This is a genomic window from Mesorhizobium sp. M1E.F.Ca.ET.045.02.1.1 (assembly GCF_003952485.1).
GTDB lineage: Bacteria > Pseudomonadota > Alphaproteobacteria > Rhizobiales > Rhizobiaceae > Mesorhizobium.
This window is the reverse complement of record NZ_CP034447.1, coordinates 804,102-859,795: the sequence shown is the minus strand read 5'-3', so window position 1 is coordinate 859,795 and position 55,694 is coordinate 804,102. Positions and strand designations below refer to the sequence as shown.

The following is a 55,694-nucleotide window of genomic DNA, read 5'->3' as shown; positions in this document are numbered from 1 at the left end:
CCCGGCATGTCGTATACGCAGGCAATCACCCGGGCCACCGAGATATCGAGACCTTCGGCATGGCGGTGCTCGTCGAAAACGGCCGAAAGGAGATGGTGCGCTTCGAATATCTGAGGAATGATCGTTCCCTCGGTGGAAGTCTCGGGCGTCAAGCCGCCGACCTCAGGCGATGGCGAAACCTCCGGGTGAGAGTAGGCGACGCTGTACTGGCCTTGGGCAAAAAGCAGCGGCTCCCCCTCGAAGCGACTGGCGCGGCGCACAAGACCGATCAGGATCGTATGGTCGCCGCCTTCGACCTGCGAGTAGGTTTCGCACTCGAAGTGCGCCAGACAACCGTGAAGCAAGGGGGAGCCGAACTCGCCAGTCGACCATGAGGCATCCGCGAACTTGTCCTCGACCTTGCTCGAGAAATGTCTGGAGACATTCATCTGCGTCGAGGCGAGGATGTTTACGGCAAAGCGCTTGCTGTTCGTGAACAACGGATAGCTGCGTGAGGCGCGACTAATGGACCAAAGCACCAGCGGCGGATCGAGTGACACGGAAGCGAAGGAGTTGACGGTGACGGCGGCCCGCTGCTCTTCCATCTCCGTGGTGATGATCGCAATACCTGTCCCGTAAAGGCCGAGACACCTGCGGAAGAGACGGCTATCGTTCGCTGGATCGCCCTCCTCGATCGGCTGGCGAGCGGCGTCCTCAGTAAAGAGCGTGTCTTGGCTGGTGTTCGTTTGCATATCCGATTCTCGTCCAATCAAACTTAGCTGGCGAGACGCTCATCCAAGGGAGGCTTGCCCTCGTAGCGGCTGGCGGGAACCGGGAGGCCGAGATTCTCGCGGAGAGTTCGTCCTTCATACTCATCGCGGAAACGGCCGCGTTTGCGCAGTTCCGGCAGAACCAGTTCGACAAAGTCGTTGATGCCGTGTGGGAGAAGGCTCGGCGTTATGTTGAAGCCATCGGCGGCACCCTGTTCGAACCAGGACTCCATCTCATCGACGACGTCGGCCGCGGTTCCGACGATGGTCTTGTGCTCCTGGGCCATGCCGATCTTCTTGTAGAGCTGACGTATTGTCAGGCCCTGCTTCTGGGCGAGGTCGTAGTACATCTGAGCGCTGCTCCTGAGGCCGACCTTGTCAAGGTCCGGCTTTGGCACCGGGCCGTCCAGTGGCAGATGCGAAAGATCGCCAAACGATCGGTAGAGCATCGAAAGGCCAACGATCGGATCGATGAGCGCCTCGAGCTGTTCGTATTTCTCTTGCGCTTCCTCGCGGGTGCGGCCGACGATGGGTGTCAGGCCGAGCATCATGAGGAGGTCGCTCCTCTTGCGACCAAAGTGCTCCAACCTGTCCTTGACGGAAGAATAGTAGTCCTGAGCGGACTTGAGGTCGTTCTTGGCCATGAAGACCATGTCGCAGTACTGGGCCGCGATCTGCTGACCGGGCTCCGATACGCCAGCCTGCACCAGGATCGGCCGACCCTGCGGCGAGCGTCGGACGCTCAACGGTCCGCGGACGGAGAAATGCTTGCCTACGTGGTCGAGGACATGCATTTTCTTTTCGTCGTAGAAGACCCCGGATTCCTTGTCGAGAAGAAACGCGTCCTCGTCCCAGCTGTCCCAGAGACCGGTGACCACCTCGACGAACTCGTGCGCGCGCTCATAGCGGGTGTCGTAATCGAGTTGCTTGCTCATCGAGAAGTTCCAAGCCTCCTGATCCGACCAGGAGGTCACCACATTCCAGGCGGCGCGGCCTCCGCTGATCTGGTCGAGCGAGCCGTATTTGCGCGCAATATGATAGGGCTCGTTGTAGGTCGTCGACGCCGTGGCTACCAGGCCGATGTTGCGGGTAAGAGGGGCCAAGGCTGAAAGGAGCGTCAGCGGCTCCAGTTCCACGTTGTGGCGCGATCTGCACATCGATCCCTTGGGCTTGTCGTCCAGCCGGACGCCTATACCGTCCGCCAGGAACAGCATGTCGAACTTGGCGCGTTCGGCTGTCTGCGCCACTTCCAGAAACGATTGGAAGAGAGAGGCGCCATCCGCCGGTACATCCGGATGCCGCCACGAGCCAACATGGTATCCCATGTACCGCATGGAGAGACCGAGCTTCATCTGCTTCTTGTTCATAAGGAAAACCCTCCGTTGGCATGCGTGGCGGCGGCGATCTGGCGATGGCACGACCGGCGGACATGCTCTTGTTGAGGGCAACTTCCGACTTCGGCCGGACATTGTAAACGCCGAAAAAACTGCCGTTGTTGTTAAGCGGAGCTTACGCCTGGCATGGGCAGAAGTTCTAGAAATATGAGGAAAATCCTACAGCCAGATTTCTCGACCATTGCACCAAGTCAAGTGGGCGCTGGAACAAGAGGTCGCGCCGCTTTCGACGCCAATCCAGCCAGCCTGAAATGTCGCTTTTCGGCATACCACAGCGCAAAGCCGACAGTCCGTTTACGGCCCCAAACGGGTCGCTGCTTTTGTGCAGCAGGCGGCTTGCGACTTTTGCCCTAGGTGTTAGGGGCGCGCCGGGATAGCATGTGTGCGGATTGGGAGTGTGCGATGACGGAAGTCTCGATGCGCCGGGCGGACTTCATGATGGTCCTCGCCTATGCTTCGGACCTTGCCACTGGCCATTCTCGCGACTTCGCGCTGAAATCCTGCGTGCTTGCGATGCGGATCGCCGAGCTTGCCGGCCTTTCCGATGAGATTCGGCGCAATGCCTACCACCAGTCGATGCTGCGCTATGTCGGCTGCAATGCCGACACCGACCTTCTGTCGGCCACCTTCGGCGACGAAATCGCGCTCCGTCAGGATCTCGTCGGTCTCGACATGGGCAACCGTGCGGAACTGGGCAGGGTCTTCGTGCAGGCCTTTAAGCGGCTCTACTACGATCTCGATCCCGACGCGCAGGCCAAGGCAATCGAGGCCGCGATGTCGCAGGCGCTTACCGTGGCCCGCCCGGTCCTCACCGCGCATTGCGAGGTAGCGCAGCGGATCGGCGAGCGGCTGGGCCTGTCCGACGAGATCCGGCGCAATCTTGGACAGATCTACGAACGCTGGGACGGCAAGGGCCTGCCGCGCGGGCTGAGCGGCCAGGACGTCCTGCCGGCCGTGCGCCTGATCACTTTGGCGCAGGATGCCATTGCGCTCAGCGATGCCGTGGGCATCGACGCGATGGCCGAAACCATCGCAAGCCGGGGCGATGGTCCATACGAGGCGGAACTGGCCCGGCTCGTCTCCACTAACGCCACGGCGCTGATGGAAGGCATCGGCGCGACCGTCGACCGCGAGACGATTTTGGCGCTGGAGCCCGATCCGCCGGTGACGCTGGACGAAGCGGCTTGTGACGAGGCTTTCCTCGCCATCGCCGACATGATCGACATGCGCATGCCGTTCACGCAAGGCCATTCGCGGATGGTGGCGGAACTGGCCGAGGGAGCGGGGGCAGGGATCGGGCTGCCGGCCGCCGACGTCCGCGCGCTGCGCTGGTCGGGCTGCATCCATGACATCGGCGAACTGGTGGTGCCGGTGGCAACCTGGATGCGCAACGGTCCGCTGTCGGTCCGTGAGCGGGACGCCGCTCAGCTGCACGCCTATTACGGCGAGCGGGCGCTGGCCTCGTTCGGTCGCCAGGGCGATGCTATGGCCGGGCTGGTGCTTCGCCATCACGAACGCCTGGACGGATCGGGCTATCACCGCAAGGTCAGTGGTTCCGACCTGTCGCCGGCGGCGAGGATCCTGGCGGCCGCCGAAGCGTTCCAGACGTCGCGGGAGGAACGGCCGCACCGCAAGGCGTTATCCAGCGACGCTGCGGCGACACAGTTGCGCGCAACTGTTCGTGACGGCTGTATCTGCCCCGACGCCGCCGAGGCCGTGTTGTCCTTCGCCGGGCAGCCGTCGCGCCGGGCGCCGCCCCGGGCGCTCGGCGGCATGACGCCACGGGAGATCGAGGTGCTGCGCCTGATCGCCGCCGGCCTTACGGCGAAGGAGGCGGCGCGGAAGCTGGATATCTCGCCCAAGACCGCGGACCATCATATCGAGAGCGTCTATTCCAAGATCGGCGTGACCACACGCGCCGCCGCCGCGCTCTATGCGGTCGAGCACGGCCTGGTCCGACCGGGCGAAACGCAGGCATAGGGAATACACCCCATGTGCGCCCGCCGCGAGGCGCGCATCGTGATCGTGTCGACGACCAATGGTGGCCGCGACCGACAGGAGGGCAATCCAATGCTGCTTGCAACGACGAAGGTGGCGGACGTCGACCGCTTCATCCGTATCTTTTCGACCAAGGGCGCCGACAAGCGCCGGCTGCACGGCTCGAACGGCGCAACCGTGTTCCGCGACCCCAGCGAGCCCGACCGCGTGTGGGCGATCTTCGACTGGGATGCGGAGGGCTGGAGGAATTTCGTGTCGGATCCGGAGGTCCCCGCGATCCTGCAGGAAGCCGGCCATGTCGGCAAGCCGCAGGCGGCACTGCTGCTCGGCCACTACGACGCCTGACCTCCGCGCCGCGCGCCGCCTGCCGTCCGGCAGCGGCGCCCCGGAAACACCTTGGAAGCAGAACCGAAGAAAACCCAGAATCGGAGAATCAAATGGATCAGAAACCCATCAAGATCGGCCTTGTCGCCGAACTCACCGGCCCGTTGTCCTTCATGGGCATCGCCAACGCGAACCTCACCACCATGCTCGTTGACGACATCAACGCCAAAGGCGGCCTCCTCGGCCGGCCCGTGGAGCTCATAGTCGAGGACGGCGAGACCACCGACAGCGTCGCCAAGGTAAGGACTGCCAAACTGATCGACGTCGACAAGGTCGACCTGGTCGTCGGCGGCATCTACAGCTCGACCCGCCTGGCCATCAAGAGCGAGGCGGTCACGCGGGGCCGGACGCTCTACATCTACACCGAGCAGTACGAGGGACAGGAAAACGATCCCTTGATCTTCTGCACGGGTCCGGTGCCCGCGCAGCAGGTGGAACCGCTGATCCCATGGCTGATGAAGAGCACCGGGGCGAAGAGGTTCTATTTGCCGTCGGCCGACTATATTTGGCCCCACCTCTTGAACAAGGCGGCGAGCCGGGTGGTGCGCGCCAATGGCGGCGAGATCGTTGGCGAAGAGTATTTTCCGCTCGACACCGTCGATTTCCAACGGACGGTGCGGCAGATCATGGCGAGCGGGGCCGACGTGGTCTTCAATACGATTGTCCCGCCGGGTCTGACGCCGTTCCTTGAAGAACTGCACAGGGCCGGCTTTGGCAAAAGCGGAGGCAAGATCATCTGCACGTACTTCGACGAGAATTTCTTCAATCTGGTGCCGCCCGAGCAGATCGAGGGCCTCTACAGCTGCCTCGACTACTATCAGGAACTCGACGATCCGTTTGGCCGCGCGCTCCTGCGGCGCTACAGCGACCGGTTCCCCGGTAGCGCGATGCTGACTGCGGGCAGCGGCTGCACCGGCCACTTCCGGGCGATCAGGATGTGGGAAGCGGCGGTGAACGAGGCCGGCACGGTCGAGCGCGACGCGGTTATCCGGGCGCTCGATCACGCTCGGGTCAGCGAGGGACCGGGCGGCCCGGCGGAGATGGTTCCCGGCCAGCATCATGTTCGAATGAATATGTACATTGCACAGGCACAGGGCGGTCGATTCCGGGTGGTGAACAACTTGGGCCCGATCGATCCCAACGAGCGCGTGCTTACCGAAAAATTGCAACTGAGCAATGGGGGGTAAACTGCGAGACCTCGATTACTGTTCTTCCAATCGGCGAGGGTGGCTAGATGATGCCCGCGCCATCCACCTTCTCGCAACGGCCAGCAACGACGTTGCGCCAAAATGGGGATCGCCAGCTGAATGGCACCTTCTGGCTGATTCGTGACCGAACCGAACCGTCTGCTACCGGCCCCATTTCGGCCGCAGAGATCAGCTGCCGCGTCCTGAAAGCAGACATCGCAAGCGAGGACTCCGGAGGTCGCGGTTGCGCTACTCGGCAGCCGTCTCCGATGGCGCCTCTGCCGGCCCCGAAGGCCCGGCCTCGGCACGGGGTTTGCGCCGTGAAAACAGCGACCTGAGCGTGACGTAGAACACCGGCGTCAGGAACAGGCCGACGAAGGTGACGCCGAGCATGCCGGAGAACACCGCGGTGCCGAGCGACTGGCGCATTTCTGCGCCCGGCCCCGTTGCGATCATCAGCGGCACGACGCCGAGGATGAACGAGAAGGCGGTCATCAGGATCGGCCGCAGCCTGAGCCGGCAGGCTTCGACGGCAGCCTCGGCGGCCGACAGGCCGCGTTCCTGCGCCTGCCGCGCGAATTCGACGATCAGGATCGCGTTCTTGGCGGCAAGCCCGATCAGCACGATGAGGCCGATCTGCACGAGGATGTTGTTGTCCAGCCCTCGGAAAGTCACGCCCAGCAACGCCGCGAGCACGCCGAGCGGCACCACCAGCACAATGGCGAACGGCAGCACCCAGCTTTCATATTGCGCCGCCAGCGCCAGGAACACGAACAGCACCGACAGCCCGAAGATATAGACAGCGGCATTGCCGGTGTTGCGCTCCTGATAGGCGAGCTCGGTCCATTCATAGGAGGTACCCGCCGGCAGCGTCTTTGCCGTGATCCCTTCCATCAATGCCAGCGCGTGGCCCGTGGAAACGCCGGGCGCGGCGTTGCCCTGCAGCGGCACCGAGACGTACATGTTGTAGCGCTGGACCAGCGCCGGGCCGGTGACGTCGCGGATCTCGATCAACGTGCCGAGCGGAACCAGCGCGCCGGTCGCCGAGCGCACCTTCAGTTTCAAGATGTCGGCGCGATCGAGGCGGAACGCCTGGTCGGCCTGCGCCCGCACCTGGTAGACGCGCCCGAAAGCGTTGAAGTCGTTGACGTAGGCGGTGCCCAAATTGATCGACAGCGTCTCAAAGATGTTGGGGATCGGCACGTTCAGGATGCGCGCCTTGTCGCGATCGATCGCCAGGAAGAATTGCGGGCTCGACGCGGAGAACGTGGTGAACACGCCCGTCAGCCCCGGTGTCTTGTTGGCCTTGCCGGCGATTTCGTAGGCAAGCGCCAGGATCTGCCGCATGTCAGCGCTGTTGCGCTCCTGGATCTGCAGCTTGAAACCACCGGCATTGCCGACGCCGCGGATCGGCGGCGGCGGCAGTGCGATAATGAAGGCTTCCTTGATGCTTTGCAGGCTGCCGAACAGATTGCCGATGACCTTGGTCGCCGACTGGCCGGCCTTCAGCCGCTCGTCGAACGGCTTGAATCTGGCGAAGATCACGCCCTGGTTGCTGGCGTTGGTGAAGGTCGCGCCGGAGAAGCCGGCGAAGGCGACTGCGTAGTCGACGCCTGGCGTTTTCTGGATGATCTGCGACGCCTGCTGGATGACCGCATCGGTCCTCGACAGCGAGGCGCCGTCCGGCAGCTGGACGACGACGATCGCATAGCCCTGGTCGAGCGACGGAATGAAACCGCGCGGCACCGTCTGCACCATGTAGACGGTGGCGTAGATGAGGGCCGCGAAAACGGCCAGCATGGCGGCGATCGTCATCCACGAGCCGACCAGCACGCGAATGATGCTCGAATACCAATGGGCGACCCTGTCGAAGCCGCGATTGAAGCCGTCGGCGAGCGCCCGTCCGAACCGCGCCAGGAAAAAGCGCGGCGGCGCCGCCGCGGCGTGGTGCGGCTTGAACAGCAGTGCGGCCAGCGCCGGCGAAAGCGTCAGCGAATTGAATGCCGAGATCGCCGTCGACACCGCGATGGTGATCGCAAACTGCAGGTAGAACTGCCCAGAAATGCCGGGGATGAAGGCTGTCGGTACGAACACGGCTATCAGGACCAGCGAGATCGCGATGACGGCCGTTCCGACTTCGTCCATGGTCAGGTGCGACGCCGGATTGGGCGCCAGCCCATTGGCGATATTGCGCTCGACGTTCTCGACCACGACGATCGCATCGTCGACGACGATGCCGATCGCCAGAACGAGGCCGAACAGCGTCAGCATGTTGAGCGAGAAGCCGGCGGCGTAAAGCACAGCCAGCGTTCCGATCAGCGACACGGGGATCGCCACGATCGGCACGATCGCCATGCGCCACGATTGCAGGAAGACGATGATGACGATGATGACCAGCAGCATCGCCTCGAGGATCGTCTTGTAGACCTCATGGATCGACTCGGCGACGAACTCGGTCGGATTGTAGACGATGTCGTAGCTCAGCCCCTTCGGGAAGTCGCGGGAGAGCTCCTTCATCTTGTCCTGGATCTCCGCGGCTGCGGCGAGCGCATTGGTGCCCGGCCGCTGGAAGATGGCGAGCGCCACCGCCGGTTTGCCGTTGAGATAGGAGTTGGTGACGTAGTCCTTGGCGCCGAGCTCGATGCGCGCCACGTCCTGCAGCGAGATCAGGCGGCCGTCGTCGGTCGATTTGACGATCACGTATCGGAAGTCGCGTGCGTCGTTGAAGCGGCCTTGCGTGGTGACCGTGTACTGAAACGCCGTGCCAGTGCCGGTCGGCGGCGCGCCGATCGAGCCGCCCGACACCTGGACGTTCTGGTCGCGCAGCGCCTGCACCACATCGCCCGAGGTCATCCCCAGGGCGGACAGTTTTTCCGGATCGAGCCAGATGCGCAGCGAATATTCGCGTTCGCCGAAGATGATGAGGTCGCCGATGCCGTCGAGCCTGAGCAGTATGTCGCGCACCCGCGAGCGGGCGTAGTTCGAGACGTAGAGCTGGTCGTAGGTATTGTCGGGCGACAGCATGTGCACGACCATCATCAGGTCGGGCGAGCTCTTGGTGGTGGTGATGCCGAGGCGGCGGGCTTCTTCGGGCAGGCGCGGCTCGGCGACCGACACGCGGTTCTGCACCAGCACTTGCGCCTTGTCGAGATCGGTGCCCAGCTTGAAGGTGATGGTCAGCGCCATCGCCCCGTCGCCCGAAGAATAGGACGACATGTAGAGCATGCCCTCGACTCCGTTGATCTCCTGCTCGATCGGCGTTGCCACGGTCGCCGCGACTGTCTCGGCATCGGCGCCCGGATACTGCGCGCGAACGACGATGGTCGGTGGCGCGATCTCGGGATATTGCGCAACCGGCAGCTGGGTATAGGCAATCCCGCCGAGGATCAGCAGGACGATCGAAACGACCGATGCGAAGATTGGGCGGTCGACGAAGAAATGTGCGAACCTCATTGCTGCAACCCGGCGGTCTCGGTCTTGGGCGGCAACGTCACCATCTCGACCTTCACTTTGGTGCCGGGCCTGGCGTGCATCAGCCCGTTGACGATGATCGTCTCGCTGCCGGTCAGGCCCGAGCGGATCACCCGGTAGCCGTCGAGAAGCGGGCCGGTGCGCACGGGCTTCGCCGACACCATCCCGGCCTCATCCACCAAGAACACGATGCGGCGATCCTGATCGGCGCCGATCGCTTCGTCGGGCACCAGCACGCCGCTATGCGGCAGCGACCCCGGCACGTTGATGCGCCCGAACATGCCTGGCTGGAGAATGCCGTCGGCGTTGGGAAACTTCGCACGCACCCGCATGGTGCCGGTCGCGTTGTCGATCCGGTTCTCGGCAAAATCGAGCCTGCCTTTGAACACCGCCTCCGCGCGGTCGGCGACACGAACCTCCACATCGAGCCCGCCGGCGCCTTCCTGCATGCTGCCGCCACGCGCCTTCGCGTCGCGGGCGTAGCTGAAATACAGGCGCTCATCGACGTCGAAATAGAAGTCGATCGGATCGCGCGTGACAATGGTCGTCAGCAAGGTGGAATCCGGCTGCACGAGGTTGCCGACCGACACCAGCCGGCGGTCGATGCGGCCGGACAAGGGCGCCTTGATCTCGGTGAATTCCATGTTCAGGCTGGCCGTCGTCAGCGCAGCCGTCGCGCCCTGCATCTGCGCCTGCGCCGAAAGGTATTCCCGGCGGCGGTCGTCGACCGTCGCTGTTGAGATATTGCCGGTCCTGGCGAGTTCGTCGGCGCGATCCAGCTGCATCTTGGAGAATTCGAGCAGACTCTTGGCGACGTCCACTTGCGATTTGGCGGCATCATAAGCCGCCTGGTACGGACGCTGGTCGATGGTGAAGAGCAGGTCGCCCTTGTTGACCAGTGCGCCGTCCTGGAAGCTGACCTTGTCAAGATAACCGCTGACGCGCGAACGGATGGCGACCTGGTCGACGGCGTCGAAGCGCCCGACGAACTCGTCGTCTTCGACGATTTCACGCACCACCGGCTTGGCCACCGTAACCACGGGTAGCTGCTGGTCCTGCGCAAACACAGTGCTGCTGAACGCCATGCCGAGCAGGAATGCCGCCGACACGGCCGCGCGGGCAAGCCAGCCGGCCGATCGACGGGGTCGCCCGCCCGCGTCGCGATGCAATTGCCCATTCCCTGGGGTGTCCATTTGCGTCCCCGCTCGCTGGACCCGGAGGTCGGTTGATCCGCTTCTACGCTAAGGCTTGTCGTCGAGATCAGAGCACTGCAGTGTTGTGCATGGCAACATGATCATTTTCCATGTGGGCTGAAATGTCCACCCTGTGGCTGCCCCGCCGCCCGTCCTCGTTGCCGCCAAGATGGGGCGCCAGCGGAATGGCACCTTTCTGGCTAGTTCGTCCCAGAACCGGACCGTCTGCTTCCGGCCCACTTTGGTCGTTCGACAATTCGCGTAGCTATGGCTGCTGAGGCGCCATCTGAGCGAACCACCCGTCTGTACCTCCTGATGGCATGATGCCTAGAGCGTCGGGGGAACGGCGGTAGCGCCCGATGATTTCAGATAAGTTGTTGATTGTATTGGATGGCAGCGGAGGACCGCTACACCGCGAAACCCACTATCGAAGAAGCGCTCTTCCATTATCGGCGGCGTTCAGCCTGAGCGTGCAAGAGCTTCTTAGTCGCTCTGACGTCGTTGCCAATCGTTTGTTGCCGCAGCAATTGTCGTGAAGGATGGGATCGCGCCGGTGCCCCTCGCGTTTGCTTTGGATATTAGTGAATGCTAAACTAGAACCTAAGGTCGCATCGTCCAGCGCAAAGCCCAACGGGCCATTTGGCATGTCCGGTGCTCTGCGTGATGACGATTGCGATTACCGTTTGGGGCACCTTCGGTGCACGACGATGCCAAGGCTGGCAAGCGTGATGGCCACGGCTGCAGCCCGTCACGGCGATGCGGTCACCGGGGAATGCGCCGGAATGCCTGCCAGCACAGCGATGCCGCGACCAGATGGAACGTCATCGTCTTGCGGCCGGGCGATCACCAGAAGTCAGTATGATAACCTCAAACGGGGAATAACAAGAGACCGGAACACGGGAGGATGAAATGACTTTCAAGCATTGTCTGCTGGTCGTTGCTGTCACGTCGCTTTGCCTCGGATCGGCCCAGGCCCAGTCTGCGAAAGAAGCCATTGAAGCCGCTAATGCCGAATTCGTGAAGGCGTACAACAGTAAGGATGCGGCTGGGGTCGCGTCGAAGTACGCGGATGATGCCGCCGCATTCCCGCCAGATATGGCGCGAGTCGACGGCCGCCAAAATATCCAAAAGCTATGGCAGGGCGCGATCGATATGGGCATATCGGAGCTCACGCTCACCACGCTTGAGGTCCAGGAAAGTGGAGATTTTGCATTCGAGTCCGGGACTTTCTCCCTCAAGGCACCGGGCAAGGATTCAAAGCTGGTGGATGCCGCCGGGAAGTATGTGGTGGTCTGGAAGAAAGGGCAGGACGGCAGCTGGAAGCTCTACCGGGACATATGGAACTCCGATTCCGGTAAATGAACGTAGTATTGGACGGCGGGCACCTCATGATCACGATCATAGACCCTCGCCAATTTCGTGGAGTTCATTTGCAACTCGGTACCCAAGCGGGTCACATGCCGGAGGAGCACATGGCGAAACTCACCGTTGATCAATACCTGGCGGCGGCGGCCGCGTGACTTGCCCATCTGACGCAGACATATGCGATCATCTTTTTCGCCAGTATCGCGACCATGTTCGCGATCCTTGCGTACGCACCATCAGCGGGACGAGCCGCCAGGTTCGCGCTCGCGACGATTGTGGTCGCAATCACCGTTTATGGGGTCTTAGCAGCCAAGGCCGCCATGGATGACTTTTAAGGTGCATCCACTAGTCTAGACGCCGCGTCTGTTGCCCCAGGCCAGCACATGCAACTGCGGCAGGACCGTTGCCGTGAACCACCCGTCCGCTGCGACCTTGTCGACAAGCCAGCGGAAGCGCCGCATCAAATCGTCGAAGTCGGCCTCTTCGCTGCCTAGACCCGCATGGGTGATCAGCGGAGCAGGATTCCCGACCTGCAGATAAACCGGCAGGGTTGGATAGCGTTTCGCAACGAACTGGGCAAACGCGTAGTCATTGTCGTCAAACACAGCCACCTTAACGACGCATTGCGTTCCGCTCCTTGCCGCCGCGGCGCAATCGTCGAGGGCCGGCCAGTCGGTTACCATCCCCGAAGATGGCGGCTTCGGGCTGAGAATGAGCCAGTCGAGCGCAGCGAACCAAGGCTGAGAGACACTGCCTTGGGTCTCGAGAGCGAAGGTGTGGCCTTTCTGGTGGCCCTGTTCGATGAGCGGAGCCAAAGGCTGAAGTGCGGGATTGCCACCCGACAGCGACACAAGCACCCGCGCGGAGTTCGAAAGCCGCTCCACCTCCGTCAGGATGGCGTTTGGCGTCATCAGCGTCCAGTCTTCACGGAACTCGGGCAGCACCGCATACAGCGTATCGCACCAGCGGCAGCGGTAATCGCAACCGCCCGTGCGTACGAACACAGTCGGACGCCCGATCAGCGGACCTTCTCCCTGGACCGTCGGACCGAAGATTTCGCTGATGCGGATGCTCCCCTTCATGGACGGTATTCCGCCCATGTTTTCGGGGTCTCGCTGATGCGGATAGCCGCGACCTCCGGCCATCGCTCACTGCACCAGTCGTAGATCCACTTGGCAATGACCTCGCTGGTCGTCCGATCATGTCCGAGGACCTCATTGAGGTGGCGATGATCCAGGGTGTTGTCGATGAGCGCCTTGAGTTCCGAGAGTTCGCGGTAGTCGCGGACAAAGCCGACCGGATCGAGCTCGGCCGATTGCAACACGATCTCGACTTCGTAGTTGTGGCCGTGCAGCCGGGAGCAAGGGTGCTCCGCCGGCAGGCCACCGATCACATGTGACGCCGAAAAGGCAAACCGCTTGGCGATGGTGTACATGACTGCGCGCCCTATTGCCGTTGCGTTGTCTGGTATTCCTGGCAAGCTTCGATCCAGTAATCCGGGTCTTCGTAAGATGTTGGATCGTTTTGAGCAGCGAGGTGAAAGGCCTCGCGCCGCTCGACGCAGGTGCCGCAACGACCGCAATGATGAGCCCCGCCCTGGTAACACGACCAGGTTTCCTCGAAGGGCACGCCTAGGCGCGCGCCTTCACTGACAATGTCGGCTTTGCTCAGTTGCAAGAACGGTGCGTAAAGGGCGATCCTCGCCAGTCCCTGCAGCGCGTGGTGCTGCATGGCCTCGAAGGCTTCGACGAAAGCCGGGCGGCAGTCCGGATAGATGAAATGATCCCCGCCGTGGACCGCTGCCGCCACGGCATCGGCCTGTTCCGCCGCGGCTATACCAAAGGCTACCGCCAACATGATCGCGTTGCGATTGGGTACGACAGTGACGCGCATGCTGTCTTCCGCATAGTGCCCCTCGGGGACCGGGCCGCCGCTGGTCAGCGCCGATCCCGTCAGGAGGCGTCCGACCGCGGTGATATCGACCACGTCGTGCGGCACGCCGAGGCGCAAGGCGCACATCCGCGCAAAGTCCAGCTCCTTTTTATGGCGCTGGCCGTAGTCAAACGACACGAGACGGGTGAGGGCTCTTTCGGCTGCGACCTTGTAGGCGAGCGTGACGGAATCCAATCCGCCGGAACAGATAACGATTGTCTTCACCAGGCTTCCTTGTTTTTACCGGGTAGGCTGCGACCGGATCGGCTCACGTGCCGATGGACGTTTAGCGGATCACACGGGTAGGGGCGCCATCCGCGAAGCGGACGGAACGCTCCATCCACTTTCCGGCGCTACAAATAGCCAGTGTTGTGCCGATGTCAATGAGCGCGCCGCGGTCGCATCGCCCGCCTGATCGTCGTGACAATCTGCATGACGTCTAGTTCGCTCCAAGGAACTGCCTGAGTTCCGGCGTTCTGGGATTGGCGAAGACCTCACCGGGGGCACCGATCTCGTGGACGCGACCCTGATGCATGAAGACGACGCGCGAGCAGACATCGCGTGCGAAGCGCATCTCATGCGTAACCATCACCAGCGTCATGCCTTGCGCGGCCAGTTCCTTGACGACGGCCAGCACCTCGGCGACGAGCTCGGGGTCGAGCGCCGAAGTGATCTCGTCGCATAGCAGCGCGATCGGCTGCATGGCGAGCGCCCGGGCGATCGCCACACGCTGCTGCTGGCCGCCTGAAAGCTCGTCCGGCAATGCGTCGAACTTGTGGGCGAGGCCGACGCGGTCGAGCATCTTTCGCGCGACCGCCTCGGCATTCTTTTTCGGCGTCTTCTTCACCACCATCTGCGACAGCATGACATTGCCGCCAGCCGTGAGATGCGGGAACAGGTTGAATTGCTGGAAGATCATGCCGACCTTTAGGCGCAGGGCCTTGAGATGTGTCTCATCGGGCAGCAACTGGACGCCGGCGACGACGATCGAGCCTTCATCGATAGTCTCGAGCCCGTTGATGCAACGCAGCAGCGTCGACTTGCCGGAGCCGCTCTTGCCGATGATGGCGACGACCTCGCCTGGAGCGATATCGATGGAAATACCCTTCAGCACCTCGTTGTCGCCGAAGCGCTTCTTCACCTCAGTGATTGCGATGAGCGACATGGAGCTTCCTTTCCAGCAGCTGGCTCAATTTCGACAGCGGCCAGCACAAGGCAAAATATATGAGCGCGACCAGGCCGTAGACCGTGAACGGCTGGAACGTGGCGTTGGTGACGATCGAACCGGCCTTCGACAATTCGACGAAACCGATGATGGAGGTGAGCGCAGTGCCCTTCACAACCTGTACCGAAAAGCCGACCGTCGGCGGCACCGCCACTTTCAGCGCCTGCGGCAGGATGACGTAGCGCATCTGCTGGAGATAACCCATGCCAAGGCTTGCTGATGCCTCCCATTGCCCTTTGCCGATGCTCTCGACGCAACCGCGCCAGATTTCGGCGAGGAAGGCGGCGGTCCACAGGACGAGCGCGACAGTCGCGGCAAGCCAGGCGGGAACGTCGATACCGAACAGGCCAAGGCCGAAGAAGGCGAGAAAAAGCTGCATCAAGAGCGGCGTGCCTTGGAACAGTTGGATATAGCCGCGTGACAGAAGCCGCGTCTCACGCCGGCCGCCGATGCGCAGAAAAAGCAGGGCCGTGCCGACGATGCCGCCACCGATGAAGGAGACCAGCGACAGCAGAACGGTCCAGCGCGCGGCCAGCAGCAGGTTGCGCAGGATGTCCCAGAAGGTGAACTGGGTCATGGCGCATGTCTCATCGTGACGCCTTCCTCGGGAACAGCATCCAGCCCAGGCCGGCCAGTAGCTGGCGCAGGAGGATCGCAAGGGCCAGGTAGATCAGGGTCGAGACGATGTAGGTTTCGAAGGCTCTGAAGGTGCGCGACTGGATGAAGTTGGCGGCGAAGGTCAGGTCCTCGGCGGCGATCTGCGAAACCACGGCCGAACCCAGCATGACGATGACGACCTGCGACGACAACGCCGGCCAGATGCGCTGCAGCGCCGGGACCAGAACCACATGCCAGAAGGTCTGGAAGGGGCTCATTGCGAGGCTGGCGCCGGCTTCGAACTGGCCGCGCGGCGTAGCCTGGATGCCGGCGCGGATGATCTCGCAGCTATAGGCGCCGAGGTTCACGATCATGGCGAGGTTGGCAGCGGTCAGTTCCGACATCTTGATGCCGAGCGACGGCAAGCCGAAGAAGATGAAGAACAGCTGGATGAGGAAGGGCGTGTTGCGGATCAGTTCGACATAGATCGTGACAACGGGTTTCAGCCACCTCGGCCCGAGGGCGCGGACCCAGGCGCAGGCAATGCCCAGCGCCACGCCGAATGTCGCGCCGATCAAGATGAGCTGCACGGTGATGCGGATACCCTTGAGCAGTACCGGCAAATAATCGATCAGCCAGCCGAAATCGAAGTGAGAGCTCATGATTAGCCGGGGATCACAGATCCGCCGGCAGGTCGACCTTCAGCCATTTCTCGGAGATTGCATTGAGGGTCCCGTCGGACTTGGCGGCGGCGATGATGCCGTTGATCTTGGCCATCAACGCCGGCTCTTGCTTGTTCATGCCGATATAGCAAGGCGAGTTCTTGATCAGGAATTTGAGTTCGGGCCGCTTGGGCGGGTTCTTTTCGATGATGGCGGCCGCGACGACATTGCCGGTCGCGATCACATCGACCTGGCCTGAAAGAAAAGCGGAAATGGTGCCGTTGTTGTCCTCGTAACGCTTGATATCGGCGCTCGCGGGCGCGACCTTGGTCAGTTCGAGGTCTTCGATCGCGCCGCGGGTGACGCCGACGGTCTTGCCGGCGAGGTCTTCGGCCTTGGCGACCGCGACATCTGCCGGGGCGAACACGCCGTTGTAGAAGGGGGCGTAGGCGCTGGAGAAGTCGATGACCTTCTCGCGATCCGGGTTCTTCCCGAGGCTCGAAATGACTAGGTCGACCTTGTTGGTCTGAAGATAGGGTATGCGGTTGGCGCTGGTGACCGGGACGATTTCGACCCTGGCGCCGAGCTTTTCTCCGATCAAATTAGCCATATCAATATCGTAGCCTTGCGGTGTCATGTCGGCACCGACACTGCCGAAGGGCGGGAAATCCTGTGGGACGGCAATGCGGACGGTGCCCCGCGTGCCGATGTTGCTCAAAGCGTCAGCCCGCGCCCGCGGAGACGGAGCCATGGCCATTCCAACCAGGGCGGCGAAGGCCAGCATGCACAGATTGCGACGGTTCATCTTTCCCTCTTTGACTGAACGAAACCGATTGGTCGTCAGGGCCAAGCAACAGCCGTGCCAAACCGTCGAAATCAGCGCGAATCGGGCTTTCCCAATAGATTTGGATCGCCTCCATCACCCTGCGATGCACCCAGCAGGCAGGCGGCCTAAATATTGTGCAGGCGGCTGGCGTGCCGCGTGCACCATCAGTCTGCTCGGGCAAGCTTTAGGGCCATTCGGACTTCCGACCGACGAGATTTTTGCGCCTGACTGTGAGCCGTGGCATCGCAAGCGGGGCTGTCTCGATCAGGCCTCTAAGTGATCTCCCGAAAGGCGGCCATGCCCTATGGACAGGCTCGGAACCGCCTGTTCTCAGAGTCAGACTCGGACTTAAAATTCCGATGTTCAGACTTTTTGGTGTTGGAATTCGATTGCCAGACAGGCGTCTGGCTTCACGGTGGATTCCGCGGCCATAACGAGCTTCATCGAGACAGAGCAACCCAGCCCGGCCAGAACGGCTTCCGCTATAGCATAAACGGAGTTGAAGGCATGCTAAACACCTAGGCACCGCCGGCCCGCAAGCTAGAGAGCATTCGTAAATAGTAGGCCCGGTTCACCTCGAGATTCCGCTCGTTTGTGATTAGCGAAGCAGCTACGTGAAAAGCGCTTGAGCCTAGGTAGGCGACTGCGCGGCGGTTGGGGTACATGAAAACGTCGGCCGCCGGTATTCGGCGGGGGTGCGTCGTCAATGACGCAGGCTCAGGGTAGGCGCGACGGAAGCGCCTTCAATCAAGATGCCCTGGTATGGTGAATATGCCGTTACTATCCACAACCCTCATTCGCCATATAGGGGCTAAGCATCCTAACATAAATGCGCGAAGCTTCGTGCTACGGTGCCTGTGGTTTGTGCGACACCGGATCCGCCCACCACAAGCCAAGCTGCCCATCACATCATAGCGTGTGCCTTCCGGCCGAAGGTTTGTCGATAAGCGTCGAGCGGCAGAGCTGCCTGTGGCGAAGGCTGTTAGCTTGTATACCATCCCGGGTAAGCAGAAAAGTCTAACTAAAATTAGGCTTGTCTAAATGTTATAAATATTATGTGTGTGCGGCTACAAGGGGGCACCTGACAACTAATCACGGCTATGTTACCGATTTTATTGTAGGAGTAGAGCGGTGACGATCGCAGCAATCCCACACAGCGGCGGAATCTTATGGCCTCGGGCGCCATGCCGGCTTCGACGATTTTACTTGTGGCGACGTGAGGAAACTACTGCGGCGCGTCGTTTTGTAGGCCTGCCCCCTCACACTTTCGCGGGGAAGATGGGGACAGCCTCAATCGCATTCATGCGTACATTCGGACGGATGGGAGCGAAAGATTTCTTTGCGCCTGGCTTCAATCCAAGCTTTATCAAGGTAACCGCAGCAGATCTCAAGGTTATCAAGCAGCACGGCAGACAAAATCATCAGCATAAGCCATCCACCGACGGACGCCAGCTTGTGAACCGCTGCGATCATCTGAGAGCTCATGACTGATTGGCCCGTATAAACAGGCACTCGTGCGCGGCGAGCCCTGGGCTCACTCCGCGGCACGTGGCCATTGGTGCACCGATGTTGATCGAGTCGGCAGTCACTTAATGCCAAGAGCGTCCTTGAGTTCTGCCAGTTTTTTCATGCACCCTTGTTCGTCTCCAGCTTGGGCCATCTTACGGGCTTCAGCCATCAGTTCGCTGGGATGTTCGGCGCTTTGGGCGCTGCGGTTGCCAGTCACCTGCTCCTGATGAGGAGTTGTTGGCTTCACAGCTCCCGCCGTTGATCCAGTGACCTCAGTATTGCCGCCCTGCTGCTTGCCGGCCAGGACCTCGGCTTGGTGCTTCGTCGCCGGAATACCCGACTTGTTAGTGACTGCGCCCGTTTCGGCAGTGATGACATTTGGCTCGAGTGCTTTCAACTCCTGTGTGCAGTTGGCAAAGGCCGGCGAAGCGATCGCTAAGATGAACGCCGACGCGATGGCTATTCGTATAGACATGTGCACCTCCCAATAGCGACTTGGTTCCTAACGAGGAAACGGCCCCACTCCTCGGGGGTTCCTCAAATCGAAAAGCGCCAGGAGGAAGGTGCCTGGGTTCCGCTCAACCTCGTCGGCCCGGAAGGTCCATTGCAATGCGGCCAACGGCCTAAGTCGCGGGGCACATCGCTATCGTGCCGGCAGCACCTCGTCGGCCTGGCCTCGCCGTCAAACAGCATTTTCCGCTTATCCAGGAAATGGCGAATGAAGGTGCTTTCCGTGCGCATTTCGCAAAAGCCGGACAGGGGTTCCGTTAATTTCCGGACAGTGGTTTCGCTCGGGAACCGACACCGCAGTCAGTTCGCCGGCGCGCAATAGCTGGGCAAGGGCAATGGCGTCTCGGCGATTCGTCTTCACCCGATCGTCTGGCTTCCTCGGTACAACGGCGCAACCACGGTGCATTCATGCCCGAGCGACTGGATCAGGCGATAAAGGCCGTATCCTGTCGGCCTAGCCTCGTAGCAGAAATGCACGTGATCAAAGCGGCTGGCGATCCGGCCAATGACCCGCCGCATGCTGGCTACCGACGCGTCGACCTCACCGAAGAAGCGAACTTCTCCTTCCCGGACCGCCTCCGCAATAGTCGTTCTTCAGCTTCGCAACATCGATTCTGACAAATGCTTCTCTATAGTCCGCCACGGCTCGTCCTCCTGTGGTGAGGATCTGCTCGGCCCCTCGGACACGCAGTGTAGGGTGAGCCACCTCACCGAGGCGGACATACGGTCTTACGGTTGACTCGCCACCTCTTTTGCGACACTTTGAATTGGTCAGGCCAATTTACCGATTCATATTGGCTTGGACATTGTCTGGGAGGTTGGGCATCGATGCCGATCGAAGCCATCGTTCCGCGCCGGCTGTACCGGCAGGTTGCCGATCAGCTTCGGCAATTGTTCGACAGCGGCGAATACGCGGCCGGTGATCGCCTTCCCACCGAGCGTGAGCTGGCCGAGCGCATGGGCATTTCGCGGCCGACCATCCGCGAGGCGCTGATCGCGCTTGAAGTCGAAGGCCGCGTCCGCATTCGGGTCGGCTCGGGAATTTACGTGACCGAGCCGCCCCGCTCGGCTCCGATGCCGAGCGCCGGAGAAGGGCCGTTTGAGCTTCTGCGGGCCCGCGAATTCATCGAAGGCGCAATTGCCGAGGAAGCCGCCCAGCATGTGAAAGCCGAGCATATTCGCATCCTGGACAAGCTGCTCGGGCGGATGGACCGGCAGCGCCACCCGACCAGGACCACGATTTCACTCGACCGCGAGTTCCATACGGGCGTTGCGGCCATCCTCGGCAATGCCGTTCTCGTGCGCGTCGTCGGCGAATTGTTCGATCAGCGCATGAATCCCTATTTCGAGCGGCTTTCGAGCTATTTCGAGGATCGCACCACCTGGCAGGCGGCTTTGGAGGAGCACCGTGCGGTGCGCGACGCGCTCGCGGTGCACGACGCCAGCGGAGCGAAGGCCGCCATGCGGCACCATCTGCGGCTGTCGCAAGAGAGGTTTTCGCGCAATTTCGGCGAGGGGTCCGCTGTCGCGAAGACGGCGGGGAAGAAGGAACCGCCCATCATTCACACGGAATGACCGGGCGGCAGTTCGGACGATCATCACAGGGAGGAGATCTTGCCATGAAATTCCGATACGCAGCAGTTCTCGGCGCCATCGCCGCACTCGTCTTGCCGTTCTCGGCTGCATCGGCGCAGACCGTGTTGAAATGGGCGCATGTCTACGAAACGTCCGAACCGTTCCACACCGAATCCGTGTGGGCTGCGCAGGAGATAGAGAAGCGGACCAACGGCCGTTACAAGATCGACGTCTTCCCGGCCTCGCAGCTCGGCAAGGAAGCCGACATCAATCAGGGCCTGACGCTCGGCACGGTCGATATCATCATCTCGGGCTCCAGTTTCGCCGCGCGCGAATACCCGCCCATCGGCGTGACCTATTTCCCTTACACGTTCCGCAATGCCGATCATTTGCTCGCCTACACCAAGAGCGACATCTACAAGCAACTCACGAAGGGCTACGAGGAGGCCTCTGGCCACCACATCGTCGCGACCACCTATTACGGCACGCGCCAGACGACCTCCAACCGCCCGATTGAGAAGTGTTCCGACATGCAGGGGCTGAAGATGCGCGTTCCGGACGTGCCGGCCTATCTGGCCATGCCGCGGGCCTGCGGGGCCAACACCACGCCAATCGCCTTCGCGGAAGTTTATCTGGCGCTGCAGAACGGCACGGTCGAGGCGCAGGAGAATCCGCTTACCACGATCGAAGCCAAGAAGTTCTACGAGGTCCAGAAGAACATCGTGCTGACCGGCCACATCGTCGATCATCTCAACACGATCGTCTCGCAGTCGCGCTGGTCGCAGCTTTCGGACGAGGACAAGGCGATCTTCACCGAGGTCATGCAGGAGGCGGCCGCCCGGGCCACCAAGAAGATCGTCGAACGCGAGCAGAAGCTCGTCCAGTTCTTCAAGGGCAAGGGCTTGACGGTGACCGAAGTCGACAAGGCCGATTTCGAGAACGCCGTGATGGAGAAGGTGAAGTTCGAGGACTTCGGCTACCGCAAGGCGGACTGGGAGGCGATCCGCGCCGTCAAGTAGCCAGCCCAAGGGCCCGGCGCGGCAGGCGCCGGGCCCTTTCCCGACAGAAGCCAGAATAGTCCCGTTCCGCTGGAGCCGTACCGATGACGCAAGAGGTCCACACCCAGGTCACCGCCGAAGAACTCGCCCACTCCTTCGAGGAGGAGGCAGCGCCCGTCGATCTGTCCCGTTATGCCATCGAGGATTGGGTGACGCTGGCCGCTTTCTGGGGCATGGTGGTCTGCGTCTTCCTGCAGTTCTTCACCCGCTATGTCTTGAACAACAGCCTTGCCTGGACCGAGGAGGTCGCGATCAACTTTCTCGTGGTCGTCGTCTTCCTCGGCGCGGCAATGTGCGTGCGCCTGTCGCGCCATATCCATGTCGACGTGCTTTACCACTATCTGCCGGCGGCCGGCGGGCGCTTCCTCGCCCTCTTCGTCGACGTCGTCAGGATCGGCTTCTTCGGTTACATGTGCGTGCTGATGTGGCGATACGTGTCGATCGTGGCCCGGGAACGCATGACCACGATTGACCTGCCGCGTAACGTCTTTTTCTACGCGGTGCTCGCCGCTTTCGCCCTCATGCTCGTCCGGTCGATCCAGGTCTTCGCGGGAAATGTCAGACGCGGCTATTCCGTGCTGGAGCGCCCTGGGGCGTTCGACGGGATCTAGGCCCATGCTTCTTCTCATCGGCTCCTTTCTCGTCCTCATGCTCGTCGGCGCTCCGGTGGCGGTATCGATGGCGACGGCCTCGCTGCTCTACCTCGTGATCTATGGCGTCGCGCCCGACATCATCACCGCGCAGCGCATGATCGCCGGCGTCGAGAGCTTTCCGCTGCTCGCCGTCCCCTTCTTCATCCTGGCCGGCAATCTGATGAACATCGCCGGCGTGACGGGCCGCATCTACAGCTTCGCGCTGGCGCTCGTCGGCTGGATGAAGGGCGGCCTGGCGCAGGTCAACATCATCGGCTCCGTGATATTTTCCGGCATGTCGGGAACGGCGCTCGCGGACGCCGCCGGCATCGGAACGATCGAGATCAAGGCGATGAAGGACCATGGCTATCCGGTCGAGGCGGCGGTCGGCGTGACCGCCGCTTCCGCGACGCTCGGCCCGATCTTTCCGCCGTCGCTGCCCTTCGTGATCTATGGCATGATGGCGAACGTATCGATCGGCGCGCTGTTCATGGCCGGCATCCTTCCCGGCGTCGTGATGACCGCGTTGATGATGATCACCGTCGCGATCTTCGCGCATCGACGGGGCTGGGGCTCCGACACGCCTTTCGAATTGAGGCAATTGGCCGCCGCGTCGGGCGAAGTGCTGGTGGTGTCCTGCTTTCCCGTCGCGGTTTATTTGCTCATGCAGACGGGGTTCTCCATCAACGCCGCGGTCGGTCTGTCGCTCCTGGTTCTCATTGCGGCCGACTGGTATTTCGACTTCTCGGCCGTCATGGCGCTGATGACGCCGGTGATCCTGATCGGCGGCATGACGATGGGCTGGTTCACGCCCACGGAAGCGGCGATGGCCGCCGTCATCTGGTCGCTCTTCCTCGGCCTGGTCCGCTATCGCTCGATGACGTTCAGGACGCTGGCCAAAGCCAGCTTCGATACGATCGAGACGACCGCATCCGTCCTGTTCATCGTCACCGCGGCCTCGATCTTCGCGTGGCTGCTGACGGTCAGTCAGGCCGCGCAGGCCTTCTCCACCTTCGTGTTCGCGCTCACCGACAACAAATGGGTGTTCCTCATCCTCGTGAACATCCTCATGCTGCTCGTCGGATGTTTCCTCGACACCATCGCGGCGATCACCATCCTCGTGCCGATCCTGCTTCCGGTCGCCGCGGTCTACGGCATCGACCCGGTCCATTTCGGGTTGATCATGACGCTCAACCTGATGGTTGGCCTCTTGCACCCGCCGCTCGGCATGGTGCTGTTCGTGCTTTCGCGGGTCGCAGGCCTCTCGGTCGAACACACGACGATGGCGATCCTGCCCTGGCTCGTGCCGCTGCTCGTCGCGCTGATCCTGATCACGTTCCTGCCGGCGATCACCTTGTGGCTGCCGATACAAATGGGGCTCGTTCGGTGAGCGCCACCACGGTCGCGGCGACGCTGTTCGGTCCCGGGGATCTGCGCCTCACGCAACGCGAGCTCAGCGCGCTGGCGCCCGGCATGGTGCGCGTGCGGTTCGGGGCCGGCGGCATTTGCGGATCCGACCTGCACTATTTCCGCCATGCCCGGACGGGCGACTTCGTCGTCACCTCGCCGCTGATCCTCGGCCACGAGGTCGCCGGCGAGGTCATCGAGGTCAATGGCGAAGCCGAGGGGCTGAAGGCCGGCGACCACGTAGCCGTCAATCCGTCGCGCTGGTGCGGGTCCTGTCCGCGCTGCCGCGAGGGCCGTCCCAATCTCTGCGACAACATCTACTTCATGGGCTCGGCCTCGAAGACACCGCACATGCAGGGCGGCTTTGCGCAGCTGTTCGACGCGACAGCGGCGCAATGCGTGAAAGTGCCGGCGGGTGTGTCCTTCGCCGCCGCGGCGCTCGCCGAGCCGCTGGCCGTCGGCCTGCACGGGGTGGCGCGGGCAGGCGATGTGAAGGGCGCGCATGTGGCGATCTTCGGCGCCGGGCCGATCGGCCTGCTCACCATGCTGGCAGCCAGGCTCGCCGGCGCCGGCGGAATCACCGTGATAGATATCGCGGCCGCACCGCTCGCTTTCGCCAAGACCTTCGGCGCGGATCGCGTCATCGACATTTCCGGCGGCACTGACGAGCTTTCTGCGGCGGCGAGCCGGGCTCCGTTCGACACCGTCTTCGAGATTTCCGGGACGGCGGCCGGGCTCGTATCGGCGATCCGCAACGTGCGCCGGGGCGGCACGATCGTCCAGGTCGGCAATCTGCCCGGCGGTCAGCTTCCGCTTCCCGCCAACACGGTCATGGCGAAGGAGCTCGATCTGAGGGGCACGTTCCGGTTCGGCGAGGAATTCCGCACGGCCGTCGATCTCATCGTCGCCGGCAAGGCCGACGTCGAGCGTCTCATCACCGCCAGGCGGCCGCTCGCGGCGGCGCCTGAAGCCTTCCGGCTTGCTCTCGATCGAAGCCGGAGCGTCAAGGTCGTGCTTACTGCCGACTGAAAGCCGCGAGAAGCTGCCACTCGGCGCAAGAGGCCGGCCGCTCGACCGCGACGTTGCAGGACAAAACGCTTCCTCGCATCCGCGCTGATGAAGAGCGGCCGAGGCACGCGAGCCTCGCAGATGCGCGTCGTGGCCTCAAGCGGCAGAAGACGTCCGTTCGAGCACGCTCCAGTCAGCACGCGCCCAGCGGACCTCCGGAAAATTCCTGTGCAATACGGCGATATCGACAGCCGGTCTTGCCAAACCATTCGAACATGAGCGCCGTATCCTCGGTTTGCTGGCGTGCCCCTTCTATCGGGATTTCTTGATAGGTGACCGGGCGGCCGATGGCTTGCGACAGGAATTTCGCCTGCTCTTCGCCGGACAGATCGTCCCCAGCGAAATCGAAACGCTCGGGCGGACCCTGGACCACTCGAAGGTTCCGAAGCCTGAGAAGGCGGAAGTGCTGGCAGCCTTCGCCGCACACAAGGGCGAGGTTACCGCCGGCTATGCAAAAAAGGGCTGACATGCGGCCGGCTAAGTGGAGGTGGACGACGGGCTTTCAATCGCAGAACTTAAAACTATTAGTGCCAGTCGCTGAAGACAGCGCATGATAGATTTCTGCCCCGCCACCGGGGTAAGGCCCGGCCTGTTATGCTCTAGTCCTCCGACTAACCCGACAGGCCGGGCACCGAGGGCTGTTGCTGATGTTTGTGGAGGACAGCCGGTCGCAACTGCTTGTGAGAGCGCTTTTGGCCCTGTGTGTCGGAGCCTCTTATGATCTCCATGGCCTCATCCGGCGTGAGGCCACATTTACGCGCATAGTAGTATGCTTCGGCCGTAAGTTCGTCCCCTTCGGCCTTTTCGATCGCATTCTTCTTCTTTTTGCCCATCGCGTTTTTTATAACCGATTTGTGATCAAAAGGTTGCTCCGACGTCAGTGCGGATCGAGCAGGGCGACATCGTCTATTGCTCGGTCATAAATCGCCGCTCTAGGGACCGGCCGATCGAATTCTCTTGTGGACCGGCGTGTGTCGTTGGATGAGAGGCGGTGCCTACGCGTTTGCAGCGGCGGATCACGGCAGCCTGCGGCTTTCGACCAAGAGCTCTATTCGCTCTTCCCGGGCCAAATCAATTCGATCCATGCCGGCGCGTGATCGCTTGGCTTTTCCCAACCGCGTACCGCAACATCGACGCCGGCGCCGCGCAGCCTGTTTGAAAGGGCGGGACTGACTAGAAGATGATCCATCCGCAGACCGGAGCTCCGGTCGTAACCGCCCCGGTAGGAAAAGTTCCAGTAGGTGTAGACGCCCTTCTCGGGGTGGATGTGCCGAACCGCATCCGTCCACCCCATCTCCAGAATGTCGGCGTAGGCCTGACGGCTCTGCGGGAAATATACCGCATCGCCCAGCCAGCGTGCCGGCACCGCAGCATCGATTGGCGTTGGCACCACGTTGTAGTCGCCGCAGAGGACCGTCTCTTCCTTGAGCAGTATCTGGGCATAGCTGATCAATCGCTGAAACCAGCTGAGCTTGTAGTCGAATCTCGGGCCGGGCGCCGGATTGCCGTTGGGCAGGTAGACGCAGCCGATCACCAGTCCGTGGACCTCGGCCTCGATGTAGCGACTGTGCGTATCGTCTGGGTCGCCGGGCAGACCGCGCCTGCGCTCCAGCGGCTTTTTCCCTCGCGCTAGAATTGCTACCCCGTTGTAAGACTTCTGGCCGTGCCAGATGGCGCCGTAACCCGCCTCCTTGATCGCATCGGCCGGAAATTTGTCATCGGATGTCTTGAGCTCCTGAAGGCAGACAATGTCGTACCGGGTTTCGCCGAGCCATCTGAGGAGAACCGGCAATCGTCCGTTGACGCCGTTTACGTTGAAGGTCGCGATTGTGGTCATGCGGTCACATCATCTTAGTCGATGATTTTTCCGAGCTGTCCCTGGGGATACTTGGCTTTGCTGCCTAGCTGTTCTCCTTGTACGTTTTGGCGGCCTCCTCAATCTTGCGCCAATCGGTTCCGTAGCGCCGCACAAGCTCCCGCGCCTGCGCCGGCGATATGTTTTGCGTTTCCACGATATGGTTCACTTCCGCCTCCTCGCCCTTCAGCGGACGCGAACGAGGCTTCTTGGGCCGGCCTGTCCCCGGTTCCTTCGCGGCTCGTCTGGGCATGAATCGATCCTCTCTGGATCCGGATTAACCGTCGAGCGCATGGAAAGTTTCCCCATGCTTCGCTCGTTGCGTGGTTTCGTCTGTCTGTATTCCTTGCCGCTGTGTGGTTTGAACCCAAACGGCTTGCACAGCGTTCTTTGTTAGCAGTGCTGCCAATAGCAAACCCATGGAAAAATCCGACGCCCTTGCCGCACCGCAGACAGCCGATGGTGCCGAAGCGCGCTTCCCGTATGATCGAACAACGGTTGAGCGGTTTCGGCGAGCATTCCCGCGCGCCAGGTGGAGCGACGAGCGCGGGGGTTGGTTCGTCCCGGGAAAGACGGCAGCGCGGCGGGTCGAGCGCTGGCTGGCGCATGAGGCGGCTTCGCGCGCGGCCCATGACGACAGCAAGGGAAGAGATGCCTTCGCCTTCGATCCACTGTCGAGCCGGTATCTGCAAGTCGCGGACGACTTGCTCATCCGCACACCTTATTCCAGGACCGTTCTCGAGGAGCTACGAGCTGTTCCATGGGCGAGTTGGGACGACGAACTGCGAGCCTGGAGGGTGCCTTTCCGCTCCTATGAGGAACTGCAGCGCCGTTGGCCAAGCATCGAAAGAGCCGCCCAACATGCCGAGCCTGAGGAGAGGAAACGGCGATGGGAAGCTAACAAACATTCGGGTGAATACAAGGCCGCTAAACTGCGTCATGCCGAGCGCAGGCGCCGTCGCTTTCCGCTTCCAGCCGAAGACCTGCCTCCGTTCGGCCGTGCCGTGGCGACGCAGCAATACGGCATCGTCGTCTTCACCGGGATTTCAGGTAAGCTCGCGGACGCCCCGGAATTGTCAGCGTTCTACCCCCAAATGACGGACGCGGCCGTCGACCATGTATGGGCTAGATGGCGACCACCGACCTTGACTGAACTGATCAAGACATGGCCAGCCCGGCGCCCTGCCGGATCGACCGAACGATCGAGAGGGTGGTGGCAGCCGACGCTTGACGAACTCAGGATCGCACGCCGAACGGCGAGAAGCTTGGAGCGAAGAAGGCAAAGGATTGCGTCGTTCTAGCCATTGGCTGGGAATCCACGCCGAACGGCGAAGCATGTCGTACGGGAATCCGGGATCCGTCGTGCGAACCCAGGCTTCGCATCCTGTGAAGTAGATCAGCTCGAGCGCGGCGCTCGGTTCCGTCTCCTGGTTGCAGGACTCTATGTAGGCAAGGCGCTCGATGAGCTAGGCGCCGCCCCGCAGTCCGGAATGGGATAGTTTGGCCGCTGAGATCATCACCGTCTTCGCGAAAGGTACTGGCACAATCGAGGAAATCAAGAAGGCGTTGATCAAGGGAACCCACATCGTAAATCGCTTTCCTCGATGTGCGGAACCAATTCGCTCGACCGAAGTTCTCGACCATTGGGGAAAATCCTATGGCAGAGAGCAAGCAAGAGCGCGGCGAACGCGTACAGGCTGAGAAGCAATTTCGTGTGCGGTTCCTGGTGCGCGAAACTGGCATCACTGAGGCGCAAGCGCGCGACCTTGTTGAGATGATTGGCATTGATGCGAACTCGCTCCTTCGCGAGGCGCGCCTTCTGGCGAGCAAGCAGAGCTAGTCCTCTGCATAGAGGATTTGACGGTTTCGACAGGGTTTAGGGTTGGCAGGCAGGCTATCGTCATTGCTAGTCGGCAACGAAGACTTGCAGATCCTGGACGACAGTGTTTCTCTGTAGAACGGGAGTCTCAATGCACTCGGCTGGGGGGAAGCCTGCGCAGTTCACAAAAGGGACTTTATGACGACAAAGCGGTTGAAAAAAACCCGCCGGCAGCTGCCGACGGGCGAGTGATAAAGCTGAAGGTACCTGGGTTGCGCTCGCCGGAGGACAACGTGCACAAGCAGGCACAGATGTAAGTGCGTAGCACGGGCATCTGTTCCCGCCCTCGCACGCCAGTCCCATGCAATGTGAGACTATTGTCGAGGTGCCAAACTCCTAGGTCTCGCGGACGAAACATATAACAGGCTATCGCATTGGATGCGGGACCGGCGAGCAATGAGTCCCTTCATCGTCGGTTGAGTGATGCCCGCCATATCCTGCGATGTGACGGGCATCCACCAAAGAACAGGGCCGGGCCGGACGAGCGACACTGTCGATATTCCGCGAGTTTTTGTGTGAGCATCCGGTATGAAAATGCCGAGCTGACATTGGAACCAAATTTGCTTTTTGGGCCCGACTGCACAGGTTACGGCGCTTAGCCTCTAAGAGATGCTTCAACCCCGAGCCGGGCTTTCTCACTCTTGGCGAAGGACTTTGCGTCCCCTGGACTGGCGGAATAGCCGCTAAGCGCTTTTCGCGCGAGGTCGATGAGAGTCGCGGCCCCGGCTGAAACGAACCGAGGCCGCCGCATAGCAGGCATGCCTTTGGAGTGCGAAGCGAGCCTGTGCAGACGCCTTATGCGGCTGCCTGCAAGGCGCGCTCGTTCGCACCACTTTCGCCGAGCTTGGTAAGCGCCTCGTCGGTAGCGGACTCTTCCTCGAGGGTCTCGCGCAGCAGCGGCAGGGCATCCTTCAGGCCCAACTGCTCCGCCCAGGCGATCAGCGTTCCATAGCGCGCGATCTCATAATGCTCGACCGACTGGGCGGCCGCCACAAGGCCCGCATCGAGTGCCGGCTGGTCTTCATATTCCTCGAGGATCTCCGAACCCTCTTCGAGAATGCCGTCGATCGCCGGACAAGTCTTACCCCTGGCGGCCTTGCCGAGCAACTCGAATACCTGTTCGAGTCGATCGACCTGGCCCTCGGTTTCCATACGATGCTTCTCGAAAGCAGCGCTCACTTCTTCGGATTGCGCCGCCTTAGCCAGTTTCGGCAATGTCTTCAGTATCTTTTTCTCTGCGTAGTAAATGTCCTTCAGGCCGTCGACGAAAAGGCTTTCGAGGCCGTTTGCCGCGCCGGTCGACTTTGTCCTTGGCATCGCTTTTCTCCGTTGCTCGGTTTGATTTCCAAATTGGGTGGTCCTTGAGGCAAGAAAAACGGCGCCTGCAATCGTAGACGCCGCTTCGAAGGTTTAAGACTGGCCGCTTTCGCGGCCGGCTTCCGAGGCACGCTCGCGGTCTTCGGCGAAGTTGCCGCGGTCACCTCTGTGCCAGCCCATGTTGCGGTCCTCGGCTTGTTGCTGCCCGCAGCCGCGACGCTGATCCGGCTCGCGGTTTTTGTGGCTCTATTGGCCGGCCTTGACGTGCTGTCCGTGGCTTCCGCCTTGTCTGGGCATACCATTGCTCCACCTTCAGTTTGTGAATTGGTCCTAAGGGTGGACATGAGGAGGTTCAGCTCGCGGGATCGGGTCCTTGGAATTCGGCCTCCTCGAGTAATAATAATCACCGCGCGCAACTGATGTTCCTGGCGAAATAATTCGTGAACTCAGTGCCGCGCATCCAACCGCCAGGACTGGTATCCAGGTGCCCTAGTCCTTGACATCGGCATCAGACTGGCGACCCGATTTTGGCCCTTTAAGCTTTCGGAGATCGCCGGACCGGCCCCGGACGTTTTCTCGATGGCGGGTCTGGGCGCCGTCCGGCCGGGCGGGTTCTGTCCTTCGGTTTGACGTGTCTTGTCCTCTGTTTCGCCGGTAGCCCGCGTCAAACCGCCCGCCGGGCGTTCATTGGCGGCCGCATCCTGCGAGAAATCGTCGGTCGGATCGGGACCTGTTCTTGCCGGATATTTCCGCGCGCCAGTTTCGTATTCGGTTTTTCCTCGTGCCATGATGTTTCCCCGTGCTTCTCCGGATGAAAACCGCGTTCGAAGGGCTAGGTTCCCCGCCGGCTGGTCGAGGCGATTGTCCCGTAGCGATGCCCTGGAACTGCGCTTGCGCATGCGTGCCGATTGCGTGATGGTGTGCATCATGACCGCCAGTTTCTGGACCACAAATTGGAGTGCCTTTTGTGGCATCATCTGCCTGCAGATTCCGGCCGATGCGCAGCCTGCAACTCCCATCAGCTGCACCTAATGCGGCAAATATCTTGGCACATGGGATGAGCTTCAGACTGACTTCGAAAGCCAAGGGCGGGGCCGATGGAGTGTTTCGTCTGGACAAGGGAGGTATCCAGAAGCTCGGTAGCCGATAGGAGGCTCAGGAGCTATCGGCGTATCAGCTAGCCTTCCCAGCCGCGAGGATCGTTCGCCCGGCTGCCATGGCGTTGGTCATGTCCATGCAGGGTCGAGGGTGAGGGACGCCTCGAAGGTCTGCTCGCTTTTCTCATTCCAGATCCTGACGGTGATCTTCAGTTGATTGCCAACCGTCATCTCGTCGCCGGCCACATCGTGCAATATCCGCAGTGCTTCCCCGCCTGCGCGTTCGCGGGACGAAAAGAGCTGTCCCTCGCGGTCCAACTGAGTATGATCGGTATTGTGCAGGTCACATTCCATCGGCAAGCACCCCCGGCGCCTCGACTTTCAATTCCTGTCCGCCGCCATGGTTCCATGCGGCTAATGTCAAGGAGGTTCGGCTGAAGCGGCGTCACCATAAAGGTAGCCGCGAATGATCCCGAAAGTTGGAGATGCAGTTTAATTCGGCGGATGGGAAGCTACGGATGCTCGAGGCACTGTACCTGAACCTTGGTCAGCACGACCTGCTCTCCGACGCCGAGAAGACGCGGTTGGCCAGCGCGATGTCGACCGAGAAATACTTCGTCACGGGTGAGGACATTGTACCGATCGGTTCGAGACCGATTTTCAGCACGTTGATCGTCGACGGCTTCGCTGCGCGCTATAAGGTGCTGGAAAATGGCGGGCGTCAGTTCACCGCTTTGCATGTGGCCGGCGATTTCGTCGATCTGCATGCCTTTCTCCTAAAGACGATGGACCATGGCATCGTCGCGCTCTCGCCCTGCCACGTCGTCGCGATTGAGCACAACAAGCTGCGCGCGATAACCGAGCAGGCGCCGCATCTCACCAGGCTCTTGTGGCTGAACACGCTTGTCGACGGCGCCATCCACCGCGAATGGATCGTGGCCATGGGGCGCCGCTCCAAGACGTCGCATCTGGCGCATCTCATCTGCGAGCTGTTCGTAAGGCTTCAAGTCGTGAAGAAGACGCGCGACATGAGCTTCCATCTGCCGCTGTCGCAGGCCGAGCTCGCCGATGTACTCGGCCTTTCAGTCGTCCACATGAACAGGGTCATCGGCACGCTGCGGCGCATGAACGTGATCAATTGGACAAGCCATCTCATCACGATCCTGGATTGGGCGAGGCTTGTAGAGATCGCGGAGTTCGACCCGACCTATCTCAGCATGAACCGCGAGCCCAGATGAGCCAGCTGACGGCACTCATCTGGGATGAGTTTTGTTGTTCGACCATAGCTCGTCGAGCATGGTAAGCGCCGCACTCGGATCGGCGGGTTTCAGCATGCCTTGTTCCGCGGCCGCCTTCTTGAACGCGGCGAAAGCGATTGCCGGGCGGCAGATGCCGTTGGCCGCGTCGTTCACGAGCTGCACCGCCTTGAGATAGGCCGGCGCGTCCTTGTTTTTCCATGTCCCGCCAAGCGCCTTTTTCACGTCGGCGATCGATGCGACCACCATCGTGCCGCCGTTCACGAATCGGATGGTCAGAGGCAAAAACCTGCTCATGCGTCTTCACCACCCGAGCCATTCGTGCGTGCGCCAGGCGAGGCCGATGAAGGGCGCCGAGATAAGAACCACCGCTGACAGAACGATAAGGGGATTGTTCATCCGAAGGGATTTCATTTTACCACCATAAAGATTTGGATCGCCATAAAACGAAGATGGCACCGGCCGGTTGCATCCGATCGGTTGACGGAGAGCCACATGTTGATCGCTGGCTCGGCGGACTGTGCCGGATGATATGGCGGTCGCGGCCTCGGAGGCACATCGGCCAGCAACGCGCGGCTCTGCCTCGGAGGGCGAGGTTAAAACGTTAGCACGTCGGCATAGCAATGCGGCCGACAGCATAGCAATCAGATTTCGAACATCCATGGGACTCCTCCTGAAGAGTCCCCCAACCTAGTATGAATAACACTGCGGACCGGCCGACCGCATTTAACTTTGATGTAGGTGGGGCATCGTCGTCAGCCGCCTGGATTGGATCGATCCGGCGCTGAGCGGCTGGTTTCAAGAAAGCCAAACCTTTTCCTCCGGAGTGCGTTGTTCTTCGTGACCGAAGGAGCAAACGATGCCGACAAAACGCGCCACGCCGTCGAAATCCGACACCGAGTATGCGGCGAGCCGGCAGCGCAGCGTGCAGCGCAAGGTCGATGCCACCGACCGCGCAAGGCCAAACCGCAAACCCAAACCGCAAGCCCCGATGCAGGCGGGCGCCAGGCAATATCCGGTGCCGCCCTTTCCAAAGCCGCACTCGAGGGCACCAAGGAACTGGTCGATTAACGGCAGCCGGCTTCTTGTCCTGGCCCGCTGCAATTCGGCGTAGGCAACGCATGGCAAAGAACGCAGATTTCAGCAAGGCCGGCCCCGAGCCGCGCAAAGGCATGCCGAGCCCGCGGCTCGGCGAAAGCGAATTCAAGGGACGCTACTTGAAACAGTTCTACGATCCGACCTTCCGGCCGGAGGCGGATGCCATCGACAGGCTGGCCGAGATCGCCTGGCAGGCCTACAGCGAAGGGCGCAAGTCTCCGATCACCAGAAAGGCGGGGGAGGGTTTTCGCGATCCCGACTACGATCTTTCAGTCGAATGGATCGCCGCGCATGAGGCGGTCGGAGCGGCGCAGCGCCGTTACGAGGACAGGTCCGCTCCATCCCGCATCCTGCTTATCAACGGCTCGTCGCGCAGCGAACACACCTGTCCTGGCGAAATGTCGAAAAGCTTCCGTCTTGTGGAGCTGGCGCGTAGCGCTATCGCGGCCAGGCCGGGCTTCTCGACCGAGGTTCTCGACCTCGCGCGGCTCGCCTCCGAATACGGCCGCAGGATTTATCCCTGCAAGGCCTGCTTCTCGACGGCGGCCGCGCTCTGCCACTGGCCGTGTTCCTGCTACCCCAATCATTCACTCGGCCAGGTCAATGACTGGATGAACGAGATCTATCCGCTATGGGTCGAGGCGCATGGCGTCATGATCGTCACGCCGGTTAACTGGTACCATACCTCCTCGCCGGTGAAGCTGATGATGGACCGCCTGGTCTGCGCTGATGGCGGCAATCCCGATCCTTCGCTGACCCAGGGCAAGGACGCCGCGCTCGCCAAGAAGGCCGAGCTTGCCGGTTGGGACTATCCGCGCCATCTCGCCGGCCGCCTGTTCTCCGTCATCGTGCATGGCGACACCGAAGGCGCCGGGAGCGTGCGTCACAGCCTTGCTGACTGGCTGCGCTCGATGAAGCTCGATCCGGTTGGCGAGGCGGCGGAGCTTGACCGTTACATTGGCTACTGGAAGCCCTATGCGACGAGCCACGACGAGCTCGACGCCGACCACGCTGTGCAGACGGAGGTTTGCAACGCCGCGCTGGCGCTTGCCGAGGCCGTCGAAAAACGCCGGGCCGGATCATTCCAGACCACCGCAACCGGGCTTGAGGATCCGCGCCCGAAATAGCCAGCGGGAGAATAGGCCGACGGTGAGAGATATGCAGCGCTGGTTCGAAGAAGCCTGGGTTCTGCTGAAAGAGAGCGTCGCCGGCTACCTCAACGACAATGTGCTGAGCCATGGCGCGGCGATGGCGTTCTACGCCACGACGTCGCTGGCGCCGATCCTGCTGATCGTCGTGGCGATCGCCGGCATCGTCGTCGGCAACGAAGCCGCCCAGCTCGCGCTCTCGGCCGAGTTCGCGGGCGTGATGGGACCGCAGAGCGCCGATCTGCTCAAGGCGACGATCGAGACCGCCGCGCATCGCGAGTCCAGCACGCTGGCCACCTTCATCGGGCTAATGGCGCTCCTTGTCACCGCGTCGGGCGTCTTCGGCGAGATGCAGCAGTCGCTGAACGAGATCTGGAAGGTCGAGCCGAGCGACATGTCGCTGTCACGCCTGGTACGGGCGAGGGCGGCGAGCCTCGGCTTGGTGGCAGCCCTTGGTTTCATGCTTCTGGTGTCGCTCGCCGCGAGTACGGCGATCTCGGCGCTGAGCGAGTATATCAACGAGCGCCTGCCATTCGGCGAGCTGATCGTCAGCGCCATCAACACCGTCGTGTCTTTCGTGCTGATCGCGCTGCTCTTCGCCGCGATCTACAAGGTCCTGCCGGACCGCACGCTGAAATGGCGCGACGTCGCGGTTGGCTCAGTCGTCACCGCGCTGCTCTTCACCATCGGCAAATCGCTGATCGGCTGGTATATCGGCACCAGCGCCATCGCGACGTCCTACGGTGCCGCCGGCGCGCTGATGGTCGTGCTGCTGTGGGTCTACTATTCGGCCCAGATATTCCTCTTCGGCGCCGAGATCACCCGCGCCTATTCGGTGCGGAGCGGCAGCCGGCCGGACCTTGCGCCCGTGGTAGCGGCGGCCGCCAGTAATACGGAGAGATCAGCCGGTTCATTCAAGCCAGGCGTGTCGGATGGCGAGGTCGCCATTTGGATCGTCGTCAGCAGTCTGATCACCGTGCTTGTCTTGGAATTCTGGCAGCGGAGGCGCTGAGCAACCCGTCCCAGCCGCTTAACTTGAGGTCATCGGTCCTTAAGGTGGAACTAATACACCACTTTGAAGTTTGGCCTTCCAGCGGCACCGACTTTAGAAGCCGAGGCCGGCGATATTCGATCAGCCCGCGCTCCTGCCAGGCAGGCGCGAAGGCGAAGCCATTTCTATAGACAAATAAATCCGTCCACCTCATTCTGAATTTCAATCAATAAACCTCTGGAACGAAAGCCAGTTCCGGGAATTGGTATTTCGTCTCAGAAATATAGGAGGTTGCTATGGGACGCGGTATATTGCTTTGGCTGCTCGGAGTTCCGATTCCGATCATCATCCTGCTCTTGTTGTTCGCACGGTAGGAGCTTCACATGAACTCCGCAGTTACCGAGGTGGAAGTTTCCGGCAAAAAGGAATCTTCGTCATCCGCCGTGAGCTGGGGCCCGATCATCGCGGGTGCTTTCGCGGCATCGACCCTGACAGTGGTCCTGATGTTAGTCGGCTCCGGACTTGGGCTGACCATGGTTTCACCCTGGACCGGCGCAAGCGCATCGGCGGTTACTTTCGCGGTTTCGGCCGCGGTTTGGCTGGTCGTCGTGCAGTGGCTGTCGGCCGGATTGAGCGGCTATCTCACCGGCCGCCTCCGGGCAAAATGGGTCGGCATAGATGAAGTCACCTTCCGCGACACCGCGCACGGGTTCCTTGCCTGGGCGCTGGCAACGTTGCTTGTCGCCGGTGTTTTTGGCTCTGCTTTGTCGGCGACGATCGGCGCCGGTGTGCAGGCCGCGTCCAACGTTGCGTCGGGTGCGGCGGCGGGTGCTACGTCCGCGGCCGCGAGTGCCGCGACGGGTCCGACCGACAACAACAGCGTGGGTTATTTCGTCGATACGCTGTTCCGTCCGCCTGATGCCGGCGCCACGGCGACGGCCGGGCAGAACGACGCCGTCGCCACCGCCCAGGCATCGCGCATCCTAGTGGCGAGCGCCGCCAGAGGCGAAGTCTCGACCGACGATAAGGCCTATCTTGCGAAACTGGTCGCATCCCGCACCGGACTTTCGGAGGCCGACGCCGCCAAGCGCGTAGATACCGTGCTCGCGGCCGTCGACGATGCCAAGAACAAGGCGAAGGCGGCCGCGGATACGGCCAGGAAGGCAAGTGCCACTTTCGCGCTGGTCGGCGCTCTGTCGATGATCGTGGGCGCTTTCATCGCTAGTGTCGCGGCAGCGCTTGGTGGCAAGCAACGTGATGAAGACGAGGCACTGTTCGTTCGCGGCTGAGCTGACAGCCTCACTCGTAATCTTACCGCCCCTGAGCGGTTTGGTTTGATTGAAAAACCGAACCGCCCCTGTGAGATGCTCGATACCGTTGAAGGCGTTCTTGGCATGGCCCGAACGGATCAGCTCGTCGAGCTTGGCCTGGACGGCGGCGCATCGCGGTTCTGCGTGTTCTGGAACAGGAACACCATCACGACGGTGATGATCGTGGTGCCGGTGTTGATGACGAGTTGCCAGGTCTCACGCCGAGGAAAAAACGGCTTTGAACGACGCGGCGGTTCGGTGCCGTTCTCTGGCACTAGCCTGTGCTTTAGCTTATGCCCCATCGGCGAACTGATCTAGTTTGGACACGTTCGCAGTTCCAGTCTCAGCTCAGTACCAGGCAGCGATCAGAAACTTAGAATTAGGGACAGCGGGATGGCGGAGCCAGCAGACTTCAAGAAGGCTTCCGTGCTAAGGCACGCGTGACCTCACCAACGCGCCGGTAAAGTTGCTGCCGTCGGCGTGAAACCACAGGGCCGGCAAGGTCAATCCACCGCGCGAGATCGGCCGCACACTGCTGGCGAGCCGCGGACCCGACCGGCCATCGGTCAATCCAAGGACCTCGCACCTGTTTCGGGCTTCCAGAGAGGTCACCGGAGGCCGAGGAAGCTCAGTATGGCTATTATGATGACTATTGCTCCTACGAGCCAGATAAGATTGTTCATGGTCGCTCTCCCTATGTTGAGCAACGCCCGCGTCGCACCGGCGCGGGCGCATTTCGACCTCACTGCTTGACAATGATGCGCTGCTTGTCGCGGTTCTGAGCGTAGGTGCCCTTGTCGTAGGCCGTTTGTGCCTCCAACTGGTCCTTGGTGAAATTCGTGTAGAGATAGCGGTTGCCGTTTTTGTCGTTCATGAACTTGAGGTTCTCCATGCTGACGGCGACCTTCTTTTCGCCAATGCCGAGAAAGCCGCCGACGTCCACGATGATGGCATCGACCTTCTTGTCGCCGGTCAGGATGACGTCGCCGATTTCGCCGACTTTCGCATCGTCCGCGCCATAGACATTGGTGCCGATCAGATTTGCCGCGCTGATCTTGTCGGACGGCATCGTGGTTAGCGTCGATTTGTCGATAGAGGCCGTCGCGGTCTGGTCGGTCTTGGCAGGAGCCGTTTGATTGGCTGTATTGGTGGCGGGTTGGGTGTTGGCGGTATCATAGGCCTTGGTGTCGAAGTTAGGCTGAGCCTGAAGCTCTTCCTTCGTGGTTTTGGCGACGAGCCAGCGCTCGCCTTTCTTGTTGACCCATTCGATCTTGCTGAAATCATAGGCGACATTTTTCTCGCCGACACCGAGGAATCCCCCGACCCCGATGACGATCAATTTGGCTTTGCCGTCCTTGTCGAGGACAATGTCGTTGACGTCCCCGATCTTCGTCGCGTCATCGGCCGTGCTGTCATAGACAGCTGCGCCCATAATCTTGGACACGAGGCTTCCATCGGTCACGGGCGCGACGACCGCGGCTTGGGAAGTGGGCTTGGTCTTGTCCTCTGCGTAAGCTTGGGCGGTGCAGAGCGCAGTCGACAGCAGCGCAGCGGTCGCTCCGGTCACCAATATTTTCCGGATCATCGTAGATTTCCTTATGAGTTGCCTGGTTGATGGAACGCCGTTTTGTTTGCCGGCGTCACTTTCGACCAACGGCGGCGATTGCCTTACGTTCCGCGTCTGGGCACACGGTCCCAGTCGGAATAGACCGAAGTCCCAGCGGGGCGCTCAGGTGGCCCGTCGGAGCGCTTGAGCGCACTGCCTTGCCCGGCCAAGCGATCCTGCAAGCCATGTCGAAATCAGCGCTTTTTCGTGGTGGCTCGCCAACAGCGATGCTGGCTAAGGCTCTGCTTCAAGCAGGCGCCGCTCCGAATCGGGAGATGGGTGCTTAATGCAATCCGCAATTTGTAGACTCCGGCGATGCATCGGCAGCTAGTGACTCCGTCCAGGCTAAAGGAGGGAGATGCCCGCGAACCGGGAGGAAAACGATGTCTGTCCAAGAAAAAGACTATCGAACGAACAGAGCCGACTATGCGGTCGCCTCAATGCAAGGGCGATCGGCCGCTGATGACGATCGCCATGAGACACTGGAAAGCAAGAAATCTCTGTGGCTAAGAGATCGGCGAATCGCTCGATTGGCTGCAAATCCGTGTGAAAGCTTGCCACCAAGAGCCAGGCCCCAGCGCGGGAATTAGGTCGTTGGTGCTTCGTTAGTCTGTGCCGTGTCTCGCCCCCCGAGCCCTACCTAGTCAGGTCTGGCGTGTGCTGGCCTAGCCCACCAGCCTTGCCGGACCGCTAGCACTTGGCCTTGAATCCGTAACGTCAGGACCCTTCGTTCGCATGACGGAATGCTCTCCCGAGAGCTGATATAACCCGGCCAGCCGGTGTGCGGTTTGTTTTGAGTTCCAGCCACCGGTCGGCCCGGTGGGTCTTCCTGAGCTGGCTTGCCGGGCCGCTCCCGCTTCAAGGACAAAGCGTCCAGCCTTTGCGCTTGCCCGGCGTCACCGCATGGTTGGTGAAATGCAGGTTGCGGTCATCGCGGCCGGCGTCGCGGCATTCATGGCAATAGAGCACCTTGAGCAGGTCATAGTGCATGCACGACTGGTCCGGCCCGAGCCGGCGCACCAATTCTGCAACGTCAAGGATCGCATGACGCCGGCAAGTGAGGCAGTCGACCGACATGCCCGTGCCGGCTTCGAGCTTCTTGCCGAGCGTGTCTTCTGTGAAGGGGAATTTCATCGTCTAGGGCGATCCTCGTGAGATGGGTCGCCGCACCAAAAAGGATGATATTCCTAATTCGGCACTTTGCCAAGGTTGCCTTGCATACGCATCGGAAGCGAACCGGATACCCGGCCTGTCGGGGAAGTCGAGGGGCGACTTGGGCGTACAGGCCAGGCCTTACCCCGGTCTCGGACCCGGGGCAGATGCATATTATGCGCTACCTTGAAGCGCCCGGCATTAACAACGTTAGGCTTAGCTAATAAAAAGCCCCGCCGCCGGAGGACAGTCACGCCGACTTGCGGCCGGCCTTTGCTTTGTGCTGTCGCTTGATGCCTTCTTTCTCCAGGCTCTGGCGAAGCACTGAAGCGAGATCGACGACGTTCTCTTTTGGCTGTGGCACGGGTTTTGGCGCCTTCTTGCCCTTGCGCTTGGCATCGATCATAGCAATCAGCGCGTCTTCATAGGTGTCCTCAAATTTCGACGGATCGAACTTGGTCACTTTCTTGTCTATCAGAAGGCTGGCAATTTCGAGCAAATCCTCATCGTATTTCGGGCTTTTCAGATCGTCGAAAACGCTGCTCTCGGAAACCATCTCGTTGGGGGTACGCAGCTCGGTCAGAAGCATTCCCTTTCCGAAGGGCTGGATGACCACTTCTCGACCGCGTTGGTAGAGGACGACGCAAGACCGGGCCGCGACGCGCTTCCTCTTCATTGCCTCACGGAGCACTGTGAAGGCCTCGACCGCAGCTCCGTCGGCCGGAATGACATAATAGGGTTTTTCGAGATAGCGAGTGTCGATGTCGTCAAGGGCGACGAACTCGCTCACCTCAAGCGTGTGTTGCGAGGTCAACTTCAACTTCTTGATCTCGTCGGGCTCGATCTCGATGAAGTCGCCCTTTTCGGCCTCGTAGCCTTTGATCTGGTCTTCCGACGGGACAACATCGCCGGTCTCTTCATCGACGTAGGCGCTCCTGACCGGCAGACCGTCCTCCCGGTTGAGGATCTTGAAATGGACCTTTCCGGCCTCGCTGGTCGCCCCTACGAGCTTAACGCCGCAAGAAACCGAACCGACCTTCAGAAAACCTTTCCAAACCGCGCGTGGGGCCGCCATGTTCCAATCCCGTGATCATCCGATCAACAGGAACACCTGGCGCCGAGCGTGGTTCCAGCCGTCGAGTTTTCTTCCAAAAGTCCTTCAGCAGGCGTGGAGTCGGCAGGACAAGGCGTCGTCGGTTGCGTAGGCTGAATAGCCCGGCCTGCTTATCTTTGGATGACACAGGATTCGCAGGACCGGGCTACCCAGCGAGGCCAGGTTTGCTAGCCTACCTTTCAAGCTCTAGGGAAAGCTGATCTGGGTCGACTATGCCCTGTTGGAAAAGGTCCATTACCTTCACCGCTATTCGTTCGCGGTCAACCATGCACGCGAGCTTATGCTTCGCGCAGTAGTCGGTGACAGCTTTTGCAAGGATTGCGAGCTGGGCGGAGTCCGCCACACAATATGCCGGCATGCTTGTCTTCCCAAAAGCATGATAGCCGCTCCCAAGCGCCCGCGTGCCTCTACCCGGTACGGACGACCCGCGTATCATCGACTCAAATGTGACTGCTACGAGTCAATTCGAGGTGCAATTGACATGGGCCTAATCGGAGTGCCGGGACCATCAGGTTTGCTCCCGGAAATCCTTGAGCGAGGCGTGGCGAAGCTTCTCCTCGCCCTTCAAGAACTTCACCCGACCGACTAGGCCGGGCTTGAGCCATTCGGCCTTTTCCTTAGTCAAGCCCTTCGGCGGCGGCGCGCCGGTCTTGACCTTCACGCGGTCCCATAGGGCCTGCCGTTTGTCCGCTTTGAACGTGACGAACGCGCCGCCCATATAGCGGCCGTTGTCGGCCACAAGCACCATCGCCGGCTTCCCCGTCTCGCGCTTCACGCCGATGATATCCATCTCCTTCTCGACGTAGCACTTGATCTTCCGCCAGTTCATCGTCGAACCGCTGCGGTAGACGCTGTCCAGCCGTTTCGAGACGATGCCTTCCAGGCCCGCTTCGCAAGCCAGGTGGTAGACGGCATCGCCGGCGCCCGGCAGGGCCTCGCTGAATTGAACATGGCCGGCGGCAGGGATCAGGGCTTGGAGGACTTCGCGCCGATCCTGCAGCGCCATATCGCGCAGATCGTGGCCGTTGAGGTGGAGAAGATCGAACGCGACTAGATAGAGGTCTTGCGGTCGTCTGGTGATGGCCGACCGCAGCGCGTGGAAGGCGGACAGTCCGGCCTCATTGGTGACGATCACTTCACCCTCGATGATGAAGCTTTCCGCATCGAGTGCACTGGCCTCCTCAGCAAGCGGCCGATATTTCAACGTCCAGTCTATGCCGGTCTTGGTGTAGAGCCGGATGCCGCTGGCATCCTTGACCATTTGGGTGCGATAGCCGTCGAATTTAACCTCGTGGCTCCATTCGTCGCCCCTGGGCGGCTGTTCAACCAGCTCGGGCTCCATCGGACGAATGAAGGACAGCCGGGCGCCGCCGGCAGGCTTACACATCGGAACCCCACGCAACTCGAATTTGATTCAATATCGCAGATCCATAAGCGTTCCATTAGCTATTCGTAAAAAGCGAACGGAACGTTCTGTCTCGTTCGCTGTTCCTTCTAACCAGGAGGAGCAACCATGACGGACGACGACAAAACCAAGCGAGATTTTCGTGACCGCGACCGCGTCGCAGGTGACGAGGAATACGAGGTGGGGTATCTCGCCAGCAAGTTCGGGCTCACAATTCCTGAAGTCCGGAAACTCATCAAAGAGCACGGCAATGACCGGGAGGTGCTGGAGCGGGAAGCCAAGGCGCTAGGCGCACGGTGACAAAGCTTTCTGATCAAGGCCCAATGATCACCGGCAGGCGCAATGGCGGCCCGCTTGAGAACGAAGCCGATTATTTTTACCTGAGTCCGATCTGTGGGCAGCCGGTCGATATGCAGGATCTCAGCCAAGTGATGTGGCACGACAGGCCCGTGCACTATCGGTTAGAAATAGACGGTCGCCATCATTAGGAATCGCTTCGGCGATACCGGAACGGTTGCTGATCTGACTGTTGAAGTAGCGGCCCTTGCCGAAGGCCGATCGCAACGCGGCAAAGGTCTCTGGCGGGACGTCCTCAAACTCGTAGAGTCCCTGGCACGAACCACACCGAGAGTATCCGACTGTCCGGATCGTACTCTATTTTGCGTGTCAGGGTCGACGGCATGAGAGTAAACCACTCGGCAGCCGACGTGTTCCGATTTGCCAGGTCAGTATGCCGCCCGCCTGGCGGCAGAGATCGATAGCCGTCGATGGGTATTTGAGCGCGTGCGAGGTGCATTTCCCATGCATGGCGAGGGTCCCTGCAGGCATGTTCTTGCCCTGTCCGCCATAAAAGCGGCCTACCTGCGACGCGACCTCCGAGGCGGCTTACTTTGCCCGCAGAACGGCATCACCCGGAACGACTGCGAATAGTGCGTGAAGCGCTACCAACCTTGGCGGGCGTACCAGTCATCGATATCGCGGCGGACGCGGTCCTTCTCGATGCCGTAGCGTTCCTGAATCTTGCCTTCGAGCTGGTCGCGCTTGCCGGCGATGCGGTCGAGGTCGTCGTCGGTGAGCTTGCCCCACTGTTCCTTGACCTTGCCCTTGACCTGCTTCCAGTTTCCTTCGACGCGGTTCCAATCCATGGTACGGACCTCCTTTGACTGCATAGGGACTAACGGCGGCACCGGCCCGGAGTTCCTGACATAGCGAGGGAACATTTAGACGCTGCTGATGTTCCTGTTGAAGCACGGCGCGCAGTCTCTCCACCCCCCGCGAAAGGCGCGCTGCGGATTGGGTGAGCCCGGTCCAGCCCGCCCCGGTCACCCCGCCGGGGTGGGCATTTAATTGAGAGATCGACCAAGCCTTCGGGCCCCGCCCAGCTCGAGATCTATTTGTCGGAAATATTCCAGGAACCAAATTTTTCAGCTGCCTTCAACCGCTGTCGATTTAGTATCCTCGATCAGCCAGCGTCGTCAGGAAGGACAGGCGCGGGGTTGGCGAACCGCCTATTAGAGCGCGCTGTCACAGATCGAAATCCAGACTACTCCCGCATCGGAGAGTCGATCCGCTGCAGCGGAAGCACAGCGGGGCCGTTCAGAACAGCCCCATCCGGGCCGAAATGTGATCCATGGCAGGAGCAGTCCCAGCACTGCTCTGTCGAGTTCCAGGCGACTTCGCACCCCGCGTGCGTGCACCCGGCGGCATGTAGGTGAACGTTACCGGCCATGTCGCGACAAGCGGCGATCTTGCGCATTCCATCCCGCAAAATTCCACCTTGACCATGAGAGAGCTCATCGAGCGACTTCAATTCGCCAGGCAGCAGGTACCCGGCGAGATTTGTCACCGCCGAGGCGTTTTCTCGAACATAATTGACGAGGCCGGAAGGCGTTTTGCGTGAAGGTTCGTAAACTTCGCTCCAGGGATTGGATTCGCCGAGGATCAGATCCTTCAAAAGAAGTCCGGCAAGCGCGCCATGCGTGATGCCTTGTCCGGAGTCGCCAGTGACGACATAGACCGATGTGCTGCCGGGGTTGAGACCGATGAAGGCGCAATAATCGATCGTGTCGAGAACTTGTCCAGACCATCGCGTTACCTCTTTGCCCAAAGTTGGCACCAGCGAGCGTATCCATGCCTCGATCGCTTCGAACCGGATGTCGCCGTCGTCAGCTTCGCCCGATTTGTGGTCGGCGCCACCTACAATGAGATAGTCCACCGAGCCGGGGCCTGGGTTTATCCGGACGTAGTGATAGGGATCGCCAGTGTCCCAGAAGAGCGCATCTGGAAGATCGCCATGAGGCAGAGTGAAGGCCATCGCATACGTTCGGTATGGCGACATCTTAGTGTGCAGGCGAAAACGATTGTTGATCGGCGAATTGGTGGCAACGACGGCGTGTGATGCCGCGATCGATCCGCCGTTCTCAGTGGAGACGCGCACCCCGCCTTCCGCCAGTTCCTCAAGCGCCACCACGGTGCTGTTGGCAAAGATAAGACCGCCCCTCTCGCGTATAGCCGCGGCAAGTCCTCGAAGATACCGCAGCGGGTGGAAGGTTGCCTGGTTCGGATAACGAAGAACGGGCGCCTCTTCGAAGCCTTTGAGCGGCACACCGGTCACGAGTTTAGCAGCTGCACCTATCTTTCGCGCGGCATCGAACTCCTCCTGGCGCTGATTGAGGGCGGTTTTCGGCCGAATACCCATCGCCGGAAACAGGAAGGCATCCAGCCGGCGGAAGTTACAATCGATGCCCAGCTCGCCGGCGATCTCCTCAAGACGGGCGACCGCCGCTTCCTGGCTCTGCTGGAACAGTCGAGCCATCTCCTCACCGCGAATATTGATCAGTGCACCCAGCCCGTCGTCGCAAATCGGCGCGAGATGCGCTGTCGTTCGCGACGTCATGCCGGCGGCAATGGGGCCGCGATCAATCAGGACAACAGTCTCGCCCAGGGCGCTCAGTTCGTAGGCCACGGACAGTCCTGCAATTCCGGATCCTATGATTACCGTGTCGCAACGCTGCGTCCCTGAGAAACTTGGAGCGGCGGGATCGACCTCCACCTTCATCCAGAGAGACCGGGTCTGTTCGCCATGCGCGTTCATGCTCTAACTTTCGATCCCCCGATGCTCAGCGAGCAGCTTTCTGATTGACTTTCCGCTGGGCGATCGTGGTGAGCTTCTTGTCGGCCGCTTTTTCCTCGGTCAGAGTTGTGGCCAAAAGCTTCGCGACCGCATCTTTGCCGGTTTGTTCCGCCCAGGCGATGAGCGTTCCATATCGGCTGATCTCATAGTGCTCGACGGCTTGTGCTGCGATGATGAGCGCGGCATCGAGCACCTTCTTCTCGGCAACGTCTCCCGCGATCTCCTCGCCTCCTTGATGATGCCGTCGATCGCTGGGCAAGCGGTTCCCTTCGGCGATTCCCCGATCAACTCGAAAGCTTGTTCGAGACGTTGAACGTGTCTCTCGGTCTCTTCGAGGTGGCTCTTGAAAGCTGCAGTCAGGTCGCGGTTTGTCGCTTTCTGGACCATGTTGGGCAGCGCTTTCAGGATCTGCTCCTCAGCATAGTAGGTGTCCTGCAGCACATGCAGAAACAGATCGTCCATCGTCTTGATGTCTTTCGTGAAAAGTCCCATCGAGGCGCTCCTGACAGTTTGGGCGATAAGCTCCGGAACAACGCGGGGCAACAGCGGCTGTTCCAAATGGCGCGACCGGCGCTTCGTACCAAGCCAGCGCGGGGCAAGGTCCAACAATCAAGGAAATGAGGCTGACAATGCGTGCTTTCACAACGCGCTGAATTGGGTCTGGCGACCCTATTTTTTGCCGTTGTCGAACCGTTCCGGAACAATGCTGCCGAGTGTCAGTTTTGCTTAGCCGTTTGGCGCACGCGCCATCTGGCTTGGGCGAAATTGCATCGCACGTGCTCAGAATGAAGGCGACAACAATGGCGAAGAGGCGGAAACCAGCGACGCGGCCGACCACTGCTGATCGGCGGCCACATTCGTCAACGTTCTGGTGGACGGCGTGGGTAACGGCAGGTGTCGCTGTTGTACTAGTCGGCACGACAGGGACCATCCGCAGCAACAGCTCGCATGAGGCCGCCGTCGTGCAGCAAGTCGGCGGCGATGCCGAGCGCGCCATTCCGGCAATGATCCGCAATGGTTGCGGCGGATGCCATGAAATTCCCGGTGTGCCCGGCGCTCATGGGAGCGTCGGCCCGTCCCTGCAGGGCGTTGCTGAAAGAGCTTATATCGGCGGGCATGGGGGTCGGACCTCTTCCGATGCGATGATGCGTTGGATCAGCAGGGCGCGGGATGTCGATCCGAAGACGGCCATGCCGAACACCAACCTTTCGCCCCAGGAGGCGCGCGACATCACGGCGTATCTCTATGCGCGGACGTGAAATAGGAAAGACGTGGTACAAGTCGAAGACGGGCTGCTATCAGAAGGAGCAAGCCGAGCGATAAACCGGCACCGATGATCACCAGTACCTGGGCCGCCAGCAGGATGATCGTCTGTTCCGTTGTCGAGCCTGCCCGCATCTGGTGCACGTCGGCTGCCGTGACACTGAGTTCCGGATTTCCGAAACGGGCGGTCACATAATTGGCAAGGCTTGCCACCTGGCCGTCATCCAGCCAATCCGCGAAGGCCGCCATTGATTTGCGACCTGCTACGTCGCCCGCCTTGACTCCGGTTAGGATCGCCATGACGACATTCTCAGGAGTAGCCGCGCCGAGAGTGCTGTTGTGGGTCAGCGTGACATAGGAAGAGTCAGGCGACCCGCTGCCATCAAATCCATGGCAACCCGAACACAGGGATCCGTAAAGATGGCCCGCCGTGTTGGTGCTGGCTTGCGCCGCGTTGCTCGGTTCGGCAGCGCTGGCCGTAATCGTCCCACTCCATGAGAAACGGGGCTGCTGCTCGGCTCCGGATCGGGGAGGGACGTCCCTGAGATAGGCGACGATGGCGCGGATGTCGTCATCCGAAAGATGTTGCAGGCTGTTCATCACCGTTTCCGCCATTGGACCGCTGGCATAAGCCTTTCCAGCCGCGGCGCCTGTCTTGAGAAAGCGAAATAGCTCATCGTCGCTCCAGCCGCCGATGCCCGCCGTCTTATCGCCGGTGATGTTAAAGGCCTGCCAGATGCCCGCGGCACCGCCGGCGAGCTTGTGATCGTCATCCTCGCCGAATGTCACATTCCTCGGCGTGTGGCAGGCACCGCAGTGGCCGAGCACATCTACCAGATAGGCCCCCCGGTTCCAGGCCTCGGATCGACTTCGATCCAGCGTGAAGCTGCCGGGACGGTAGTTCGCGAGTTTCCACAGCCCGAGCGCCCAGCGCTGGTTGAATGGGAACGGCAGGGTATTTCGCGGTCGTGGCTGAATGATCGGCGTTTGCGCAAGGAGATAGGTCCTGATCGCGAGCACCTCCTCGCGGCTCATCCTGGCGAAGCTGTCGTACGGCATGGCCGGATAAAGATTGGTCCCGTCCCGCCTTACGCCTTCCCGGACGGCTCGCACGAATTCGTCTTCGGAATAGCGTCCAATGCCTGTGTCATGGTCCGGCGTGATGTTGGTAGAATAGACATCGCCGAAGGGCGTCGGCACACGATAGCCGCCGGCGAACAGTCGACTTGGGTTGGAGGTGTGACACCCGACGCAGTCGGCGGCTCGTGCAAGATATTCACCCCTCAGGATTTCATTTGCTGACAGTTCGCCGCAAAGGGCCAACAATGCCAGGCTGGCAGCGATGAGCCGGAGGACGGTGGCTGCGAAAGCCTGAAGCAGGGCAGAACTGGAGCAGAGGAGCCCGCCGCACAGCATAGGGCAGCGCGGGCTCAGGCCGGTGCCCACGGTTTCCGGCCCTCGCGCGGGCCAGTGCGACTGCCGTTGGCAGCAGATCGGCCGCCGCAGGCATCCCGGCACACTCACAGTTCGCACCCACTGAAGATCAGCCCGGCCGCCATTTGCGCGAGCATGGCGAGTGCAAACAGCGCTCCGATGCCGACCGAGGCTCTGGCGAGAAAGCGCCTCGCGCGCGCCTGCAGAGGCGGGCTTGTGCCGTAGCTGGCGTGGCGGAGCGCGCGCCAGGACAGCAGTACCTGCCAATGCGGCGGCGGCAGCCAACAGCGAGAACAGTGCCGTGGGACGAAAGCCGGCATGGCACTGCCAGTCGGCAATCGCATAGTCGAGCTGCAGCGACACTGCCCAAGCGGTTGGCCCGCTGGCAAAGCCAGCCCAGGAAATGCCATTGCGGATCGCCTGCATATCACATCCTCGGCGTCCAATAGATGACGAGATAGAGCACCATCCACGAGGCGACTACGAAGTCCCAGTAGAACACATTGTCCGACACGTCGCTGAGGCGGCGGCCGGCCTTGCCCTTTTGCGTGAACATCAGGACAGCGAGTACGATCGTGTCTCCGACGTCGGTGAGAAGATGTGATGTGTGCAGCGAGAGGAGGAACCAAACGATCGAACCGTAGGCGTTCTGGTCCCACGAGATGTGAAGCGCGGGAAATTCCCAGATACGCACGATCAGGGGAAGAATCCCTACGATCGTCATTACGACCATGCCGGCGCGGACCTTTTGAAGGTCGTGCTGTCTAGCCCAGCGGTCGACTATATGATTGGGGACAATGCTAACGAGCAGAATAATCAATATTGCCGTGCCCGGTGCAAGATCAGGTGCGGGTGCCGCAATCGGCCAGTGCCGGGCCAGGACAGCCAGGTAGAAATAGGTACCAATCGCCAGAGCGAAACCGGCCGCTTCAAGGGCAATGAAGGCGAGTGTTCCCCACCACATCGGGCTCGCCGCGCCGAAGTCATATGTGGGGAGGTGGCTGACATCGACGATAGGGCGTTTTTTCATTCCACGTCCTCCGGTTCGTCCTTCGGCCAGAACCAGCAGATGAAGCCGAATGAGACCGGTATCGCACCCCACACCACAGCCCATGGGGTGTAGATTGAGGCGAAGAATGTACCGCCTACGGCGATCGCTGAGAGCAGAGGCCAGATCGAATTATCAGCCGATGGCACGCGCAATTGCGGCACAGCGTCCGCAACCGTGCCGCCGACCACTTCGCGCGTATCGACACGCAAACCCTCGATAACTGGGAGTGTGTCGGGCTCTGCCCAAAGTGGATCGCGATGAGTCACCACCGGCAAGTGCGCAAAATTATAGGACGGCGGCGGTGACGTCGCAGCCCATTCGAGCGTGCTCGCACCCCACGGATTGTCGCCGGCGAGGCGGCCGCTCCGAAGGCTGAGCAGCATGTTCAGAAAGAAGAGCGCGAAGCCGGCGAACAGAACCATTGATGAAAGACTGATGAAGAGGTTCACGCTGCCCCAGCCGCTTTCCAGCGGATAGGTGTAGACACGGCGCGGCATGCCCTGCAGCCCGAGGATGTGCATCGGGAAGAAGGTGAGGTTGAAGCCGACGAATACAAACCAGAAATTCCAGTGGCCGAGCCGCTCCGAAAGCAAGCGGCCGGTGACCTTGGGAAACCAGTAGTAGACGGCGCCGAGAAGGGGAAAGACAGCGCCGCCGACAAGCACATAATGGAAGTGCGCGACCACAAAATAGGTGTCGTGCACCTGCAGGTCGAGCGGCACCGAGGCGACCATGACTCCCGTCAGGCCGCCGATGACGAAGGTGAAGATGAAGCCGAGCACGAAAAGCAGCGGTGTGGCAAAGATGGGCTTGCCACCCCAGATCGTCGCAATCCAGCAGAATATCTGGATGCCGCTCGGGATGGCGATCATCATCGAGGAGGCGGTGAAGAAGCTTTCGCCAAGCTGCGGCAGACCGGTGGCGAACATGTGATGCACCCACAGTCCAAAAGAGAGGAAGCCGATTGCAATCAACGACAACACAATCCCGAGATAGCCGAAGACGGGGCGACGGACGAAGGTGGGCAGAATCGCCGAGACAAAGCCGGTCGCTGGAATAAATATGATATAAACTTCGGGGTGACCGAAGAACCAGAACAGATGCTGCCAGAGCAGCACATCGCCCCCCGCGGCTGAATCGAAGAACTTGGTGCCGACAAGCCGGTCGAGGATCAACATTGTGCTCGAGACCATTACGGCCGGCATGGCGAATAGTATGACAAAGGCTGTGACCAGCACCGACCAGACATAGAGCGGAATGCGGTCGAGGGTCATGCCGGGGGCGCGCTGTTTGAATACCGTCGCAATGATCTCGACGGCAACCGCCAGAGCCGATACTTCCGTGTAGGTCACCATCTGCGCCCAGAAGTCCGGGCGCTTGCCAATGCCATAGTCCGGTCCGGCGAGCGGAACGTAGGAAAACCAGCCGGCATCTGCGCCTGTATTGAAGGCGAATGCTATCCAAATCATCATCCCGCCTGAAACGTAGATCCAGTAGCTAAAGGCATTGAGGCGGGGGAAGGCCACGTTGCGCGTGCCAATCATCAGCGGTACCAGGTAGACGGCGAACGCCTCCATTACCGGCACGGCGAACAGAAACATCATCGTCGTGCCATGCATGGTGAAGAGCTGATTGTAGAAGTCTGGGCTTATACGGCCAGCCTCGGGCGCAGCGAGCTGAAAGCGCATGGCGAGTGCTGACAGACCCGCAAGAATGAGAAACAAGAAAGCCGTCACGACGTAGCGCCGGCCGATCAGCTTATGATCGACCGTGGCCAGCCAGCCATACAGCCCTTTTGGTGTCTGCCAGGCATGTGCGAGAAAAGCGCGCAGCCTCGCCTCGTCGAGGCCGGTGTCGCGAATGCCTTGCGGCCCCACTTCCAGTATTCGCTCTGCCTTCTTTTCCCCAATGCCACTCATTCAAGGCTTCCAAGATAGGTAGCAACCGCGTTGAGATCGTCGGCGCTAAGGGCAATGCGCGGCATCTTCGCGCCAGGCTTTATCGATTGAGGATCGGCAATCCACGCAGCAAGGGCGCCCGGCGTCATGGCAAGCGTATCGGCGGCTAGTGAGCGGCGGCCAGCCACGTGGGTCAGGTCAGGTCCGACCGTCCCACTGGCAGGTGTGCCCCTGATCGCATGGCAGAGCGCGCAGCCAGTCCCGAGAAAAGCCGCCTGGCCGCGGCGTTCTTCATCGGCGGTGGGCATGGCCGCGTCGGTGTCTTGCCTGGATCGCCAGGCGTCAAACGCTTCGCGGCTTTCCGCGACAACAGTGATCGCCATATGGGCATGCTGGTAGCCGCAGAACTCGGCGCACTGACCGCGATATATGCCGGGCTTGTCGGCGATGAAGGTCAGTTCGCTCGGCCGGCCCGGAATGAGGTCCCTTTTTCCTGCAAGGCTTGGAACCCAGAAGCTGTGAATGACATCCAGCGAATCGAGTTTGACCTTCACGGACTCGCCGACCGGAACATGGATCTCATTCGCCGTGACGATCGCCTGCGACGAATCGGTTTTGGGATAGCGTATCTCCCACCACCATTGATGACCTGTGACACGGACGGTGACCGTCTCGCTTCCGCTCAGCGAAGCGATCGACTTGCCAGCAAAAAAGCTTCCTATCGTCAACGCAATGAGAACCACCACTGTCAAAGCCGTGGCGCTTCCGACAGCACGGATCAGCCGGCGTTCTTGATGAGAATCGATCTGCAGCGGTGATCGCGACGTCTCCGCCAAGTGGCGTCGGAAAAGCGCCATTGCCAGGACCAGCATGACAAGAAGCCACGTCGTTACGGCAACCGCGCCGAAGGTCCAGATGAGATCAAATATTTTTCGGGCGTTCGCACCATGCGCATGAAGCGTCGATTGCCAGTCGCTGCATCCCGTTAGAAACAATGTCGACGCAGCAGTTGCTCCTCTCAGGCCCTGTCCCGCACCCTTTTCCGAAAGGGTGGCGACAAAATTTCTGGATGAGATCTGAATTCTATGTGCAAAGGCGGGGAGGATTGAGGATCGTCTCCGCTTCCGACGGCAGATTAACGAGCTCATGCACCTTGCCATGACGAATCTACCATCAAGCCGAGAACATAACGCGGCCGGTTGTAAAAGGATGCTCAGCACCGTCGTTTCTGGTTCGAAATCGGTGCGATGTCATGCGGCAACACCTGACGCCAAGGCATGCTTGAAAACCCAGCTAAATGAGTCCTCTGGAGGGCCGTGGACATGTGCCCATTTAAGTGAAGGGCAAGGTGAAACGACTCAACAGCGCATATCAGGGGAGATATTCGCTACGGCAACCCATTCTCAGGGATGCTAATATTTCAGCCGCCTTCAGCAAGGCGTCTGAGGGGATCAGAACGAGATCTATACTTCAAAGGAGACCATTACGGGCCGGGGTCTTTCGGGGAACAACTCTGACTGGTAACGATTTCCCTGCTGGAACATGAGCTTTCTTTGCCCGATGCCAGAGTGGAACCAACGGGTTGAGTTCCGGATAGTAGCCGGCACAGTTCCCCTCGGGAATCGAATAGGATGTGACCCGTAAACCGCGCACGCGCCGCTCCACACCATCATCGGCATGGGTTTCGAGATCGATTTCCTGCCCCGCACTTAACCCGAAACGCTGGATGTCCGCCTCATTCATGAGAAGCACCATGCGGGTTCCGTAGATGCCGCGCAGCCTGTCGTCATAGCCGTAGACGGTGGTGTTGAACTGATCATTGGAGCGAACTGTGATCAGCGTCAGCACATTGTCACCCGAGAGATCGATATCGGGATTTGCCTCGAGCATCGACGGCAACTTGAAATTGGCTTTCTTGTTCGGTGTCTCCCACACGCGTTTCGACGCCTTGATATCACGGTGAAAGCCGCCGGGGTCGAGAAACCGCGTGTTGAAATCGCGGAAGTGTTGAGGATAGCACCGTTCGATCTCATTGCGGATACGCGAATAATCAGCAACCCATTGGTCCCATGGGATGGAACTTTTGTTCGGCACCGTGGCCTTGGCAAGTTCGGCGACGATCTTTGGCTCCGAAAGCAGGTTTGGCGACGCGGGAGGCCGCGATCCAAAGGAGCCGTGGATGCATGCGGTCGAATCTTCTATCGAGACGGTCTGGTCGCCGCTTGCCTGGTGATCTCTTTCCAGCCGCGACAGGCAGGGGAGAAGATAGGTGACGGCTCCCGGGATGAGATGGCTGCGGTTGAGCTTGGTTGCGATCTCGACATGAATGCCCAGTCCACGCCAAGCCTTTTCGACCAGGCCGGTTTCCGGCACTGCGCGAACGAAATTGCCTCCCAGTCCGATGAAGCCATTCACCCATCCCCCGATAACGCCTTCGCAGGTCTCGACCGTGTCGAGGCCTTTCTCGCGCGGTGGCTCGAAGGCGTAGAACTCGGCGAATCTGTCCAAGGGAGCGAGTTCGGGTTTTTCAGTTATGCCGACAGTGCGCTGGCCTTGAACATTTGAATGGCCGCGCAGTGGCGAAATGCCGGCCCCGGGTTTGCCCATATTGCCGCGCATCAGCAGCAGGTTGCATAGCATCTGGACATTCTCGGTGCCATGCCGGTGCTGCGTCAGGCCCATGCCGTAATTTCCGATTACAGCACGGGAAAGGCTGTAGATTTTCGCGACATGCTCCAGATCGGCCTGAGCGATACCGGAGCGTCTGACGATATCGTTCCAGCTGGCGTCGCGCAGATACGATTCGAATTCGGCAAAGCCGTGGGTGTGCTCGGCGATGAAATCGACGTCCAGGACACGCTGACTTGCGCGCTCACACGCAGCATCGTCGAGCGCAAGCACCGCCTTGGCGATACCAGTCATGGCTGCGATGTCACCACCGCAACGAACCTGGAAGAAGTCGCTGGACATCTTGGTGCCAGGCCCCGGCGATAACATGTCGACAGGGTTTTGCGGATTCTTGAACCGCTTCAGACCTCGCTCGGGCAAAGGATTGAAAGTGAACACTGGCACCTGTCGTTGGCGTGCCTCCTGCAATGGATGCAGCAGCCGCGGCGCCGTGACGCCGGTGTTATGGCCGAAGAAGAACATCATGTCAGTTTTCGAGAAGTCCTCGAGTTGAACGGTCCCAACCGGGGAGCCGATCGACTCGGGCAGGCCGACCGAGGTCGATTCGTGGCACATGTTCGACGAATCCGGCAGGTTGGATGAACCGTAGATGCGCGCGAAAAGCTGATACATGAATGAGGCCTCCAGCGAGGCACGGCCGGAGGAGTAGAAGACAACCGATTTCGGATTGAGCCGCTGGAGCTCGACGGCGATCTCGCGGAATGCACTTTCCCAGGCAACCGGTTCATACTGGTCGGTGACCGGATTGTAGCGCATGGGGTCCGTCAAGCGGCCTTGCTTTTCCAAGTCCCGGTCCGGCCAATCGAGCAACTCCGCGACCTTGTGCTGCGCGAAGAAATCCGGCCCGCAGCGCAGTTTCGTCTGATCCCACATCGTGGCCTTAGCGCCGTTTTCACAGAACTCGAAAGGCCTCGGATCAGCCGGTTTCGCCCATGAGCAGGACACGCACATATAGCCGTCTGCCTTGTTCTGCTTGAGCAGCGTGCTCCATATTCCCGAGATCAACAGGCCTTCGCTGCGCGCGTGACGCGCCAGGGAACGAAGCGACCCCCAGCCCCCGGTCGGGTGTTCGTATTTCTTTATTTCGATGTGATCGGCCACGGCAGGTTTCATGGAGGGCACCTAGCAAGAGACAAAAAATAGAACCCCGCCCTCGACCGATTGTTCCCGTCGGGCCGGCCAAGCCACCGAGTCCCTTTGAGCAAACCGGACTGCCGACCGAATACTCCTTCGCCACATACAGCGCTGCGGAACATTTTCCTCAGTCATCGATTGAAACACGAGCCGGAGAATTCGGCCGGGTGTGGATCGCGTATTCAGTCTGACTCGACAAAACGCGTCGGTACGGTCGCGAGATTCAATTGTCGCGTGGTAAGAAGATGGGATTGTTCTCTGTCAGCAAGAGCAATCAGGGTGCCAGCAACTCGGCTATTCATAGTGTAAACACCACAAAATTCAGCTACTCTATACTTAATTTACTGTGCTTTGTCCTGATGCCGGCTGTGTTATCGGCATGCTCCTCATCGGAAGACCAGATTGGCAGCCAATTGAGAACTGCGGCTTCCGCCGCAGAAACGGCATCGATGGCCCTGGACGCCTGGCTCGCGGGGGCGGCTCCTCAAAATTATACGTCACGCACGCTGCAATCGATCAGCCGGAAGCTCTCCGATGCCGAAACCCAAATCCAATCAGCCGATTCACCTGAGGTCTCCGAGCGAGCCAGACTGATCACGGCCATCAGCCGCCTGGCGGCCGCGGTAGCGAACGCAGAGGTGGGATTACAGGACAACAACCCCGCGAAAGTGGAGCGAGCGCAGCGGGATGTGCGAAACGCTATTGCCGCCCTGGCCGCCACCTATACCAAATCCTTTAGCCCGCACCCATGAAGAAGGTCCTCGAAATATCGTTGGGTGTTGTCACCAGCGTTGGTGGTTTTCTCGAAGTCGGTTCACTGACGACAGCCGTTCAAGCCGGTGCAGCATTCCATTTCCAGCTGATCTGGGCGATCGTTCTGGGGACGATCTGCATCATCTTCCTCGTCGAGATGGCAGGCCGCTTCGCTGCCGTGAGCCATCATACCATCGCCGATGGGATTCGGGAGCGATTTGGCTTCAACGCCTTCCTCTGGCCGCTTCTGGCGGTCCTTCTGGTCAACCTCCTGGTCATGTCGGCTGAGATCGGCGGCGTTGCCATTGCGCTCGAACTTGCCACCGGAATCGGCTTCCAATGGTGGGCGCTTCTGGTGGCATTGCTGGCC

The 55,694-nt window shown here is 60.7% G+C and carries 54 protein-coding genes and 4 pseudogenes (2 of these 58 cut by a window edge); 21 read left to right on the top strand and 37 right to left on the bottom strand.

Annotated elements, in window-relative coordinates; genetic code table 11:
- A protein-coding gene (locus EJ070_RS04090; protein ID WP_126090164.1) for a flavin reductase crosses the window boundary here: on the bottom strand, positions 1-731 show its 5' portion. The gene continues 271 nt to the left of window position 1, outside the view; only the first 731 of its 1,002 coding nucleotides appear in the window; it begins with the start codon at positions 729-731; the stop codon falls past the left edge of the window.
- A gap of 23 nt (positions 732-754) precedes the next feature.
- Positions 755-2,116 (bottom strand): LLM class flavin-dependent oxidoreductase, encoded by a 1,362-nt coding sequence (locus EJ070_RS04085; protein ID WP_126090163.1) that lies wholly within the window; start codon positions 2,114-2,116, stop codon positions 755-757.
- Between the two features lie 429 nt (positions 2,117-2,545).
- Here EJ070_RS04085 and EJ070_RS04080 point away from each other — a divergent pair, with 429 nt between their 5' ends.
- The 3 genes from EJ070_RS04080 (at position 2,546) to EJ070_RS04070 (ending at position 5,712) form a co-directional block, all read left to right on the top strand.
- Positions 2,546-4,123, top strand: a complete 1,578-nt coding sequence (locus EJ070_RS04080; protein ID WP_126090162.1) for an HD domain-containing phosphohydrolase — start codon at positions 2,546-2,548, stop codon at positions 4,121-4,123.
- A 12-nt stretch (positions 4,124-4,135) separates the two neighbouring features.
- The gene (locus EJ070_RS04075) at positions 4,136-4,486 is read left to right on the top strand and encodes a hypothetical protein (RefSeq protein ID WP_245464810.1); all 351 of its coding nucleotides are present in this window, start codon (positions 4,136-4,138) and stop codon (positions 4,484-4,486) included.
- A 92-nt stretch (positions 4,487-4,578) separates the two neighbouring features.
- On the top strand, positions 4,579-5,712 hold the full coding sequence (locus tag EJ070_RS04070) for a substrate-binding protein (protein ID WP_126090161.1): 1,134 nt from the start codon (positions 4,579-4,581) through the stop codon (positions 5,710-5,712).
- 249 nt (positions 5,713-5,961) lie between these two features.
- Here the strand turns inward: EJ070_RS04070 and EJ070_RS04065 are convergent, their stop codons facing one another.
- Together EJ070_RS04065 and EJ070_RS04060 are read right to left on the bottom strand one after the other, a co-directional pair.
- Entirely contained in the window at positions 5,962-9,165 is a 3,204-nt protein-coding gene (locus EJ070_RS04065) for a multidrug efflux RND transporter permease subunit (protein ID WP_126090160.1), read from the bottom strand.
- A complete protein-coding gene (locus EJ070_RS04060) occupies positions 9,162-10,268 on the bottom strand; it encodes an efflux RND transporter periplasmic adaptor subunit (RefSeq protein WP_245464919.1) in 1,107 nt (368 codons plus the stop codon). Before EJ070_RS04060 ends, EJ070_RS04065 begins: the two co-directional genes overlap by 4 nt.
- A 1,017-nt stretch (positions 10,269-11,285) precedes the next feature.
- Between EJ070_RS04060 and EJ070_RS04055 the strand changes: the two genes are divergently transcribed.
- A complete protein-coding gene (locus EJ070_RS04055) occupies positions 11,286-11,738 on the top strand; it encodes a DUF4440 domain-containing protein (RefSeq protein ID WP_126090158.1) in 453 nt (150 codons plus the stop codon).
- Between the two features lie 26 nt (positions 11,739-11,764).
- Positions 11,765-11,896, top strand: a complete 132-nt coding sequence (locus EJ070_RS37425; protein ID WP_281059639.1) for a hypothetical protein — start codon at positions 11,765-11,767, stop codon at positions 11,894-11,896.
- Positions 11,897-12,091: 195 nt separating this feature from the next.
- Here the strand turns inward: EJ070_RS37425 and queE are convergent, their stop codons facing one another.
- From queE to EJ070_RS36965, 10 genes and pseudogenes are all read right to left on the bottom strand, one after another.
- Entirely contained in the window at positions 12,092-12,823 is a 732-nt protein-coding gene (gene queE / locus EJ070_RS04045) for a 7-carboxy-7-deazaguanine synthase QueE (protein WP_189350361.1), read from the bottom strand.
- Entirely contained in the window at positions 12,820-13,176 is a 357-nt protein-coding gene (locus EJ070_RS04040) for a 6-carboxytetrahydropterin synthase (protein WP_126090156.1), read from the bottom strand. Before EJ070_RS04040 ends, queE begins: the two co-directional genes overlap by 4 nt.
- An 11-nt stretch (positions 13,177-13,187) precedes the next feature.
- Positions 13,188-13,898: a 7-cyano-7-deazaguanine synthase QueC gene (gene queC, locus EJ070_RS04035; protein WP_126090155.1), complete on the bottom strand. Its 711-nt coding sequence runs from the start codon at positions 13,896-13,898 to the stop codon at positions 13,188-13,190.
- Positions 13,899-14,112: 214 nt separating this feature from the next.
- Positions 14,113-14,838, bottom strand: coding sequence for an amino acid ABC transporter ATP-binding protein (locus tag EJ070_RS04030; protein ID WP_126090154.1), 726 nt, complete (start codon positions 14,836-14,838; stop codon positions 14,113-14,115).
- Positions 14,816-15,475: an amino acid ABC transporter permease gene (locus EJ070_RS04025; protein ID WP_126090153.1), complete on the bottom strand. Its 660-nt coding sequence runs from the start codon at positions 15,473-15,475 to the stop codon at positions 14,816-14,818. The genes EJ070_RS04030 and EJ070_RS04025 overlap by 23 nt, the downstream gene beginning before the upstream one ends.
- Positions 15,476-15,485: 10 nt before the next feature.
- A complete protein-coding gene (locus tag EJ070_RS04020) occupies positions 15,486-16,157 on the bottom strand; it encodes an amino acid ABC transporter permease (RefSeq protein WP_126090152.1) in 672 nt (223 codons plus the stop codon).
- Positions 16,158-16,170: 13 nt separating this feature from the next.
- Positions 16,171-16,941: a transporter substrate-binding domain-containing protein gene (locus tag EJ070_RS04015; protein ID WP_210211983.1), complete on the bottom strand. Its 771-nt coding sequence runs from the start codon at positions 16,939-16,941 to the stop codon at positions 16,171-16,173.
- Between the two features lie 1,332 nt (positions 16,942-18,273).
- Positions 18,274-18,456 (bottom strand): hypothetical protein, encoded by a 183-nt coding sequence (locus EJ070_RS04010; protein WP_126090150.1) that lies wholly within the window; start codon positions 18,454-18,456, stop codon positions 18,274-18,276.
- A 112-nt stretch (positions 18,457-18,568) separates the two neighbouring features.
- Positions 18,569-18,967 carry a hypothetical protein gene (locus tag EJ070_RS04005; RefSeq protein ID WP_126090149.1) on the bottom strand — a complete coding sequence of 133 codons (399 nt, stop codon included), beginning with the start codon at positions 18,965-18,967 and terminating at the stop codon, positions 18,569-18,571.
- A gap of 315 nt (positions 18,968-19,282) precedes the next feature.
- A pseudogene (locus EJ070_RS36965) lies at positions 19,283-19,645 on the bottom strand (transposase); the annotation flags it as partial.
- 185 nt (positions 19,646-19,830) lie between these two features.
- On the opposite strand from EJ070_RS36965, the gene EJ070_RS03995 reads away from it, so the two are divergent.
- The 5 genes from EJ070_RS03995 to EJ070_RS03975 all read left to right on the top strand — a co-directional run bounded on the left by EJ070_RS03995 (position 19,831) and on the right by EJ070_RS03975 (position 24,703).
- The gene (locus tag EJ070_RS03995) at positions 19,831-20,577 is read left to right on the top strand and encodes a FadR/GntR family transcriptional regulator (protein ID WP_126090148.1); all 747 of its coding nucleotides are present in this window, start codon (positions 19,831-19,833) and stop codon (positions 20,575-20,577) included.
- Between the two features lie 44 nt (positions 20,578-20,621).
- Positions 20,622-21,596, top strand: a complete 975-nt coding sequence (locus EJ070_RS03990) for a sialic acid TRAP transporter substrate-binding protein SiaP (RefSeq protein ID WP_126090147.1) — start codon at positions 20,622-20,624, stop codon at positions 21,594-21,596.
- A gap of 83 nt (positions 21,597-21,679) precedes the next feature.
- On the top strand, positions 21,680-22,246 hold the full coding sequence (locus tag EJ070_RS03985; protein WP_126090146.1) for a TRAP transporter small permease: 567 nt from the start codon (positions 21,680-21,682) through the stop codon (positions 22,244-22,246).
- Positions 22,247-22,250: 4 nt separating this feature from the next.
- Complete coding sequence (locus EJ070_RS03980; RefSeq protein ID WP_126090145.1) at positions 22,251-23,657, top strand: TRAP transporter large permease; 1,407 nt, start codon at positions 22,251-22,253, stop codon at positions 23,655-23,657.
- Positions 23,654-24,703, top strand: a complete 1,050-nt coding sequence (locus EJ070_RS03975; RefSeq protein ID WP_126090144.1) for an L-idonate 5-dehydrogenase — start codon at positions 23,654-23,656, stop codon at positions 24,701-24,703. Before EJ070_RS03980 ends, EJ070_RS03975 begins: the two co-directional genes overlap by 4 nt.
- Before the next feature lie 135 nt (positions 24,704-24,838).
- Here the strand turns inward: EJ070_RS03975 and EJ070_RS03970 are convergent.
- From EJ070_RS03970 to EJ070_RS37420, 3 genes and pseudogenes are all read right to left on the bottom strand, one after another.
- Positions 24,839-25,097, bottom strand: a pseudogene (locus EJ070_RS03970) (NmrA/HSCARG family protein); the annotation flags it as partial.
- A gap of 693 nt (positions 25,098-25,790) precedes the next feature.
- Complete coding sequence (xth, locus tag EJ070_RS03955) at positions 25,791-26,579, bottom strand: exodeoxyribonuclease III (protein WP_126090142.1); 789 nt, start codon at positions 26,577-26,579, stop codon at positions 25,791-25,793.
- Positions 26,580-26,643: 64 nt separating this feature from the next.
- Entirely contained in the window at positions 26,644-26,766 is a 123-nt protein-coding gene (locus EJ070_RS37420) for a hypothetical protein (protein WP_281059638.1), read from the bottom strand.
- A 250-nt stretch (positions 26,767-27,016) separates the two neighbouring features.
- On the opposite strand from EJ070_RS37420, the gene EJ070_RS03945 reads away from it, so the two are divergent.
- Entirely contained in the window at positions 27,017-27,898 is an 882-nt protein-coding gene (locus EJ070_RS03945) for a hypothetical protein (protein WP_126090140.1), read from the top strand.
- A gap of 356 nt (positions 27,899-28,254) precedes the next feature.
- On the top strand, positions 28,255-28,437 hold the full coding sequence (locus tag EJ070_RS03940) for a hypothetical protein (protein ID WP_126090139.1): 183 nt from the start codon (positions 28,255-28,257) through the stop codon (positions 28,435-28,437).
- An 834-nt stretch (positions 28,438-29,271) separates the two neighbouring features.
- Here EJ070_RS03940 and EJ070_RS03935 read toward each other — a convergent pair.
- The 4 genes from EJ070_RS03935 to EJ070_RS03915 form a co-directional block, all read right to left on the bottom strand.
- Complete coding sequence (locus EJ070_RS03935; protein ID WP_126090138.1) at positions 29,272-29,793, bottom strand: ferritin-like domain-containing protein; 522 nt, start codon at positions 29,791-29,793, stop codon at positions 29,272-29,274.
- Between the two features lie 93 nt (positions 29,794-29,886).
- Positions 29,887-29,973 carry a KGG domain-containing protein gene (locus EJ070_RS03930; protein WP_126095632.1) on the bottom strand — a complete coding sequence of 29 codons (87 nt, stop codon included), beginning with the start codon at positions 29,971-29,973 and terminating at the stop codon, positions 29,887-29,889.
- A 266-nt stretch (positions 29,974-30,239) separates the two neighbouring features.
- Complete coding sequence (locus EJ070_RS36145) at positions 30,240-30,770, bottom strand: hypothetical protein (protein WP_189350359.1); 531 nt, start codon at positions 30,768-30,770, stop codon at positions 30,240-30,242.
- A 249-nt stretch (positions 30,771-31,019) separates the two neighbouring features.
- A complete protein-coding gene (locus tag EJ070_RS03915; RefSeq protein ID WP_126090137.1) occupies positions 31,020-31,244 on the bottom strand; it encodes a hypothetical protein in 225 nt (74 codons plus the stop codon).
- Between the two features lie 164 nt (positions 31,245-31,408).
- Here EJ070_RS03915 and EJ070_RS03910 point away from each other — a divergent pair, with 164 nt between their 5' ends.
- Positions 31,409-32,128, top strand: a complete 720-nt coding sequence (locus tag EJ070_RS03910) for a Crp/Fnr family transcriptional regulator (protein ID WP_126090136.1) — start codon at positions 31,409-31,411, stop codon at positions 32,126-32,128.
- 15 nt (positions 32,129-32,143) lie between these two features.
- Here EJ070_RS03910 and EJ070_RS03905 read toward each other — a convergent pair whose 3' ends face one another.
- Both EJ070_RS03905 and EJ070_RS03900 read right to left on the bottom strand, forming a co-directional pair.
- Positions 32,144-32,443 carry a DUF982 domain-containing protein gene (locus EJ070_RS03905; RefSeq protein ID WP_126090135.1) on the bottom strand — a complete coding sequence of 100 codons (300 nt, stop codon included), beginning with the start codon at positions 32,441-32,443 and terminating at the stop codon, positions 32,144-32,146.
- Positions 32,444-32,449: 6 nt separating this feature from the next.
- Positions 32,450-32,809 carry a hypothetical protein gene (locus tag EJ070_RS03900; protein ID WP_126090134.1) on the bottom strand — a complete coding sequence of 120 codons (360 nt, stop codon included), beginning with the start codon at positions 32,807-32,809 and terminating at the stop codon, positions 32,450-32,452.
- A gap of 196 nt (positions 32,810-33,005) precedes the next feature.
- On the opposite strand from EJ070_RS03900, the gene EJ070_RS03895 reads away from it, so the two are divergent.
- The 4 genes from EJ070_RS03895 (at position 33,006) to EJ070_RS03880 (ending at position 36,672) form a co-directional block, all read left to right on the top strand.
- Complete coding sequence (locus EJ070_RS03895) at positions 33,006-33,260, top strand: hypothetical protein (protein ID WP_189350357.1); 255 nt, start codon at positions 33,006-33,008, stop codon at positions 33,258-33,260.
- A 7-nt stretch (positions 33,261-33,267) separates the two neighbouring features.
- Complete coding sequence (locus tag EJ070_RS03890; protein ID WP_126090133.1) at positions 33,268-34,371, top strand: flavodoxin family protein; 1,104 nt, start codon at positions 33,268-33,270, stop codon at positions 34,369-34,371.
- A gap of 31 nt (positions 34,372-34,402) precedes the next feature.
- Entirely contained in the window at positions 34,403-35,404 is a 1,002-nt protein-coding gene (locus EJ070_RS03885) for a YihY/virulence factor BrkB family protein (RefSeq protein WP_126090132.1), read from the top strand.
- A gap of 362 nt (positions 35,405-35,766) precedes the next feature.
- Positions 35,767-36,672 (top strand): hypothetical protein, encoded by a 906-nt coding sequence (locus EJ070_RS03880; RefSeq protein WP_126090131.1) that lies wholly within the window; start codon positions 35,767-35,769, stop codon positions 36,670-36,672.
- Positions 36,673-36,741: 69 nt separating this feature from the next.
- Here EJ070_RS03880 and EJ070_RS03875 read toward each other — a convergent pair.
- The 5 genes and pseudogenes from EJ070_RS03875 to EJ070_RS03850 form a co-directional block, all read right to left on the bottom strand.
- A pseudogene (locus EJ070_RS03875) lies at positions 36,742-36,911 on the bottom strand (low affinity iron permease family protein); the annotation flags it as partial.
- A 524-nt stretch (positions 36,912-37,435) separates the two neighbouring features.
- The gene (locus EJ070_RS03870) at positions 37,436-38,278 is read right to left on the bottom strand and encodes a PRC-barrel domain-containing protein (RefSeq protein WP_126090130.1); all 843 of its coding nucleotides are present in this window, start codon (positions 38,276-38,278) and stop codon (positions 37,436-37,438) included.
- Positions 38,279-39,157: 879 nt separating this feature from the next.
- On the bottom strand, positions 39,158-39,433 hold the full coding sequence (locus EJ070_RS03860) for a hypothetical protein (RefSeq protein WP_126090128.1): 276 nt from the start codon (positions 39,431-39,433) through the stop codon (positions 39,158-39,160).
- 268 nt (positions 39,434-39,701) lie between these two features.
- Positions 39,702-40,526, bottom strand: coding sequence for a Ku protein (locus tag EJ070_RS03855; RefSeq protein WP_126090127.1), 825 nt, complete (start codon positions 40,524-40,526; stop codon positions 39,702-39,704).
- A 547-nt stretch (positions 40,527-41,073) separates the two neighbouring features.
- The gene (locus tag EJ070_RS03850; protein ID WP_126090126.1) at positions 41,074-41,952 is read right to left on the bottom strand and encodes an RNA ligase family protein; all 879 of its coding nucleotides are present in this window, start codon (positions 41,950-41,952) and stop codon (positions 41,074-41,076) included.
- A 126-nt stretch (positions 41,953-42,078) separates the two neighbouring features.
- On the opposite strand from EJ070_RS03850, the gene EJ070_RS03845 reads away from it, so the two are divergent.
- Complete coding sequence (locus EJ070_RS03845; RefSeq protein WP_126090125.1) at positions 42,079-42,270, top strand: DUF3606 domain-containing protein; 192 nt, start codon at positions 42,079-42,081, stop codon at positions 42,268-42,270.
- 120 nt (positions 42,271-42,390) lie between these two features.
- Here the strand turns inward: EJ070_RS03845 and EJ070_RS37605 are convergent, their stop codons facing one another.
- The 4 genes and pseudogenes from EJ070_RS37605 to EJ070_RS03820 all read right to left on the bottom strand — a co-directional run bounded on the left by EJ070_RS37605 (position 42,391) and on the right by EJ070_RS03820 (position 45,595).
- Positions 42,391-42,534: a hypothetical protein gene (locus EJ070_RS37605; protein ID WP_348627498.1), complete on the bottom strand. Its 144-nt coding sequence runs from the start codon at positions 42,532-42,534 to the stop codon at positions 42,391-42,393.
- A 377-nt stretch (positions 42,535-42,911) separates the two neighbouring features.
- A complete protein-coding gene (locus EJ070_RS03830) occupies positions 42,912-43,115 on the bottom strand; it encodes a CsbD family protein (protein ID WP_126090123.1) in 204 nt (67 codons plus the stop codon).
- Positions 43,116-43,513: 398 nt separating this feature from the next.
- On the bottom strand, positions 43,514-45,064 hold the full coding sequence (locus EJ070_RS03825; RefSeq protein WP_126090122.1) for an FAD-dependent oxidoreductase: 1,551 nt from the start codon (positions 45,062-45,064) through the stop codon (positions 43,514-43,516).
- Between the two features lie 25 nt (positions 45,065-45,089).
- Positions 45,090-45,595: pseudogene (locus tag EJ070_RS03820) on the bottom strand (ferritin-like domain-containing protein).
- A gap of 263 nt (positions 45,596-45,858) precedes the next feature.
- Here EJ070_RS03820 and EJ070_RS03815 point away from each other — a divergent pair.
- On the top strand, positions 45,859-46,362 hold the full coding sequence (locus EJ070_RS03815) for a c-type cytochrome (protein WP_245464809.1): 504 nt from the start codon (positions 45,859-45,861) through the stop codon (positions 46,360-46,362).
- On the opposite strand, the gene EJ070_RS03810 is transcribed toward EJ070_RS03815, so the two are convergent.
- From EJ070_RS03810 to EJ070_RS03785, 5 genes are all read right to left on the bottom strand, one after another.
- Positions 46,334-48,226: a cytochrome c gene (locus EJ070_RS03810; RefSeq protein WP_189350355.1), complete on the bottom strand. Its 1,893-nt coding sequence runs from the start codon at positions 48,224-48,226 to the stop codon at positions 46,334-46,336. The genes EJ070_RS03815 and EJ070_RS03810 overlap by 29 nt on opposite strands.
- A 1-nt stretch (position 48,227) precedes the next feature.
- Positions 48,228-48,830, bottom strand: coding sequence for a cytochrome C oxidase subunit III (locus EJ070_RS03800; protein ID WP_126090121.1), 603 nt, complete (start codon positions 48,828-48,830; stop codon positions 48,228-48,230).
- Positions 48,827-50,770, bottom strand: a complete 1,944-nt coding sequence (gene ctaD, locus EJ070_RS03795; RefSeq protein ID WP_126090120.1) for a cytochrome c oxidase subunit I — start codon at positions 50,768-50,770, stop codon at positions 48,827-48,829. Before ctaD ends, EJ070_RS03800 begins: the two co-directional genes overlap by 4 nt.
- Positions 50,767-51,897, bottom strand: coding sequence for a cytochrome c oxidase subunit II (coxB, locus tag EJ070_RS03790; protein WP_245464808.1), 1,131 nt, complete (start codon positions 51,895-51,897; stop codon positions 50,767-50,769). The genes ctaD and coxB overlap by 4 nt, the downstream gene beginning before the upstream one ends.
- A 322-nt stretch (positions 51,898-52,219) precedes the next feature.
- The gene (locus EJ070_RS03785) at positions 52,220-54,550 is read right to left on the bottom strand and encodes an FdhF/YdeP family oxidoreductase (protein ID WP_126090119.1); all 2,331 of its coding nucleotides are present in this window, start codon (positions 54,548-54,550) and stop codon (positions 52,220-52,222) included.
- A gap of 248 nt (positions 54,551-54,798) precedes the next feature.
- On the opposite strand from EJ070_RS03785, the gene EJ070_RS03780 reads away from it, so the two are divergent.
- Both EJ070_RS03780 and EJ070_RS03775 read left to right on the top strand, forming a co-directional pair.
- Positions 54,799-55,323: a hypothetical protein gene (locus EJ070_RS03780; RefSeq protein WP_245464807.1), complete on the top strand. Its 525-nt coding sequence runs from the start codon at positions 54,799-54,801 to the stop codon at positions 55,321-55,323.
- A protein-coding gene (locus tag EJ070_RS03775; RefSeq protein ID WP_126090118.1) for a divalent metal cation transporter crosses the window boundary here: on the top strand, positions 55,320-55,694 show its start. 846 nt of this gene lie beyond the right edge of the window; only the first 375 of its 1,221 coding nucleotides appear in the window; the start codon lies at positions 55,320-55,322; its stop codon lies off the right edge, out of view. Before EJ070_RS03780 ends, EJ070_RS03775 begins: the two co-directional genes overlap by 4 nt.

Coding starts and splice junctions, on each gene's coding strand:
- EJ070_RS03880 (WP_126090131.1), top strand. CDS start 35,767: ATGAACTCCGCAGTTACCGAGGTGGAAGTTTCCGGCAAAAAGGAATCT.
- EJ070_RS03980 (WP_126090145.1), top strand. CDS start 22,251: ATGCTTCTTCTCATCGGCTCCTTTCTCGTCCTCATGCTCGTCGGCGCT.
- EJ070_RS04070 (WP_126090161.1), top strand. CDS start 4,579: ATGGATCAGAAACCCATCAAGATCGGCCTTGTCGCCGAACTCACCGGC.
- EJ070_RS03995 (WP_126090148.1), top strand. CDS start 19,831: ATGCCGATCGAAGCCATCGTTCCGCGCCGGCTGTACCGGCAGGTTGCC.
- EJ070_RS03785 (WP_126090119.1), bottom strand. CDS start 54,550: ATGAAACCTGCCGTGGCCGATCACATCGAAATAAAGAAATACGAACAC.
- EJ070_RS04030 (WP_126090154.1), bottom strand. CDS start 14,838: ATGTCGCTCATCGCAATCACTGAGGTGAAGAAGCGCTTCGGCGACAAC.
- EJ070_RS36145 (WP_189350359.1), bottom strand. CDS start 30,770: ATGATGCCACAAAAGGCACTCCAATTTGTGGTCCAGAAACTGGCGGTC.
- EJ070_RS04025 (WP_126090153.1), bottom strand. CDS start 15,475: ATGACCCAGTTCACCTTCTGGGACATCCTGCGCAACCTGCTGCTGGCC.
- EJ070_RS04005 (WP_126090149.1), bottom strand. CDS start 18,967: ATGTCTATACGAATAGCCATCGCGTCGGCGTTCATCTTAGCGATCGCT.
- EJ070_RS03910 (WP_126090136.1), top strand. CDS start 31,409: ATGCTCGAGGCACTGTACCTGAACCTTGGTCAGCACGACCTGCTCTCC.
- EJ070_RS03900 (WP_126090134.1), bottom strand. CDS start 32,809: ATGGATGTTCGAAATCTGATTGCTATGCTGTCGGCCGCATTGCTATGC.
- EJ070_RS03915 (WP_126090137.1), bottom strand. CDS start 31,244: ATGGAATGTGACCTGCACAATACCGATCATACTCAGTTGGACCGCGAG.
- EJ070_RS04020 (WP_126090152.1), bottom strand. CDS start 16,157: ATGAGCTCTCACTTCGATTTCGGCTGGCTGATCGATTATTTGCCGGTA.
- EJ070_RS03930 (WP_126095632.1), bottom strand. CDS start 29,973: ATGGGCTGGCACAGAGGTGACCGCGGCAACTTCGCCGAAGACCGCGAG.
- EJ070_RS03945 (WP_126090140.1), top strand. CDS start 27,017: ATGGAAAAATCCGACGCCCTTGCCGCACCGCAGACAGCCGATGGTGCC.
- EJ070_RS04065 (WP_126090160.1), bottom strand. CDS start 9,165: ATGAGGTTCGCACATTTCTTCGTCGACCGCCCAATCTTCGCATCGGTC.
- EJ070_RS03905 (WP_126090135.1), bottom strand. CDS start 32,443: ATGAGCAGGTTTTTGCCTCTGACCATCCGATTCGTGAACGGCGGCACG.
- EJ070_RS03935 (WP_126090138.1), bottom strand. CDS start 29,793: ATGCCAAGGACAAAGTCGACCGGCGCGGCAAACGGCCTCGAAAGCCTT.
- EJ070_RS03825 (WP_126090122.1), bottom strand. CDS start 45,064: ATGAACGCGCATGGCGAACAGACCCGGTCTCTCTGGATGAAGGTGGAG.
- EJ070_RS03860 (WP_126090128.1), bottom strand. CDS start 39,433: ATGAAATTCCCCTTCACAGAAGACACGCTCGGCAAGAAGCTCGAAGCC.
- EJ070_RS04040 (WP_126090156.1), bottom strand. CDS start 13,176: ATGTACACCATCGCCAAGCGGTTTGCCTTTTCGGCGTCACATGTGATC.
- EJ070_RS03895 (WP_189350357.1), top strand. CDS start 33,006: ATGCCGACAAAACGCGCCACGCCGTCGAAATCCGACACCGAGTATGCG.
- EJ070_RS04015 (WP_210211983.1), bottom strand. CDS start 16,941: ATGCTGGCCTTCGCCGCCCTGGTTGGAATGGCCATGGCTCCGTCTCCG.
- ctaD (WP_126090120.1), bottom strand. CDS start 50,770: ATGAGTGGCATTGGGGAAAAGAAGGCAGAGCGAATACTGGAAGTGGGG.
- EJ070_RS03855 (WP_126090127.1), bottom strand. CDS start 40,526: ATGGCGGCCCCACGCGCGGTTTGGAAAGGTTTTCTGAAGGTCGGTTCG.
- EJ070_RS37425 (WP_281059639.1), top strand. CDS start 11,765: ATGATCACGATCATAGACCCTCGCCAATTTCGTGGAGTTCATTTGCAA.
- EJ070_RS04060 (WP_245464919.1), bottom strand. CDS start 10,268: ATGGCGTTCAGCAGCACTGTGTTTGCGCAGGACCAGCAGCTACCCGTG.
- EJ070_RS03830 (WP_126090123.1), bottom strand. CDS start 43,115: ATGGATTGGAACCGCGTCGAAGGAAACTGGAAGCAGGTCAAGGGCAAG.
- EJ070_RS03845 (WP_126090125.1), top strand. CDS start 42,079: ATGACGGACGACGACAAAACCAAGCGAGATTTTCGTGACCGCGACCGC.
- EJ070_RS03870 (WP_126090130.1), bottom strand. CDS start 38,278: ATGATCCGGAAAATATTGGTGACCGGAGCGACCGCTGCGCTGCTGTCG.
- EJ070_RS03990 (WP_126090147.1), top strand. CDS start 20,622: ATGAAATTCCGATACGCAGCAGTTCTCGGCGCCATCGCCGCACTCGTC.
- coxB (WP_245464808.1), bottom strand. CDS start 51,897: ATGAGCTCGTTAATCTGCCGTCGGAAGCGGAGACGATCCTCAATCCTC.
- EJ070_RS04085 (WP_126090163.1), bottom strand. CDS start 2,116: ATGAACAAGAAGCAGATGAAGCTCGGTCTCTCCATGCGGTACATGGGA.
- EJ070_RS04055 (WP_126090158.1), top strand. CDS start 11,286: ATGACTTTCAAGCATTGTCTGCTGGTCGTTGCTGTCACGTCGCTTTGC.
- EJ070_RS04075 (WP_245464810.1), top strand. CDS start 4,136: ATGTGCGCCCGCCGCGAGGCGCGCATCGTGATCGTGTCGACGACCAAT.
- EJ070_RS03985 (WP_126090146.1), top strand. CDS start 21,680: ATGACGCAAGAGGTCCACACCCAGGTCACCGCCGAAGAACTCGCCCAC.
- EJ070_RS04080 (WP_126090162.1), top strand. CDS start 2,546: ATGACGGAAGTCTCGATGCGCCGGGCGGACTTCATGATGGTCCTCGCC.
- EJ070_RS03850 (WP_126090126.1), bottom strand. CDS start 41,952: ATGTGTAAGCCTGCCGGCGGCGCCCGGCTGTCCTTCATTCGTCCGATG.
- EJ070_RS03885 (WP_126090132.1), top strand. CDS start 34,403: ATGCAGCGCTGGTTCGAAGAAGCCTGGGTTCTGCTGAAAGAGAGCGTC.
- EJ070_RS04010 (WP_126090150.1), bottom strand. CDS start 18,456: ATGATCGCAGCGGTTCACAAGCTGGCGTCCGTCGGTGGATGGCTTATG.
- EJ070_RS03810 (WP_189350355.1), bottom strand. CDS start 48,226: ATGCAGGCGATCCGCAATGGCATTTCCTGGGCTGGCTTTGCCAGCGGG.
- EJ070_RS03890 (WP_126090133.1), top strand. CDS start 33,268: ATGGCAAAGAACGCAGATTTCAGCAAGGCCGGCCCCGAGCCGCGCAAA.
- EJ070_RS03940 (WP_126090139.1), top strand. CDS start 28,255: ATGGCAGAGAGCAAGCAAGAGCGCGGCGAACGCGTACAGGCTGAGAAG.
- xth (WP_126090142.1), bottom strand. CDS start 26,579: ATGACCACAATCGCGACCTTCAACGTAAACGGCGTCAACGGACGATTG.
- EJ070_RS03800 (WP_126090121.1), bottom strand. CDS start 48,830: ATGAAAAAACGCCCTATCGTCGATGTCAGCCACCTCCCCACATATGAC.
- queE (WP_189350361.1), bottom strand. CDS start 12,823: ATGAAGGGGAGCATCCGCATCAGCGAAATCTTCGGTCCGACGGTCCAG.